Annotated in this window: 35 protein-coding genes, 7 pseudogenes and 1 riboswitch (1 of these 43 running past the window's edge); of the genes and pseudogenes, 16 read left to right on the top strand and 26 right to left on the bottom strand. The window is 60.6% G+C overall.

Annotation, left to right across the window (positions count from 1 at the left end; translation table 11 throughout):
- On the bottom strand, positions 1-415 hold the start of the coding sequence (locus NKJ11_RS19110) for a porin (protein WP_352793991.1). Its footprint begins 743 nt before the window's first position; only the first 415 of its 1,158 coding nucleotides appear in the window; it begins with the start codon at positions 413-415; the stop codon falls past the left edge of the window.
- 1,005 nt (positions 416-1,420) lie between these two features.
- On the opposite strand from NKJ11_RS19110, the gene hemN reads away from it, so the two are divergent.
- The gene (gene hemN, locus NKJ11_RS19105) at positions 1,421-2,782 is read left to right on the top strand and encodes an oxygen-independent coproporphyrinogen III oxidase (protein ID WP_352793989.1); all 1,362 of its coding nucleotides are present in this window, start codon (positions 1,421-1,423) and stop codon (positions 2,780-2,782) included.
- Between the two features lie 176 nt (positions 2,783-2,958).
- On the opposite strand, the gene NKJ11_RS19100 is transcribed toward hemN, so the two are convergent.
- The 4 genes and pseudogenes from NKJ11_RS19100 to NKJ11_RS19085 form a co-directional block, all read right to left on the bottom strand.
- Positions 2,959-3,150, bottom strand: a complete 192-nt coding sequence (locus tag NKJ11_RS19100) for a hypothetical protein (RefSeq protein WP_023727257.1) — start codon at positions 3,148-3,150, stop codon at positions 2,959-2,961.
- Positions 3,151-3,576: 426 nt separating this feature from the next.
- Positions 3,577-4,473 (bottom strand): NAD(P)/FAD-dependent oxidoreductase, encoded by an 897-nt coding sequence (locus tag NKJ11_RS19095; protein ID WP_352793987.1) that lies wholly within the window; start codon positions 4,471-4,473, stop codon positions 3,577-3,579.
- Positions 4,474-4,609: 136 nt separating this feature from the next.
- A complete protein-coding gene (locus NKJ11_RS19090) occupies positions 4,610-6,265 on the bottom strand; it encodes an MFS transporter (RefSeq protein ID WP_352793985.1) in 1,656 nt (551 codons plus the stop codon).
- Positions 6,266-6,632: 367 nt separating this feature from the next.
- Positions 6,633-7,613, bottom strand: a pseudogene (locus NKJ11_RS19085) (IS1595 family transposase).
- An 83-nt stretch (positions 7,614-7,696) separates the two neighbouring features.
- On the opposite strand from NKJ11_RS19085, the gene NKJ11_RS19080 reads away from it, so the two are divergent.
- On the top strand, positions 7,697-7,933 hold the full coding sequence (locus NKJ11_RS19080) for a DUF6471 domain-containing protein (RefSeq protein WP_352793984.1): 237 nt from the start codon (positions 7,697-7,699) through the stop codon (positions 7,931-7,933).
- Here the strand turns inward: NKJ11_RS19080 and NKJ11_RS19075 are convergent.
- On the bottom strand, positions 7,923-8,783 hold the full coding sequence (locus NKJ11_RS19075) for a hypothetical protein (RefSeq protein WP_352793982.1): 861 nt from the start codon (positions 8,781-8,783) through the stop codon (positions 7,923-7,925). The two genes, NKJ11_RS19080 and NKJ11_RS19075, sit on opposite strands and share 11 nt — an antisense overlap.
- Before the next feature lie 78 nt (positions 8,784-8,861).
- Between NKJ11_RS19075 and NKJ11_RS19070 the strand changes: the two genes are divergently transcribed.
- Positions 8,862-9,533: a hypothetical protein gene (locus NKJ11_RS19070; protein ID WP_352793980.1), complete on the top strand. Its 672-nt coding sequence runs from the start codon at positions 8,862-8,864 to the stop codon at positions 9,531-9,533.
- Positions 9,534-9,945: 412 nt separating this feature from the next.
- Here the strand turns inward: NKJ11_RS19070 and NKJ11_RS19065 are convergent.
- The 9 genes and pseudogenes from NKJ11_RS19065 to hemA form a co-directional block, all read right to left on the bottom strand.
- Positions 9,946-11,134: pseudogene (locus tag NKJ11_RS19065) on the bottom strand (IS3 family transposase).
- Between the two features lie 157 nt (positions 11,135-11,291).
- Positions 11,292-12,053 carry a hydroxymethylpyrimidine/phosphomethylpyrimidine kinase gene (locus tag NKJ11_RS19060; RefSeq protein ID WP_352794075.1) on the bottom strand — a complete coding sequence of 254 codons (762 nt, stop codon included), beginning with the start codon at positions 12,051-12,053 and terminating at the stop codon, positions 11,292-11,294.
- The gene (locus tag NKJ11_RS19055; RefSeq protein WP_352793978.1) at positions 12,044-12,649 is read right to left on the bottom strand and encodes a thiamine phosphate synthase; all 606 of its coding nucleotides are present in this window, start codon (positions 12,647-12,649) and stop codon (positions 12,044-12,046) included. The genes NKJ11_RS19060 and NKJ11_RS19055 overlap by 10 nt, the downstream gene beginning before the upstream one ends.
- Positions 12,646-13,419: a thiazole synthase gene (locus tag NKJ11_RS19050; RefSeq protein WP_352793976.1), complete on the bottom strand. Its 774-nt coding sequence runs from the start codon at positions 13,417-13,419 to the stop codon at positions 12,646-12,648. The genes NKJ11_RS19055 and NKJ11_RS19050 overlap by 4 nt, the downstream gene beginning before the upstream one ends.
- 3 nt (positions 13,420-13,422) lie before the next feature.
- Positions 13,423-13,620: a sulfur carrier protein ThiS gene (gene thiS, locus NKJ11_RS19045; RefSeq protein WP_352793974.1), complete on the bottom strand. Its 198-nt coding sequence runs from the start codon at positions 13,618-13,620 to the stop codon at positions 13,423-13,425.
- Positions 13,589-14,590, bottom strand: a complete 1,002-nt coding sequence (gene thiO, locus NKJ11_RS19040; protein WP_352793973.1) for a glycine oxidase ThiO — start codon at positions 14,588-14,590, stop codon at positions 13,589-13,591. Before thiO ends, thiS begins: the two co-directional genes overlap by 32 nt.
- Positions 14,587-16,422: a phosphomethylpyrimidine synthase ThiC gene (gene thiC, locus NKJ11_RS19035; RefSeq protein WP_352793971.1), complete on the bottom strand. Its 1,836-nt coding sequence runs from the start codon at positions 16,420-16,422 to the stop codon at positions 14,587-14,589. Before thiC ends, thiO begins: the two co-directional genes overlap by 4 nt.
- A 103-nt stretch (positions 16,423-16,525) precedes the next feature.
- A riboswitch (TPP riboswitch) is annotated at positions 16,526-16,642 on the bottom strand.
- A gap of 223 nt (positions 16,643-16,865) precedes the next feature.
- Positions 16,866-18,170, bottom strand: a complete 1,305-nt coding sequence (locus NKJ11_RS19030) for an ATP-grasp domain-containing protein (protein ID WP_352793969.1) — start codon at positions 18,168-18,170, stop codon at positions 16,866-16,868.
- Between the two features lie 570 nt (positions 18,171-18,740).
- The gene (hemA, locus tag NKJ11_RS19025; protein WP_352793967.1) at positions 18,741-19,952 is read right to left on the bottom strand and encodes a 5-aminolevulinate synthase; all 1,212 of its coding nucleotides are present in this window, start codon (positions 19,950-19,952) and stop codon (positions 18,741-18,743) included.
- An 850-nt stretch (positions 19,953-20,802) separates the two neighbouring features.
- Between hemA and NKJ11_RS19020 the strand changes: the two genes are divergently transcribed.
- A complete protein-coding gene (locus NKJ11_RS19020) occupies positions 20,803-21,471 on the top strand; it encodes a GntR family transcriptional regulator (protein ID WP_352538810.1) in 669 nt (222 codons plus the stop codon).
- An 11-nt stretch (positions 21,472-21,482) separates the two neighbouring features.
- Here the strand turns inward: NKJ11_RS19020 and NKJ11_RS19015 are convergent, their stop codons facing one another.
- Positions 21,483-22,235, bottom strand: coding sequence for an SDR family NAD(P)-dependent oxidoreductase (locus NKJ11_RS19015; RefSeq protein WP_286461381.1), 753 nt, complete (start codon positions 22,233-22,235; stop codon positions 21,483-21,485).
- Between the two features lie 365 nt (positions 22,236-22,600).
- Between NKJ11_RS19015 and NKJ11_RS19010 the strand changes: the two are divergent.
- The 7 genes and pseudogenes from NKJ11_RS19010 to NKJ11_RS18980 form a co-directional block, all read left to right on the top strand.
- Positions 22,601-23,106: pseudogene (locus NKJ11_RS19010) on the top strand (ISNCY family transposase); the annotation flags it as partial.
- A 476-nt stretch (positions 23,107-23,582) separates the two neighbouring features.
- Positions 23,583-24,653 (top strand): TMAO reductase system periplasmic protein TorT, encoded by a 1,071-nt coding sequence (torT, locus tag NKJ11_RS19005; protein WP_352538809.1) that lies wholly within the window; start codon positions 23,583-23,585, stop codon positions 24,651-24,653.
- A 74-nt stretch (positions 24,654-24,727) separates the two neighbouring features.
- The gene (locus NKJ11_RS19000) at positions 24,728-26,230 is read left to right on the top strand and encodes a sugar ABC transporter ATP-binding protein (RefSeq protein WP_352760697.1); all 1,503 of its coding nucleotides are present in this window, start codon (positions 24,728-24,730) and stop codon (positions 26,228-26,230) included.
- Positions 26,227-27,201 carry an ABC transporter permease gene (locus NKJ11_RS18995; RefSeq protein WP_352443110.1) on the top strand — a complete coding sequence of 325 codons (975 nt, stop codon included), beginning with the start codon at positions 26,227-26,229 and terminating at the stop codon, positions 27,199-27,201. The genes NKJ11_RS19000 and NKJ11_RS18995 overlap by 4 nt, the downstream gene beginning before the upstream one ends.
- Complete coding sequence (locus NKJ11_RS18990; RefSeq protein ID WP_352443109.1) at positions 27,194-28,183, top strand: ABC transporter permease; 990 nt, start codon at positions 27,194-27,196, stop codon at positions 28,181-28,183. Before NKJ11_RS18995 ends, NKJ11_RS18990 begins: the two co-directional genes overlap by 8 nt.
- Positions 28,184-28,199: 16 nt before the next feature.
- Positions 28,200-30,260: a hydantoinase/oxoprolinase family protein gene (locus NKJ11_RS18985; RefSeq protein WP_352793965.1), complete on the top strand. Its 2,061-nt coding sequence runs from the start codon at positions 28,200-28,202 to the stop codon at positions 30,258-30,260.
- 30 nt (positions 30,261-30,290) lie between these two features.
- Positions 30,291-32,084: a hydantoinase B/oxoprolinase family protein gene (locus NKJ11_RS18980; RefSeq protein ID WP_352793963.1), complete on the top strand. Its 1,794-nt coding sequence runs from the start codon at positions 30,291-30,293 to the stop codon at positions 32,082-32,084.
- A gap of 44 nt (positions 32,085-32,128) precedes the next feature.
- Here the strand turns inward: NKJ11_RS18980 and NKJ11_RS18975 are convergent, their stop codons facing one another.
- The 4 genes from NKJ11_RS18975 to NKJ11_RS18960 all read right to left on the bottom strand — a co-directional run bounded on the left by NKJ11_RS18975 (position 32,129) and on the right by NKJ11_RS18960 (position 36,105).
- Complete coding sequence (locus tag NKJ11_RS18975; protein ID WP_352794074.1) at positions 32,129-32,803, bottom strand: GntR family transcriptional regulator; 675 nt, start codon at positions 32,801-32,803, stop codon at positions 32,129-32,131.
- A gap of 97 nt (positions 32,804-32,900) precedes the next feature.
- Positions 32,901-34,214 (bottom strand): aspartate aminotransferase family protein, encoded by a 1,314-nt coding sequence (locus tag NKJ11_RS18970; protein WP_352793961.1) that lies wholly within the window; start codon positions 34,212-34,214, stop codon positions 32,901-32,903.
- Positions 34,215-34,249: 35 nt separating this feature from the next.
- Positions 34,250-35,227 (bottom strand): transketolase family protein, encoded by a 978-nt coding sequence (locus NKJ11_RS18965; RefSeq protein ID WP_352793959.1) that lies wholly within the window; start codon positions 35,225-35,227, stop codon positions 34,250-34,252.
- Entirely contained in the window at positions 35,224-36,105 is an 882-nt protein-coding gene (locus NKJ11_RS18960; RefSeq protein ID WP_023768618.1) for a transketolase, read from the bottom strand. Before NKJ11_RS18960 ends, NKJ11_RS18965 begins: the two co-directional genes overlap by 4 nt.
- A gap of 98 nt (positions 36,106-36,203) precedes the next feature.
- Here NKJ11_RS18960 and NKJ11_RS18955 point away from each other — a divergent pair, with 98 nt between their 5' ends.
- The gene (locus tag NKJ11_RS18955) at positions 36,204-37,583 is read left to right on the top strand and encodes an aminotransferase (protein WP_352793957.1); all 1,380 of its coding nucleotides are present in this window, start codon (positions 36,204-36,206) and stop codon (positions 37,581-37,583) included.
- Positions 37,584-37,705: 122 nt separating this feature from the next.
- Positions 37,706-39,199 (top strand): NAD-dependent succinate-semialdehyde dehydrogenase, encoded by a 1,494-nt coding sequence (locus NKJ11_RS18950; protein ID WP_352793955.1) that lies wholly within the window; start codon positions 37,706-37,708, stop codon positions 39,197-39,199.
- 77 nt (positions 39,200-39,276) lie between these two features.
- Here NKJ11_RS18950 and NKJ11_RS18945 read toward each other — a convergent pair whose 3' ends face one another.
- Both NKJ11_RS18945 and NKJ11_RS18940 read right to left on the bottom strand, forming a co-directional pair.
- Complete coding sequence (locus NKJ11_RS18945) at positions 39,277-39,696, bottom strand: Fic family protein (protein ID WP_023737287.1); 420 nt, start codon at positions 39,694-39,696, stop codon at positions 39,277-39,279.
- A 23-nt stretch (positions 39,697-39,719) separates the two neighbouring features.
- Positions 39,720-40,418 carry a Fic family protein gene (locus NKJ11_RS18940; RefSeq protein ID WP_352793953.1) on the bottom strand — a complete coding sequence of 233 codons (699 nt, stop codon included), beginning with the start codon at positions 40,416-40,418 and terminating at the stop codon, positions 39,720-39,722.
- Between the two features lie 1,045 nt (positions 40,419-41,463).
- Between NKJ11_RS18940 and NKJ11_RS18935 the strand changes: the two are divergent.
- Positions 41,464-42,206: pseudogene (locus tag NKJ11_RS18935) on the top strand (oxygen-independent coproporphyrinogen III oxidase); the annotation flags it as partial.
- An 814-nt stretch (positions 42,207-43,020) separates the two neighbouring features.
- Here the strand turns inward: NKJ11_RS18935 and NKJ11_RS18930 are convergent.
- From NKJ11_RS18930 to NKJ11_RS18920, 3 genes and pseudogenes are all read right to left on the bottom strand, one after another.
- Positions 43,021-45,555 carry a two-component system VirA-like sensor kinase gene (locus NKJ11_RS18930; protein ID WP_352793951.1) on the bottom strand — a complete coding sequence of 845 codons (2,535 nt, stop codon included), beginning with the start codon at positions 45,553-45,555 and terminating at the stop codon, positions 43,021-43,023.
- Positions 45,556-46,196: 641 nt separating this feature from the next.
- Positions 46,197-46,574, bottom strand: a pseudogene (locus NKJ11_RS18925) (type IV secretory system conjugative DNA transfer family protein); the annotation flags it as partial.
- 267 nt (positions 46,575-46,841) lie between these two features.
- Positions 46,842-47,200, bottom strand: a pseudogene (locus NKJ11_RS18920) (DDE-type integrase/transposase/recombinase); the annotation flags it as partial.
- A 507-nt stretch (positions 47,201-47,707) separates the two neighbouring features.
- Between NKJ11_RS18920 and NKJ11_RS33855 the strand changes: the two are divergent.
- Positions 47,708-48,242: pseudogene (locus NKJ11_RS33855) on the top strand (aldehyde dehydrogenase family protein); the annotation flags it as partial.
- A gap of 283 nt (positions 48,243-48,525) precedes the next feature.
- A complete protein-coding gene (locus NKJ11_RS18910; RefSeq protein ID WP_352793949.1) occupies positions 48,526-57,366 on the top strand; it encodes a Ulp1 family isopeptidase in 8,841 nt (2,946 codons plus the stop codon).
- Positions 57,367-57,518: 152 nt separating this feature from the next.
- Here the strand turns inward: NKJ11_RS18910 and NKJ11_RS18905 are convergent.
- Positions 57,519-57,671, bottom strand: a 153-nt coding sequence (locus NKJ11_RS18905) for a winged helix-turn-helix domain-containing protein (RefSeq protein ID WP_352794073.1), incomplete at its 5' end; no start/stop codon positions are given.

The raw sequence follows: 57,671 nt of genomic DNA, 5'->3' as shown, positions 1-57,671 counted from the left end.
CGTTGAAGGCATAGGACCGAGAACTGTCCGAAACCGAAGTGTGGCGGTTACCGAAATTCACGCGGGTTTCGGTGTAGGTCTTCAACGTGCCGAGTTCGGTCTCCTGGCCGGTCCAAGCTTTCAGTGTGAAGCGCGTGTTGTTTTGCCATGTACCCTGATCCTCACCAGTCCTCACATCTGAGGTTCTTGCGTGGTAAAACAATCCGACATCGCCCAAGCCCACGTAGTAGCTAAGATAGCCGCCGATGCGCAGGCAGGTCTCGGTGCCTGAAATGTAGACGTAGCCCGAGCCGTAGACGTCGCAGATCTTGACGTACTCAGTCGGGTCAGGCTCGGCGACGGTGGTCACCGCGCGAGCGTCGGAAACGGCGATCAGTGCCGCAGTTGAGCCGAGGAGGAGGCTCCCAATGGTCATTGTTGATCTCCGTCTAAATAGTAAAAGGAATCGAGACCGATAAATGATTTTTGCTAAGCAAACGATTGATAGCGCATCAAGCTGAATTCTGGGAGTGTTGCTGCACCTGTCGTGCTAATGCTCAGGAGAAGTTAGAATGTGATTGAGACTTGTTGTCACTATATTAAGTAGTTATCAATCCCAGGCGGTCGTACAACAGTTTTGTACAATCACCCTTTTCACCTCCGCGGCGGGCCTCACAAAGGGTACTACTGCAAATGACGTGCCACCCTGACGACCCAGCTGCGGCTTGAAGCTCAACTATGCGGGCGCACCTTGGTTCGCGCTTCCGTTCTTTTGCCTTGCGGATCCACCCAAGCACGAACGGCAAACGTTTCGGCTACGGTTCGTCTGTTCGCTTCGGGACAGTTTGGCTTAATGGCGACGGCATTGTTTGCTTGAGCCCCGCCGTTGAGGCATCATGCGGCGGCCACCGCTCGGTACGACGCCGTCACTTTGGCGAGCTGATGGTCGATAACCACGCGCCGCAGCCTTGCACCACTGAGTCGGTAGGCGCCAGCCTTGGCATTGCGGCGGACCAGACGGTCGCGTCGAGCAGGTTTTAGTGCTGAAAGCGGCGCGCCACAGCTAATGCTTCTTGCCAGCAATTCACACAACGAGCTCATCGAGACGGCAGAGATCATTATGGGCGGCGCTAGCTGGCGTGCAAAGTCTGGACCCAACTCCGTATTGTCTCATCGGATGCGGCATCTGCGCTCAGAAGAATCTCCCACGCGCAGATGAAGGGAAGGGACGGTGGAACAAAACGGTGCGCGTGAGGGTTTCGGCGGGAACACCATCGTCAGTTGCTGACCGAGTGCGCTCAGACCATCGCTGTCCAGCCAAGACTGAACGGCGCCCATTGCTAAAAAATTTCGAGCCCAAAGCGGAACGGACTGACATAGCGCAAAGACGCAGGCGAGCGCAGCGGTAAGGTTGGATGTTATCAGCATGGGACGGTGACCGTTGCAGACCACGAAATTTCGAGAGGCCCGGCTGCCTTGGTACACTATCTATCCGGCTGTGTCGGAGTTCTCCGGGGCGGTCGGCGCCGAGGCTTATGAGGAATGGCTCAGGAACCTGCCGGATGATGATCCGGTGTCACTCTACCTGCACGTTCCGTTCTGCCGATCAGCCTGCTGGTATTGCGGCTTCCCAACCACCATCACCCGCCATGATGCGCCCATCCTCAACTATCTGGCGGCGCTGCGTGACGAGATCCGTCTGGTTTCGGAGCGAGTGCCGAAGACGCTGCCCGTGAGCGACATACATTTCGGCGGCGGAACGCCGTCTCTCATCGGACCAGCCGAGTTCCTCGCTCTGATGGAGTTCCTGCGATGCCGCTTCGCCATCTCGAAAACAGCTACGGTCGCCATCGAGATCGATCCACGCACGCTCACGCCCGAGATGGCGGAAGGCTTGGGAGCGGCCGGCGTGAACCGCGCGAGCCTGGGCGTACAGAGCTTCGATCCCATTGTTCAAAAAGCGATCAACCGAATCCAGAGCGAGGCCCAGACGTCGGCTGCCGTGGAAGTGCTGCGCCGGCATGGAGTAAGCCGCATCAACTTCGACCTCATCTACGGCCTGCCGCATCAAACGGTGGAGTCGTGCGTCGAAACAGTGAGGGCGGCGGTCGCCATGCGCCCCGACCGGCTTGCCTTGTTCGGCTACTCGCACATCCCATCCCAAGTAAAGAATCAGCGCCTCATCGAGGCGGAATTTCTTCCCGACAGCGCTGCCCGCGCTGAACAGTATGCGGCTGTCGCCGTGACGCTGATTGCCGCCGGCTACCGACAGATCGGGCTCGACCATTTCGCCTTGCCGGACGACGAGCTCGCGCTGGCACAGGAAACAGGTCGCCTGCGACGTAACTCGTTGGGCTACTCGGCCGATACCTGCAGAACCCTGATCGGTTTCGGCGCGTCGGCTATCGGCCGCATCGGCCAGGGATATGTTCAAAACGAAGTTACACGGGATTCCTACATCCAGCACATCGCAGCTGGCCGACTGGCTACATCGAAGGGCCATCGCCTCACAGACGACGACCGCGTGCGAGCCGCAATTATCGAGCGATTAATGTGCGATTTCGAGGCTGACGTGCCGGCAATCTGTGTCGCCCACGGATCTGATCCGATCCGTCTTCGCGGTTCAGATGAGCGTTTGGCGATGCTGGCCAAGGACGGAATAGTGGACTTCGAAAACGGTTTTGTCCGCGTACGGCGGGAGCATCGCTTTGGGATTCGCGCTGTCGCTGCCGCATTCGATGTTTTTAGGGATGGCGTTACGTATATCCCGCAGCAGCTTAATGCGATGCAAAGCACGACATAGTCCGGCATCAATGTCTCCGCTTGGAACCGCCGGCCTACTTGCCACGCCGGCCGGGCGCTGGTCTGGCAAGTGGGCTTTCCGTTTGCCAATGCGTTCGTTCCCGGCCCTCACGGGGCGGCGAGTCCCTGCCGTGAGCGCCTCACCCGCGAGGCTACATGGCGGCCGTGGAGATTACCTCAGCAGCGGCGCCCGATCGGAAACCTTAGCACCTCAGCGCTTTGGCGTGGCTGCTTGAACTCTTCGACGGCAACCGCCTCAATTAGCAGGTCCAAGGCTTCGCGGCCCCTTTGACTCATCGGGTCATCCCCACAAAGGTAATCATACGCTCGATCTAAATGCACTCGGGCGGCGGAAAAATCGCTTGTCATATCATAGAACCCTCTCTACCCGCCCGCATTGCCGTCTACGAGGTGAAGGTAGTGCAATCGTCAATATATACAGACAAATTTGAATTAAATCGGAGATGATCATGGAGGCCGAGTTCCCTGACCTGATGCCGCCATCGAGCCCGCCGACGACCACTCGCTGGCGCTCGGTCGGTTCATAAATGCCGAGCACCCCGTCCCGAGACCACCTCTGACCTCCCTCCTTCGATGCTAGACGCAGCGCCGGGAGCTAATCGGCAAAGCCGCGTGTGGCGATTTTGCATAGCGGGCGCAGGCGAATCGCCACGCCCGTCCAGCATGTCCGATGCCGCGTAGGCCGCCAGGATCCCTGAGCGGAGTGCATGCACGATCCCGCGTGATGACAGTGGATCGGCACAGAACAGGCAGTCGCCCGCCGCGACCCAGCGGTCACCGGCGGCGGGATCGATCGTTGCGGTTCCCGCCGCCTTGATCATGCTGGCGGTCTCGATTGCGTTGGGCGGCACGAGCGGCGCGATGGACTGCGTTGCGGCTAAAGCGCCAATGTCCGGCTTTGCGCAGTTCGCTGCCCAGATCCGGATCGGTGAGGCACGCGCAAGTCGGCGCTGTACCACCAGCCTTCGGGACGCGCCTCGACGACCATGCTGCAATCGCCCGGTGCGCGGTCGAAAAAAGCGTGTGTAGGCGGCAAGATGTCCGTGCATGGTGAGCTTGGCGCCGAAACATCGCGCCAGCCTCCAACTGCGACCGGTCGCCCAAACCACGGCGGGCAACGATAGCTTCATCGGCCAGCTTGAGCAGCCAGCCTTGATCGTCGCGCACTGCCGAACCCACGGCCGAGCCAAACCGCGTGTCCACACCTGCCGGCTTGGCCGCCTGCACCATCAGCCGGTCGAATCGCGTCCGGTCGAGCTGCCAGCCGGCACCTTGAGCGGAAAACATGCCGTGCCGCTCGCTTGGAACTTCATTGGCCCACACCGAAACAAGCGCACGATTTTCAACGAAGCCGGCCTCGGCGAACGGCGTCCAGACACCAAGCTGACGCAGCAGCCCATTCGCTACTGCCGGCAGCACCTCTCCCGGCTTTGGCCGATCATGCCTTCCTGCTTCCAGCAACAGCACGCTCCGCGCGGGTGCATCGTTGCCAACGCCAGTCCGGATGTGGTCGCTGCCGAACGTGATCGTCTCAGCGAGTTGGCGGGACAAAATGCCAACCTCAAGATAACGTTGGCCCGGATCGGCGAGGCGGACTGAGGAAGACTTTAATTTCAAAAGGTGACACGCGGCAATAGTCGCGTGCCGCTGTAGCCCCAGGCTCCGCTTCACCGTGCGGACCGATCGGTCGCACTCTCAGCCTGGGGTTCTTCTCTGCCGCCCATCATCGAATTTTGGTGGATTGTCCGTCTCCCGCACCGGTTTGAGCGCGATAGACAAGAATCGCGTTTTCTGTGCCGGCCGGGCTTCAATGACGGGGATGGCGAAAAGCTGAGTGCTCGGGCTTGCGGGCCGAGCTTGTCGGTCGCTCGATGGAAAGTGTCATCTGAGGCGCTTCCTCTCCCGCGTGCAACTGGAAGACACGCTCGTCCAGTTCCTTGTCCACTTCCGTCAGACGATGATTGAGGCGAAGGTAGTCCGTCCAGGTCGGCGTGCGGAACGTTTCCGTCCAATGCATAGGCTTCTGCAGGTTCCGCTGGAGCGTCCAACTCCGAGCACCGACCCGGCTGTGTACATGACGCCGCTGCCGCATGAGGTCGAGGAAAGCCTCGAGATTTATCTCGGCTATCAGATATTCGACCTTGACCACGATCGGGCCGCTTCTCGGCTTCAGATTGAGAGCGACAGCCGGGGCATCGAATTCCTCCAGAGGATCGGGCTCTGAGTCGCGGCGCTCGCGAAGAGGAAACAGAACGCCGGCTGCAGCGACGAACATCAGGGAGGCAGCGGAACCCTCAAGCGCCAGGGCCAGCGAATGGTTTTCGGCCACCGTGCCCCACACCCAGCTGCCGAGCGCGATGCCACCATCTATCAAAGCATAGTAGATCGAGATGGTGCGCCCCACGACCCAGCGCGGGCTTGCCAGCTGCACGCTCACACCGACCCCTGACCAGGCGGTGACCCAACCCGCGCCGCCCAAAGCGAGTGCAATTGCCGCCACCCCGATCGAAGTTGTCAGTGCCAGGGAAAGTGAGCACGCCGCGCAGGCGACGCAGGAGAGCCTCATCAGCCGCTCCTGCGACAAGCTCCGTCTGAACAGGCTGTTGGAGAGGCCAGCGAAGACGGCTCCGGTCCCGAAGCCGGCCATGAGCGCGCCATAGGCGAGCGGGCCTCCTCCCAGCTGATCGCGGACAACCACCGGCAGCAGCGCGAGTATGGCGATGCTCGCCAAGCCAAAGAGGGTTCCGCGCGCGATCGCGGCCTTGATTTCCGATGACATCGCCGTGAAGCGCAGCCCGTCATAGATCGCCGTCCTCATCGACTCGCGTGGAAGAGGGGAAGAACGAACCTTCCACTTGCAGCGCCAAATAGTGGCCAAGGGTACGAAATAGGTGAGCGTGGTCACCGCGAATGCCGCCATAAGGCCAAACGAGGCAACTACAATGCCGCCGAGCGCCGGGCCCACAGTCCGGACGGTATTGAATCCAACAGAAAGCAGGGTGACGGCAGCGGGAACATCTCGTCGATCCACAATATCGCCAACCGACGCTTGCCAGGCCGGATCGTTGAGAGCACCGCCGCTTGCGATCAAGAAGCTGAAGCCGAGGATCATCCACGGACTGACAAAGCCCAGCGCCACCGATGCGGTCAGCATCGCGGAGGCAGTCACCATAAGGCACCGACCGGCGAACATCACCCTGCGCCGGCTGAAATTGTCGGCGAGAGCTCCGGCAAAAACGGACAAGACGAAAGCGGGCAGGTTCGATGAAGCCTGAACCAACGCAACCATCAGATCGGAAGTCGAGATCGTTGCCATCAGCCAGCTGATGGCAACAGTCTGCATCAACCAGCCGAGGCTTGAAACCTGCGTGGCGAGCCAGATCGAGCGAAAGGTGGGCTGCAGAAGTGGCCCAAAGGTCGTTGGTGCAGCCAAATCTTCGTGTGATCCAGCCACCCTACTCATTTTGCGAACCTTTTCTTTCCGTTATTGTCGCTTCCCATGTAATCTAGGCTGAACCGTGGCGGCTTAAGAATAGATGGCCCATTTGCCTACGACGAATGTGGCCACAGTTCCTCCTGACCAGTTGTCAGGCGGCCGGGACGCAGAAATGGGCCGGCTCACTCGCATTCGACGACATGTTGGTGAGCCGGAATTCACATGTCACGCTAGCGACTGAGCGAATCGAGGACCAAGACGCGCAGGGCTATCCGTCTTGCCGTTAGGAGACTTCAATCGCAAGGCCTACGCGAAATATTATTCTTCCAATTCGCCAATATTCGAAATAATCGACTCATACATTTGGTTGCAGGCAAACAATATTTCTCTTCGGTTATTCTGCTCTTTGCCAATATCCAGCCCATACGCGGCTCACGGAATGATTGAGCGCGCCACCAAGCAGGGCATAGGCATTGCCGCCATTCGACCGGCGACGGTGATCTTCAAGCCATGCGGCGTGATTGGCGTACTGGTAGAGGTACCCGTGCGAAACGTGGTGGTGCTGGCCAGCGACCATCCGGCGAAGGCGGCTGAAATAGCTTTCCACCATGTTAGTATGCTTGCCGTGGCCGTCGCTGTAGCTTTCCGAGTGGTTGATGCGCGTCGAAGCGTAATCAGCCTCCAGCGCGTCCCAATGGTTCGCTTCGTCAGCGAACAGCTTGGAACCGGCCAGCATGCGAGCGCGGGCGATTTCGACACCTTCGGCCTCGCGATTACGGACGAACGTCAAGGTGCGGCCAGCGCGCTCGCGCAGGGCGATCACAACGCGGCGACGGTCTGACTGGTTCTCCTTCATGCGGCGGTCCTTGCGGTCCTCTACGCGGTTCTCAGGGCGCACCACGCCGCCGAAGTAAGCGCCGTCAATCTCGACTTCGCCTTTAAGGGTTTCGTTCTTGGTTTCAGCAGACAGGGCTTCGCGCAGCTTGTGAGCCAGCACGAAGGCGGTCTTGTATTGAACGTCCAGATCGCGAGAGAACTGGACCGCCGACATGCCCTTGGCGCCGTTGACGAACAAGCAGATCGCGGCGAGAAGATCGACAAACGACAGCTTGCGCGAGGCGAAGATCGTGCCGCTCGTAACCGAGAACTGCGCACCGCAAGCGGCGCACTTGAACTTGCGACGGGTCGGAATGTCGTAATGATCCAGGCACCCGCATTTCGGGCAAACAGGCTCGCCTTGCGTCGAAGCCCAGCGAAGGCGCTTGAACGTGTCGTAAGCCTTTTCCTCGCCACCCTAGTAAATCTCCTTGAGAGAGAGGGTGCGGCTTTCGGCGGAGAGGAGAAAGTGTTGGGCATTGTCATCATATCCGGGGATGTTGTTCACCGTATATGCGGAATTGTATCGCCAAATACAAGGGCCTATATCATCGAATGTGATTGTATTTTTGAGGCGAGGCTATGGCACGCAAGGACGACCCGCAGACCGTTGAATACGAGACGAAGGCCAAGAACCTTTTGAAGTCAGAATTGAAGCGGAAGGGCGCGACCTATGCGCAGCTAGCAGAGAAGCTTGCGGGTATGGGCATCCATGAGACGGAACGGAATCTAAACAACAAGATCAGCCGTGGTGGGTTTACGGCAGCCTTCCTGCTTCAATGTCTCGATGCCATCGAGACCAAAGAGATCAGGACGTAACTGTATCCGGCACGATGCGGCTATTAAATCTTGAGACCAATCTCATGTGTGTCTCTCGCGCGTTGAACAAATAGGCATAGAGAGTAAGAAATTCATGCCGGATCTGGTCATCCGGGAATTGAGGCTTTCTGTCGCCCAACCAACCGGGCGCGAATTGATAGGCGCTGACGGTGAATATCTCTCCCTCGGCGTTGATGAAATTCCGCATCGTATGACTGTACGACCGCAAATAGCCTTCAATTTTTTGCTTGGCCGAACGCCATTGCTCCCACGTAGTCCATTCGCCATCAGCAATCTTGTTCATAAACGTGCGAGCGAGTTCTAAATCCCCGTTCGCCTTGTCAGCCTTACGCAAAAGTCGAAGGCTGGAGTAGGAATCGCTGATGTTCCCGACTGCGCGGTTGTAGATGTCCATTTTGAACTGAATGGAACTGAGCGCGGATCGCGTGTGTTCCTCGAATATGTCGAACTGTGATCTCAACTCGCCTATTCCTGTGGCCGCCTCGAAAACCTGGCCAATGTTTTGGTCTAGTTGCGCTGGGTTAGGATTGATCGACTTTGATTGCCTATAGGCTTCGTATCGGACCAGCGCAGCGAACACTGTCCCGGCCACGAGAGCAATCACTACAACGCTTGCCAGAGCGAGGAGAAACCACCCAGCCCAACCATACTGGCCTACCCAACCCAGAACCTTATATAGGGCTGCGAACACGGCTACGCCTGCCGCGATAAGGTAAGGCCACAGGCCGAAATAACTGAGCGCCCAGCCCACGCCGCCAACCGCTTGTTGACCAAGCGAGATTCTGGACTCGACTTTCGAAAGATGGTCCTTCGTTTGCATGGGCGGCAACTAAGCATTCCTAGTGCCGGTTGTGGAGTCGCTACTTCTCCCGCAAGATGAATGCTTGTGCATTCTGGGGGGATTGCGATGCGGTTTCTATTCCTTGCGCTGTTCATGGTGCTAGCCACCCACGTAAGCGCGCAGGAAGCCCAAGGGGTGGCCGGTGAAAGCCCAAGCGTAGGAAAACCACAACCCGCCGCCACAGATGACAGCGCCGCAAACGGCAAGAACCAGGGATTCCCGGTCACGATTGTAGAATCCCCGGAACAGGCTACCCACTCCGAGGATCGCGAAAAGGACTCCGCTAGTCACGAGGCCGCCGATTTGGAGGCCCAACGCAGGGCCGCTGATGCCGCTGAGCGAAGCGCTGCAACCGCTGAGCGGCAGGAGATACCGGCATGGACCCAAATCTGGCTCGCCATCGTTGGGACGGTAATTGCGATCGTTGCGCTCTTTATCGGGACTTGGAACTCCATAGTCGGAATACGCACGACGAGAGCGCAGTTGCGCGCCTATCTCTCAGTTTTTAATTTCGACTCCGTGGTAACCGACAAGCCCGAACCGGACATCCGTGTTCAAGTCACCTTCAAAAATGCTGGACAGACACCCGCGCAAAACGTTCGCGTCAACATGGAATGGGAATTGGCTCCTCCGCCCTTCCAAGAGGAGAAGCACTTTGCTGCCATTGTGACTGTCGATGGGCGCGGCTCCGTTGGCCCTGGCATGTCTTTCTTTGCAGCATCCCGACAACAACCCTGACAGACCCGACAGGATGATTACTCGGGAAACGCTCTCCGATTTGGTCGATGGCAAGCTCAAATTTTGGATCTTTGGCGTCATTGAGTACCAAGACGTTTTCCGTCGCGAGCAACGAACCCGGTTTCGCTATGTAATGACCCTCACTCACGACAACGTAGGCTTCAGCCCTTGCGAGTCCGGCAACGAGGAAACCTAGTGCGGCCAGCACCGCCCGCGCGATCACAGCGCCACCCCTTGGTTTTCGGGGTTTGGTGCGTTTGCTACATAAGACCGCACAAGTGCATCGCCATGCCTGACTGGCAGTGCGCTTCGCCGCAGGAAGAGTCCCGTTACTTTCCCGGCCTGGCAGGGCAGCTTGTCTCGGCGCCGCTGAATTCCGATCTGCAAAGCGGCCTGACCTTGCCCCCAGTTTCTATCCAATTTTGAGTTCGTTTCCGGCGTGGGTTGTGCCCTGCTGGGCGGGTGAAGCGACGGTCGTTGGCGCGGAGCAGTTGGCATAGCGGAGCGCGAGCGACCGTCGCGGATTGAAGGTGCTGGCGAATTCGGCCGGGGTCTGCCAGGCGATTTGGGAGTGCGGACGCGCGGTGTTGTAGTCGGCGCGCCACAGGGCGGTTGCTACGCGCGCCTGGGCCAGCGAGGTAAACAGCGTCTCGTTGAGCAGTTCATCGCGCAGTCGGCCGTTGAAGCTCTCGATGAAGCCATTCTGCATCGGCTTGCCGGGCGCAATGTAATGCCATTCGACGCGGTTCTGATCCGCCCAGGAGAGGATGGCGTTCGAGGTGAACTCGCTGCCATTGTCGCTGACGATCATCCTCGGCCGGCCGCGCTCGGCAATGAGCCGGTCCAATTCGCGGGCAACCCGCATGCCCGAGAGAGACGTATCAACGATGAGTGCCAGGCACTCTCTCGTGCAGTCGTCGACGACGGCCATGATGCGGAAGCGGCGCCCGTCGGTGAGTTGGTCCGATACGAAGTCGAGCGACCAGCGCTCGTCGGGCCTCAGCGGCACCAGCATCGGCGCCCTGGTCCCGATCGCCCGTTTGCGGCCGCCACGGCGGCGAACGGCGAGCTTCTCCTCCCGATAGAGCCGGAACAGCTTCTTGTGGTTCACGACCAGGCCCTCCCGCCTCAGCATCACTAGAAGACGCCGGTAGCCGAACCGGCGGCGCTCCTGCGCGATCGCCTTCATCCGCTCGCGAACCTCGCGGTCATCCAGCCTGCTGGTCTCGTAGCGAACCATCATGCGGCACAGCCGATGGCTTTACACGCCCGCCGTTCGCTCATCCCAAAGCCTTCCTTCAGGCGAGCGACAGCTTTCCGCTTGGCCGCGGGCGTCACCATTTCTTTCCCACAAGATCCTTCAACGCGGCATTGTCGAGCATCGCGTCGGCCAGAAGCCGCTTTAACCGCGTGTTCTCGTCCTCCAGCGCCTTAAGTCGCCGAGCCTCGGAGATATCCATCCCGCCGAAGCGGGCCTTCCAGTTGTAGATCGAGGCGTCGCTGACCCCGTGCTTGCGGCACAGATCGGCAACCGACACCCCGGCCTCGTGTTCCTTCAAAATTCCGATGATCTGCTCTTCAGAGAAGCGGTTACGTTTCATGTCCTGGTCCTCTCGATGGGCCAGAACGAACTTCAAACCGGATTAGATCAGAGGGGCAAGGTCAGGCCTCATCCCGTCACGCCTTGTGAAAAAAGGGCAGGAGGGCTACGGCTTCCATTTCAGCGTCAGCCGCTGAACGCTTGAGCCGGCTCTACGGCTATTCGGCAGGGGTTTTCCGAAGCTTTTCTAACACAAAGAGCTTGCCCTGGCGCACGGCGTACTCGATTGATTGCGCCTTCGCCAGATGCGCTGCAATCGCGCTGGCCAGCATGCAGCCCGTCCCGCGCATTGATGCGGCAAGACGCGGCGTGTCAAAGCGGACTGGTTCGTGATCGGGGCGCAACAGAATATCGGTTGATTGCGGTCCCGATGCATGGCCGCCCTTGATCAGCAGAGCCCGCGCGCCGGCTGCCAGCAATTCTTGGCCTTGCCACACTACGCCGTCCTCATCCACTGCCCGCTCCGAGCCAACAAGGAGTGCCAGCTCGAAGAGATTGGGGGTGACCAGACGGCAAAATGGCATCAGATCGCATTTCAGGGCGGCGATGGCGCCGGCTTCCAGGAGCGCCCGGCCTGACGCCGACGCCAGCACCGGATCGAGCACTGCCGGCACCTGCGGATTTTCGCGCAGCACTCCGGCAACCGCAATGACGATCTCCACCGTGGCGAGCATCCCGATCTTGATGGCCGCCACTTTGTTGGCCTGCAACCCCGCACGCATCTGACCGGCCACCAGACCGGGTTGCATAGAGTGGATTTCCATGACCGCATGGTGCGTCTGCACCGTCAGCGCGGTGACAGCAAGGCAGGTGCGCACGCCAATGGAAGAGATCGTCTCGATATCGCGTGCTATTCCGGCTCCGCCGCTGGAGTCCGAACCGCCGACCACGAGCACATGCGGTTCTCGCCCTAGCGCCATCGCTCTGTCTTTTCGATCCATTGCCGCGTGCGCGCTTCGGGATCGGCATTCAACGTGATGTCGGTCACCACCGCCGCGCTGTCCGCACCAGCCTCGAAGACACCGTCGAGCCGATCGGGGTTGAGGCCGCCGATGGCGACCAATGGGATCGGCGCCACCCGATGCTTCCACGCGCTGATCCGCGCGAGCCCTTGCGGCGCCCATTTCATCTGCTTCAGGACCGTGGGATAGATGGGGCCGAGCGCGATATAGTCGGGCTCGGCAGCGATGGCCGTTTCCAGTTCTAGATGATCGTGCGTGGAAAGCCCGAGCTTCAATCCGGCGTACTTGATCGCCAGCAGGTCGGCCGCAGCCAAATCCTCTTGGCCGAGATGGACGAAGTCGCAGCCTTCCTCGATTGCCCTGCGCCAATAGTCGTTGACGATCAGTTGGCAACCATGGACCGCGCAGACGCCGTTCGCGCGGCGGATTTCCGTCCGCAGCGTGGCCTCGTCCCTATCCTTGATGCGCAGCTGCACCAGCTTGACGCCGAGCGGCACCAGCCTTTCGATCCAGGCAGCGCTGTCGACGATCAGGTAGAAGGGATCGAGCTTCATGAAAATACTGCCCTGCCGATGGTCGGTGTCGATGGCATGGCGACGTCGCGCGGTTCGAGCATTCCCGAGCTGAAAGCTTCACCACCGGCCTCGACCGCCTTGCCGAACGCGCCCGCCATGCCGACCGGATCGGCCGCCTTGGCAACCGCGGTGTTCAGGAGAACGGCATCAAAGCCGAGTTCCATGACAGTCGCCGCGTGTGACGGCCGCCCGAGCCCTGCATCCACAATCAGAGGTACCTCAGGGAAATGTGCGCGCATCGAGCGCAGCGCCGGAATGTTGACCGGCCCGAGGGCGGAACCGATCGGTGCACACCAGGGCATCAAGACCTTGCAGCCCGCCTCCAGCAGCCGCTCGGCGACGACAAGGTCATCTGTGGTATAGGGGAATACAGCAAAACCGTCCTCGCACAGGATGCGGGCGGCTTCGACCAGACCGAAAACATCCGGCTGCAGCGTGTCATGGTTGCCGATCACTTCGAGCTTGACCCAGTTCGTACCGAAGACTTCGCGCGCCATCTTCGCGGTCGTGACAGCTTCCTTGACGGAGTGGCAGCCAGCAGTGTTGGGCAGGATTCTGACGCCGAGCGATCGGATCAACGACCAGAATTTTTCGCCGGCCCTGCCGCCCGCCATCTCACGGCGCAACGAGACGGTCACCACCGACGTGCCCGACGCCTTGACAGCCTCGGCAAGGATGGCCGGCGAAGGATATTGCGCGGTGCCGAGAAGCAGGCGCGACGGAAGCTCGGTTCCATAAAGCTCTAACATGATCTAGCCTCCCTGCATGGGCGAGAGGATTTCGACCCGGTCGCCATCGCTTAGCTGGAATTCCGCCCGGTTGGCTTTGTGCACGAGGTCGCTGTTGACGGCCGTTGCCAACCAATCGCCCTCATAGTCGAGCGCGGCAAGCAGCTCCGCCAGCGTGGCGGTGGTAACCTCATGCGATTCGCCGTTGACCATTAGTTTCATGAGCAAGCTCCTTGGTTGCGTCTTGATTGAAAACCAGGTCGGCAGCGTGGCGCGCCATGGCGGGAGCCAGGAGAAAACCGTGACGATAGAGCCCGTTGATCGCGATGATTTCCCCCTTCGTTTCGACGCGCGGCAAATTGTCGGGAAAGGCTGGGCGGACGCCGACACCGGTTTCAACGATCTCGGCCTCGCCAAAGGCCGGGTGGAGGGCATAGGCGGTACCCAGAAGCTCCATCATGGAGCGCGCCGTGATTGGTCCGGCGGACTGGCTTTCAATCATCGTCGCACCAACCATGAAACGGTGATCGGTGCGCGGCACGGCATAAAGCGGAAAGCGCGGATGCAGCAAACGGACCGGCCGCGACAGCGAGACATCAGGCGTGCGAAGAATCAGCATTTCGCCGCGAACACCGCGCAGCCTGTCATCGGCCGCTGCCATTCCCATACAGTCTATCTGACGGGCGAAACCCGAAACAGACCGGGCGTCGCAGCCGAAGTGGAATTTGACACCCATGGTCGCAAGCTTGTCATGAAGTGCCGCCATCGCCGGGCGTGGGTCGAGGTGAGCCTCGTCGGGGAAGAGCAATCCGCGGCGGAAGCGGCCGGCTAAGTCGGGCTCCAGCAAGGCAATTTCATCTTCCTCGACGCGCCGATAGCCCGTCGTGCGGCTGGCGAACCGGTCGAGCTCGCGCGCATCGCGCGGCGCGGCCAAGACCAGCGTTCCCCGTCGTGCTACCAAGCCGGGCGTTGCGGCGTCCCACCAGTCGGCGGCGTCGCGTCCGAGATCCAGCACCGGCTGCTCGGCGCTTTCACGCTCGCACCACGGTGCCAACATGCCACCGGCGAACCACGACGCATTGCCGCTAAGGGCAGTCCTTGTCTCGGCAACGGTAACCACCGCGCCGCGTGCGGCGAACTCGAAGGCGACGGTGAGGCCGGCAACGCCGGCCCCTTTGACCAAGACCTTCATGATGGCTCACGTGGCTGAGCTATGAGCGGCGCGCCGGTCTCGTCCGCCGGCAGGTAGAGATCGCCGCCCTCGCGGTATTTCGCCGCCATCGCCGCCATGCCCTCCTTCTGGGCTTCGGCACGGATATCGTGGGAAATTCGCATCGAGCAGAATTTCGGTCCGCACATCGAGCAGAAATGCGCCACTTTGTGCGCCTCCTTGGGCAAGGTCTGGTCGTGGAAAGACCGCGCCGTTTCGGGATCGAGCGACAGGTTGAACTGGTCCTCCCAGCGGAACTCGAAGCGCGCGCGCGAAAGGGCATCATCCCTGGTTTTCGCCGCCGGATGGCCCTTCGCCAGATCGGCTGCATGGGCGGCGATCTTGTAGGTGATCACGCCAATCTTGACGTCGTTGCGGTCGGGAAGGCCGAGATGCTCTTTCGGCGTGACGTAGCAAAGCATTGCGGTGCCGAACCAGCCTATCATGGCGGCACCGATGCCGGAGGTGATGTGGTCATAGCCCGGCGCGATGTCGGTCGTCAGCGGGCCAAGCGTGTAGAACGGCGCCTCACCGCAGACGGCGAGCTGCTTTTCCATGTTCTGCTTGATCTTGTGCATCGGCACGTGGCCGGGGCCTTCGATCATTACCTGGCAATCCTTCGCCCAGGCGATCTGCGTCAGCTCGCCGAGCGTTTCCAACTCGGCAAATTGCGCCGCGTCGTTGGCATCGGCGATCGAGCCGGGACGAAGGCCGTCGCCGAGCGAGAAGGATACGTCATAGGCTCTGGCGATGTCGCAGATCTCCGCGAAGTGCTCGTAGAGGAAGCTTTCCCGGTGATGGTGCAGGCACCATTTTGCCATGATTGAGCCGCCGCGCGAGACGATACCCGTGACCCGGTCAACGGTCAGCGGGATGTAATGCAGCCGCACGCCGGCGTGGATGGTGAAATAGTCGACGCCTTGCTCGGCCTGTTCGATCAGCGTGTCGCGGTACACCTCCCAGGTCAGATCCTCGGCAATGCCGCCAACCTTCTCGAGCGCCTGGTAGAGCGGCACCGTGCCGAACGGTACCGGCGCGTTGCGCACGATCCAGTCGCGGATGTTGTGGATGTTGCGGCCGGTCGACAGGTCCATCACCGTATCGGCGCCCCAGCGGATCGCCCACACCATCTTTTCGACCTCTTCAGCCATCGACGATGTGACGGCGGAGTTACCGATATTGGCGTTGATCTTCACCAGGAAATTACGGCCGATGATCATCGGCTCGCTTTCGGGATGGTTGATGTTGGCGGGAATGATCGCCCGTCCGCGCGCCACCTCGTCGCGGACGAATTCGGGCGTGACGAAATCGGGCAGCATCGCGCCGAAAGCCTCGCCGTCGCGCTCAAGCTTGCCGTGCAGGATCTCGCGACCAAGGTTCTCGCGGATGGCGACGAACTCCATTTCGGGTGTGATGATGCCGGCGCGTGCATAGGCAAGCTGCGTCACCGCCTTGCCTGCTTTGGCTCTGAGCGGTCGGTGGCGGATGGGAAATTCTGGCGTCAGGCGTTCGCCCGTCGCGAATCCGTTGTCCTCCGGCCGGACGTGGCGGCCGTCACAGTCCTCGACATCGCCGCGCGCCAAGATCCATTCGTGGCGAAGCCGGGCCAGGCCTTTTTGGATGCTGGTTTCGACAGCCGGATCGGTATAGGAGCCCGACGGGTCGTAGACGGTGACGGGCGGTTCGCCGGCTGTCGGATGGACGGAGATTTCGCGCATCGGCACCCGGATCTGCGGGTGGATGGCACCGGGCTTGTGGATCTTACGCGAAGCAGGCAGCGGTCCCGTTGAGACGGCTGGGGTGAGGGCATTCATCTTGAGGCTCCTTTGCTCATGCATTGGAGACCCAGTTCTGTGCCGGAAGGATGAAAAGACGCTTCTGTCGACCTGCCGAAACAGGACCTCGGGCGTGAACTCCCGCAAAGCGCTTGCACCGTCCCTACGCCAGTATGAACTGGATCAGGTTCAACGGGTCACTGCGCCGCGAAAGCCAGCAGTATCTCAGCCCCTTGCCGGGACTCCCCTGGTGAATGCCTCAAGTTGAACGGGCCGGCGTTGTCTTGTCAAGCGCATGTTCGTCCTGCGGCGGCGGTGGGCGGCAATCAAATTGGGCCCAAATTGGGCCGACGGCCTCGCCACGGGTCGCGGAGAAGTTCCGCGGCAGATAGGGCAGGTGTGGCCAAAGCTGCATTTGCCTCGTCAAACTTGATGTGACATTGACGTAGACGGAACTGCTGCGTTTCAAGAATCTTAAGCCGTCAATGCCTGATCGGAACAGAACTGGTGGGCCGCCCGAACGCCCCACAAACATCGTGCTCTCGATCACCTCTTATTGTCGCCGGAAAAGGGGTGATCGACCAATCGATCAAGTCGACCGCTCGCTGAAGGGCGCCCTCGGTTTCAGCACGGCTGGGCGAAGTGGCAATGACATGTCCAATCCAGTCTCGGAAATCCCCCTTCCTGACGATCGGTGTCTTGGGTTCAACATTCAATTTGACCTCGGCCACACCTGATAAAGCAGCTGCCTGAGTGTCGCCACCAATCCAGTCCAGGGTGCCATCTTGATCAGGAAGCAGGAATCGCGCGGCCGCAGTATGCGAATGCTTTTTGCGCAGATCCCATTCCTCGCCAATGACAAGCTTGATGTGCTCGGCGACGAGGTCGACACCGTAAGCTAGCTGGACCAGTTGAGGGTCGGGCGCGCCACTAAGACGCGGATTGACTTCAATGACAACTGGACCGCGTTTCGTGCACCGGAGTTCAACGTTAGTTGGCCCCCAGCCAAGGCCGAGAGCCCGCAAACAGCTCAGCGAAACATCGGCGATGCGCTCACGCTCCTGATCGGTTAGCAGGGCCGGATACGTCACCTCACGTATGACGAAATGGGGGAGGGGACCAAAGTCATTGGCGCAAATCGCAACGACCTCATTCCCCATAACATTAATGCTATAGAACGGGCCCTGTGCGAATTCTTCGACGAGTATTTTCGGTGTAGACCGCCATATGTGCTTTCCGCCCAATAGATAAGTCGTATGTTCGGCTACGTCTTCGAGGCTGCGGCACAATCGGACACCGATGCTGCCGCTGCCTACTGCCGGCTTAAGAATCACGGGCAGGCCGATCTCTGCAGCCGAGCTTTCTACCTCCGCCGCATTCGTCGCCAACCGATAGGCCGGTATTGGAACGCCGGCCTGCGCGAGGAGTTGGCGTTGCTTGAATTTGTCGCAGCTTCGTTCAATCGATTCAGGGTTCGGTCCCGGTAGATCGAAATGCCGGCAAAGCTTGCCAACTGTCGCATAGATCGATTCATGGTCCCCGGCAAAGCCAGTAATGCCAGCAATGTCGTGGGTAGCACGCAGCCGCGAACATTCGCGGACCAACGCTTCGAGATTGCCAGTGTCGACACGGATTGCCTCAACGTTTTCCGCCGAAAGATAGTCGTACCGAGGTGGATCAGCCGTCAGAGTAATTGGATGAAGACCAAGACACTGAGCCGCTTGGACGTATAGCTGACCAGTACCCCTATGGCCTTCGACCAATATGAGCGCTCTTCTTCTTACCATTGCTGTTAATCCCGATGCTGCGTGCTGGCGGCGGTCCGAGGGTACCGGCGTCACTTTTATGGCCGTGCCGGACCTCAGACTCGCGGTGCCGTACCATTGTCAACGACTGACGCTTGTAAAAATCTTGTAAATTGATTTGAAGGATCTGTTGCAGCGTTGTTGATTAGGGCGGCGTCGGAGGCTTGCTCCGTTCAAACCAGGTTAGCTGGGGTTTGTGTGTGATCCCGTGGGCCTGGGCGTGACCTACCCCTCGGGTAGGGCACGCCAAGCCACATCAAACTCGCAGCACAAGAACATGCGCTCTGGTCATACTGGCTCATGGTGAGCCCTGAATCTGGAACCGGCCCGATGTGTAAGCAGCGAGTCGTCAAACGGCCCCATTCAATCATGGAGTCACATCATTTAAGATCGCGAAAGCTGTCATTGCGGGTTACGGAACTGCTTTCCGATGACATTCGAAGATGCGATCGGGCGTCAGAACCGGATCGCGGACCGCCGCTTCCACCTCGGCGAGCCCGGCTGATATAATCAGGTCTGAGGCTGTGCGCCCTGTCGTTCCCAGCATTTACATTAGGCAGCCTTGCCAAGATTGTCCCGCAGCAGAACCTGCCTGAGCGCATCGACGAACGTCCGAATATCTGTCGTACTATGGGCAGGCGTAACCGTCACCCTGAACCGCTCGGTTCCCACCGGAACACTCGGCGCCAGAATTGGCTGAACGTACATTCCATGCTGATCCAGAAGCTGGCGGGACGCTTCCTTGCAACGGAATGGATCACCAATAAGCACAGGAATGATGTGGCTTCGGGTCGGCATGACGGGGATGCCCGCCTCTTTCAGCAATCCGATTAAAAGTTTCGTTTTCCGGTGCAGATCAATTCGTTCTGAATCTGAATCGCGAAGATGGCGCAGCGCTGCCAGCGCACCAGCCGCCAGCGCTGGCGCAAGCGCCGTGGTGAAAATGAAACCGATCGAGAAGCTTCGTATGCTGTCAACAATGGAGGCAGGTCCGGTCACATAACCCCCCATCGAGCCGAACGCCTTACCTAGCGTCCCTTCGATGATGGTTGGACGATCCATGATGCCAAGTTCCGCGGCAATGCCGGCGCCTTTCGGACCGTACATTCCCGATGCATGAACTTCATCCAGAAACGTCATTGCGCCAAATTCGTCCGCCATGTCACAGATATCTTTGATCGGTGAAATGTCACCGTCCATTGAATATACCGATTCAAAAACAATGATCTTGGGTCTTGCAGGATTTACGCTGCGCAGAAGCTCCCGCAAATGCGCAACGTCGTTATGCCGGAAGACGCGCTTTTCGGCCCGGCTGTTGCGGCATCCACTAATAATTGAAGCGTGGTTGTGCTCGTCAGAAAAAATAATTGTGTCCGGCATCAAAGATGCCAATGTACTCAATGATGAATCGTTTGAGCTGAAGCCGGAAACAAAAATCAATCCTGCTTCCTTATTGTGGAAACCTGCAAGCTCCCGCTCGAGCAACACGTGATAATGGTTGGTGCCACCAATGTTGCGGGATCCTCCCGATCCTGCGCCGTTGGCATCGATGGCGCGCTTCATTGCCGATAGCACTTTGGGGTGCTGCCCCATACCGAGATAATCATTAGTGCACCAAATGGTTATCTCTTTTCGCCCGTCGGGCCTATTGAGCCAGGCCTTTGGGAAGTTGCCAGACTGACGCTCCAGATCGGCAAATTCACGATACCCGCCACGGCCTTTGAGTTGCTCGATTCTTCCGGCGAAATACTGCACATAATCCAAATCAATCTCCTGTTGGGAAGCCGTTTTTCGGCGCGCTCAGTGCTGCTTCACAGCGCACCTGCGCCGGCCCATCGCGTCGCATCCCTCGACAAGCACCAGCAAGATTGGATTTCGACTACGCGCTTGATCTTGCGGGGGTTTCGGCCGCTCCAGCTAATTCGGGTAACGCGCCCCAAAGTGCAAGTGAAGAGAATGTTAAATCTGTTTGTTACTGAAATGTCTGAAATTGCATAGTGTCGCAAGGGATTTCATAATTCTGGCCAGTCGTCGTTCGATTCCTGGCGCGGCCTTGTCAGAGCTGCGCTCGGCGGGCTTTCGGGCCCGAGAGCCGCAATGCGCGAGCGCCGCGTCTTGTCGCGCAACAGTCCTTGAAGCCCTTCGGCGGCGAAACGCTCTGCAAACGCCATACGCAGCGTTTGGACTTGCTGGCCTGCCGGATCATCTTGACGGTGCCGACGTCATCGTCGGTCCAGCCGGTTCGGAGTCGCCTCAGAATCGGAAATTTCTGCCCATCAGACTGGAAATTGACATGTAAGCTTCCCGGCTCCTTCAGATGTCATCATCTCTCGCACACCAACTCATGCCACGCAGATGAGATCGCGCCTTTTTCTGTCGTCACATTCCATTGTCAGAATCGGAAAAGAAGGGTCTCCTTGTTTTTATATGAAACAAAATTTCACAAATAATTATGAAAACGGACATGTTTGCTGCAGACAATTAACGTGCACGTACTTGTCTGCCGCTGCATAACGAAATATAGGCAGCGATTATAACTTATAAACGTAGTGAAACGCGTAAATCGACATTTCCATAGAGCTGCAGCAGAGGCGAGGGGAGTCCCATGGGCCCTATGAAGATGCAGCCCGAGGAGATGGGCAGCCTGTCCGCGCGGATTTACAGCAAGGTGCGGGATGGCTTGATCATCGGCAATTTCGCGCCGGGCGATCGTCTCCTTATGCAGGATCTTGCCGGGCAGCTCGGAACCAGCATTACGCCGGTGCGCGAAGCCTGTCTGCGGCTCGTCAGCGAGCAGGCGCTCGAGTTGCGCTCCGGCAGGTTCGCCGCGGTGCCAGACCTCAGCCGCGCCCGCTACATTCAGATCAAGCTGATCCGCGTGGCACTTGAAGGGCTTGCGGCAGAACACGCTGCCGACCATTTTGCCCCCGCCGATCTCGAACAGCTTGAGACCTTCCGCGCCTCATTTGTAGAGAGCCATAAGGCCGGTAATATCAAGGAAGCGCGATCCTCCAATCGCGCTTTCCACTTCGGCGTCTACCGCCTGTCGCGTATGCCGATGCTGATCGGACAGATCGAAAGCATGTGGGCCTCGATGGGTCCAATCCTTAACGTTTACGATCGGGAAATTCCGCGCGGGTACACCGGCGCGGAAGAACATGACCATCTCATCGAGGCCTTGAGGACTGGCGACAGGAAGAGGGCCCGCGAGGCGATCGAGAACGACATCCAGCGAGGCTCACATGGTTTTCTGCGCTATTTCGACGAGCGCGGCTCCGGCTGAGCTGAATTGCCCTAAGCACCATCGATCTGCGCGACGCGCGGTGTGCGCAGGCCGGCTGTTTCCCCGCCGTCTACAGTCACCACCGTGCCGTTGACATAGCTCGATTGATTCGAAAGTAACCAAGCGACCACATCAGCGATCTCTTCAGGGGCACCGAAGCGGTTGGCAGGGATCCGCAGTTCGAGCTGCTTCTTGCGCAGTGCATCGCTTATGATGTTGCCCATCATGCGTGTTTCGATCTGGCCGGGGCAGACAGCGTTGAAGCGGATCTCCTCGCCGAACTCCAGCGCGAGGGCCTGCGTCAGCCCGATGACCGCGGCCTTTGAGGCGCAGTAGGCAGCGAGCCCTTCTTCGCCCGTCTTTCCGGCGATGCTGGCCATGTTGACGACTGAACCCCTCCCGAGCCGCAAGCCGTCCAGCGCATGACGGATGAAGAAAAAGACGCTGCGTGCATTAACCGCAAGGACCTCATCCCAATCGTCCTGGGTGGCGGTGGCGAAGGCAATGCGCTTCGACATGCCGGCATTGTTCACGAGCCCCGCGAGCCGGCCGTTGCCAAGTTCAAGCGCACGGTCGACGACACGGCGGCAATCGTCTTCACGGATAATGTCACCGGCAACGAACGTGACACCGTGATTGGCGCGTTCGAGCGCCGCGCCCGCTTCTGCATCTCGGCCGGTCGCCACCACTCTGGAACCGGCAGACGCAAGTTTCTCCACGCAGGCCCGCCCAATCCCGTGCGTGGCGCCTGTTACGATGATCATTCCAATTCACTCCATTACGTATTTGGCAACCGCACAGTTTGGGGGGCTCGCTTTTGGGCCAATCCCCGCCCCATCAAATCATGACGAACAACGTTGTCGTCACCTAGGATCAGTGGATCAATTGTGACGCAGGTTAAAGCCGGTGGACTGACCCAAGCGCCGGGCCGTCGGCCCAACGGCTGGATTGGCGATACTGCGCATGTGGCCATGTCTTTCCTCGCGTGATGGGGTGTTCCCTAGAAGCGGAGCGATATGCGGGTGTGACGACCGATAAGGCGGACCGGCTATTCCGATAGGGACATGCATACTGTCGCATGACCGACTCGTCATCCCCGCAAGGCCAGTAATGCCAGAAGTGCTGCACAATACGCCAAGAACGCACACCGACCAATCAGTGTTTCGACTGTTCGCCGCACACGGGATCGGCCTCTCAGCTGGCAAAACCATGTCGCAATGGCTGGACGTGCATCGCGATTTGCGAGCCTGGTGACGCGGGACTTGCGCCGGCACGCCATCAAGGGAACCGGCCGCGACGGCTTGCCGGCGGAGGCTGTGCTGCCCTGCCCCTGCTCAAGCAGCACCACCCACTAAGCATCGGGAACCCGCGTTCCATTTAGAAGCCTCCACGTTGCGGGCCTTTGCCCGGCTGCCGGGAGAATGAAGTCGCAAGACAACACCCGCAATCCGGGCGCCGACCTCTAGGAAGAACTCAGGCTGGCAAGCGCCAGACGAGAGAAGTTGGAAAGCGGCACGGTCGTGCGCGGGGAACCGTCATTTCAACAATCATCCGACCGCAGCGTGTTATGGCACGCTGCGGTGCGGTTCAGCGCGGCTGTTGCAGCACGCGAATGCACTGGGCACATCTCCTCCCTAAAGACACTATGACGATTTGGTCGATAGCGAAGTGCGGCTGCTGACCAATGGCTCTGTATTCGAAGGCCACGCTGATCGCTTTGACTTATTCGCCGGCGCTTGATGTCAGGCAACTCGATCGACAAGCCGCATACCGGTCGGTCGCGAGGAAGCCCACATCGCCGCGGCCAGTTGCATGGCTGCTGTCTCCGACCTCGTCTTTCGTCAAATGGATTGTGATCCCGGTCGAGGCAGCGAAACCGCGATTGAAGACACTTTCCCGGCTGAGCACCGGCTAATGAAAACCCTATTGACTTATAACTTATAAGTAGTACGGTAGCGCTGTGAAAATGAACAACGGCGCGGATGGCCCTGAAGGCGAACTCGCCTAGACGGTACTACGATCCGCCAGCAAGCCTCTGCTCCCAAGGCAGACCGCGGAGCCGGCGAAATCGCCGGCTCCGGACCCGGGAACACACGAAAATGGGGAATCACATGACCAAGAATCACGCTTTCCGATCCATCCTCGCGGCGGCTTTCGTCACCGGCGTGGCCGTCCTGCCCAACGCCGCCCAGGCCAAGGATTGGTGGCCCTTCAAGATCAACGCGGCCAAAGGCGGCGATCTGAAAAAAGTCGAGGCACTCGACTATGTGCCGCTGGAAAAGGCCGAGAAGCCTTGGAACCTGTGCGTCTTGTTTCCGCACCTCAAGGACAGCTACTGGGTCTCGGTCGACTATGGTATCGTTGAGGAAGCAAAGCGCCTGGGTGTCAAAGTGACGGTCCTGCAGGCTGGCGGCTATGACGCGCTGCCCAAGCAGCTGTCGCAATACGACGATTGCGTCGCATCCGGTGCCCAGAGTATCCTCGTCGCCGCCATCTCGGAAGCCGGTCTGGCGGCCAAGCTGAAGGAGGGCGACGCCAAGGGCCTTGTCCAGATCGCCGTCGCCAATCCCATTCTGGAAACTCCGATCACCGCGCGCATCACTCCCGATACCTACCAGAAGGGTTTTCAGGAGGGTGAGTACCTCAAGAAGTATCTCGGCGACAAAAAGACGACCGCGATCGGCCTGCCGGGTCCGCAGGGATCGGGTTGGGCGGAGAGCTATATGGCGGGCTTTCGCGACAGCATCAAAACCGGCAACATCAAGCTCGCGGCCGAGCTCTATGGTGAGCCCGGCGTTCCGCAAAGCCTGCGCCTCATCGAGGACGCCCTGCAGACCTATCCCGATCTCAATGTCATCTGGGGCGGGGCTGCTGCGGCGGAAGCGGCCGTCAGCGCCGTCGCCGACGCTGGCCGCGACGATGTCGTGATCATGTCGTCTTACGAGAACCAGACGATGCTGAAGCTGGTCAAGGAAGGCAAGGTGCTTGGCTTTGCCGCCGAGTATCCGGTGATGATGGGCCGCATCAGCGTCGACCTCGCGGTGCGCGCCTTGGAAAAGAAGGACTATGAGAAGGTTCTGCTGGTCGCGCCGGGTATCGTGACCAAGGACAACGTCGACAAAATCGACCCGACGCAGATTTTCGCGCCCGATGGGTGGAAGCCTGAATTTTCGGTACAATAGCCACATCTTCGATGGGCGGTAGACCTCGGCCTTGGCCTGCCGCCCGTTTTGCTTCGAGTTCGGTGGTGTCAGCGATGCTTGAACTTACGCGTATGACGAAGCGTTTCGGGGGTGTGGTGGCGCTTGACGGCGTCGACTTCTCGCTGTTGAGCGGTGAGGTCCATGCCCTTCTCGGTGAAAACGGCGCCGGCAAGTCGACGCTCATCAACCTGATAGCGGGAACGTATGGCTGGACCGAAGGCTCGTGCCGTATCGACGGCCAAACCGTTTCCGCGCTGACCCCACAGAAATCCCGCGATGCCGGCGTCGCGGCAGTGTTCCAGGAATTTAGTCTCGTCCCCGACCTCACGGTCGAGGAGAACCTGTTTCTTGGACGCGAGTTGAAAGGGCGGCTTTTCCTGAACCGGCGCGCGATGCGCGCCCGCGCCGAGGAACGCTTCCGCGAAATTGGCTTTCACGTCGAGCTGGACAGCAAGATCGAAACGCTGACCCGGGCGCAAAAGCAGATGGTCGAGATTGCCAAAGGCATGCTTTCGGATGCCAAGATACTCATCCTGGACGAACCGACCGCGTCGCTCACCGACGGTGAAGCGGAAAAACTTTTCGCCGCCATCGCGGGTCTCAAGGCCCGGGGCGTCGGCATTATCTATGTGTCGCACCGCATGGCCGAGATCCGTCGGCTCGCGGATCGTGTCACGGTGCTGCGAGGAGGGCGTAAGATCGATACCGTGGCCATCGCCGCGGCATCCGATGCTGCGCTCATTGAGATGATGGTCGGCCAGCCGGTCGAGCGAATCTACCCGTCAATCAGCCAGCGCCCCGCCGAGGTCGTGCTGGCGACCAGAGGGCTGCGTGTCTCCGGTAGCGTGTCAGATGCCTCCATCACGGTCAGGGCTGGAGAAATCGTCGGCCTGGCGGGCCTGGTTGGCTGCGGTCGTAGCGAACTTTGCCGGGCCGTGTTCGGCCTGGAGCGGGTGACGTCCGGTGAGATCGAACTCCATGGCGCGGTGGTAAGAGCGCCAGTCCCGCACGGCATGTTGCGTGCTGGACTTTGTTACTATCCAGCTGATCGCGGCGCCGAGGGACTGGCGCTTGGCCGTCCGGGCCGCGAGAACGTGACCATGGCCGCGCTTGACGACCCGAGACTGTCCCACGCCGGACTGCTCAAGTCATGGCGCGAGCGCCGGGCGATAGCCGGGCCGCTGAAGACACTGGGTTTGCGACCTATGGCGCCGGAACGCGCGGCGTCGTCGTTTTCGGGAGGAAACCAGCAGAAACTCGTGCTGGCGCGCGGTCTGATGCGCCCAGTCTCGGTCCATATTTTCGATGAACCGACGGTTGGCATCGACGTCGGCGCCAAAAGCGAGGTCTACCGGCTTATGAAAAGCCTGGTGGAGAATGGCGCGGCCATTCTGCTGTCATCGTCCGAACTGCCGGAGCTCGTTCACCTGGCCAACCGCGTCTACGTCATGCGTGAAGGGCGCATAGTCGCCGAACTCAAAGCCGACGGCATCACCGAAGCCTCCGTGCTGCGTCACTATTTCGACGCCCAAACCGGCGCCACGGAGGCAGCATGAGCCCTGACATGCTGCGGCGCCGTTTTCTGGAAACAGGCGGGATCGTCATCCTGCTTCTGGTCGCGGTCGCGGCGGCGGCCGCGATCATCGAACCGCGTTTTCTGAACCGCCTGAACATCCTCAACGTCCTGCGCAATTTCTCCTTCCTGGCGGTTCCGGCGATCGGCCAGATGATCGTCATGACCACCGGTGGTTTTGATCTGTCGGTCGGCGCCACGATGGCGTTGGCGTCCGTGGTCACGGCCGCGGCGATGGCCGCGATGCCCGACGCGGATGGGCTCCAGCTGCTGGTACCGGTGGCGCTGGCCTTGGCCAGCGGCGCCTGTGTTGGCCTGGTAAACGGAACGCTGGTGGCGCGGCTTTCCCTATCACCTTTCATGGTGACGTTGGCATCGTTGTCGATCGTCGCGGGAATTACGCTCTATTACACGCAGGGTATCCCGATCTATGGCGTTTCCGACGCCTTCGTCGATGCCATCGGGCGAGGGCAGGTGCTTGGCCTGCCGCCGGTCTTGCTGCTGGCGATCGTGGTGATCGCCATCGCCATCATTCTGCAGCGTCGGACCGCGCTCGGGCGCCACTTCTACGCCGTCGGCGGCAATGTCGGCGCCGCCCGGCTGTCGGGAGTGCGCACACACCGTGTGCTGATAACCGCCTATGTGCTCTCCGGTTTTCTGGCCGCGCTCACCGGTGTGCTGATCACCGCTCGCATCGGTTCTGGCCAGTCGACGATCGGCGGGACGCTGGGACTGGAGACGATCGCAGCGGCGGTGATCGGCGGCGTTTCATTGCGCGGTGGCTCAGGCCGCGCCGAGAACGTCGCCATGGCGGCGCTGTGCCTCTCAATCATCGCCAATGCGATGAACCTCACGCAGATCGACAGCAAATTCCAGACGCTGGTTCTCGGTTCCGTGCTCATCGGCGCACTGGCTTTCGACCGAATTGTTCAGGGGAGGCGGGCCAATGTCTGATCGTCCAGACATGGCGGCTCCGGTTGTTCTTGACCGCGCTCGCCCGGACATCCGCCAGTTCGCGGCGCAGGCCAAGCTGCCGGGGCTCGTATTCCTGGCCCTGCTAGTTCTCGGTCTGCTCGACCCGCGCATCGTTTCAAGCGGCAATCTCTGGAACATCGCGATCCAGACCAGCTATCTCGCACTCTTCGCCATGGCGCAGACCATGGTGCTGCTGACGCGCGGCTTCGACCTGTCGCTTGGTTTTACTGTCTCGCTCGTCAGCGTCATATCGGCGATGGTGATGACCGGAACCGGCGATATGCCCATCCTGTGGGGAATCGCCGCCGGCCTCGGCGTCGGGCTGCTGATCGGCGGGCTGAACGGCTTCCTCATCGCCGGTATCGGCATCAATCCACTCGTGACGACGCTCGGCATGGCCAACATTGTCATGGCGCTGGCGGCAACCGTCAGCGGCGGCTTTCCCGTGCCGGGCATTCCCGAAGCCTTCACGGAGGCCTTGGCGGAGGGACGGGTGATCGGCATTCCGGTGCCCATCGTGTTCGCCGCGCTGTGTTTCGCACTGCTGTTCCTGGTCCTGCGCTTCACCGTGTTCGGCCGCGGCCTGTATCTCATCGGTGCCAACCCGCGCGCGGCGAAGGCGGCGGGCGTTCGCACCGGACGTGTCGTTGCGATCGACTACGTGGTCTGCTCGCTGCTGGCCGCGATTGGCGCCATGCTGCTCACCGCGCGCACCGGGTCGGGCGAGCCCAACCTTGGCGGCAACCTGACCCTGGAATCGATAGCGGCGGCGGTGGTCGGTGGCGTGCGGCTGACCGGCGGCGAGGGAGGCGTCACGGCGGCTCTGCTCGGTGCCCTGTTCATCACGGTCATTTCCAACGCCATGAATCTCATGCAGGTCGACGGCTATCTGCAGCAGGTTCTTTTGGGCCTCATCATTCTGGCCAGCCTGATACTGGGCCGCGATCACAAGAAACGCTAACAGCTTCGGACCTTAAATGGCTTATCAAGTCTGCATCGATATCGGCGGAACCTTCACCGATTGCCTGGTTTCCGAGCCCGGTGGGAAAATCTCGATCTTCAAATCGCCCACCACGCCCGGCGAATTCGAGAAGGGATTCATCAACGTGCTGCACGTGGCGGCGGCCGGATACGGGCTCGATCCCGCGACGTTCATGACCAAGATCGACTTGATCGTACACGGCTCGACCGTCTCGACCAACGCGCTGGTCGAGCGCAAGACGGTCAAGGTCGGATTGATCCTCAACGAAGGACATCAGGACATCCTCGTCCTGCGCGAGGGGCCGCGCAAGGGCGCCTTCCAGTGGCGGCTCGACTATCCCGAGCCCTATGTCCCGCGCCACCTGACGAAGACGGCGCGGGGCCGCGTCGATGCGCGCGGGCGGGAGCTCACGCCTCTGTCGAGATCCGATGTCGAGGCGGCGATAGCCGACTTCCGGCGCTATGGGGTCGAAGCGATAGCGGTCGGTCTGCTTTGGTCGGTCGTCAATCCCATCCATGAAACAACGGTGCGCGATATCATCGCGCAGGCATGGCCGGAGATCCCGGTCACGCTTAGCCATGAAGTCAATCCGATGTCGCGCGAGTACAAGCGCATCATCGCGGCCGCTATCGACGCGTCGATCAATCCGATCGTGCGCACCTACATCGAGGACTTGCGGCAAGCACTTTCGCAGGCGGGTTTCCAGGGCGAGCTGCTGCTCGCCAACTGCGTCGGTGGAATGATGCCTCCCGCCGAGATGCTGCGGCGGCCAATCTACAGCGTCATGTCGGGGCCGACGCTGGCGCCGATGGCCGCGCTGGCGCTGAGCGACGAAGCCAACGTCATCGTCGGTGACATGGGCGGCACCACCTTCGACGTCTCGGCTTTGCGTGACCACCAGATCATCGTCACCCCGGACAGCATGATCCACGACGACTCGCTGGGGATCGCGAAAGTCGATGTGAGATCGGTTGGCGCCGGCGGCGGGTCGATTGCCTGGGTCGACGATGGCGGCCTGCTTCGTGTCGGGCCGCAAAGCGCTGGCGCGCGGCCGGGGCCGGCATGCTACGGAGCGGGCGGCACCGCGCCGACGGTCACCGACGCCAATGTCGTGCTCGGCATCATTGACCCGGATTATTTTCTCGGCGGCCGGATCAAGATCAGCCGCGATCTGGCCGAGAAAGCGGTCGCGAGCATCGCGACGCGGCTCGGCATCCCGCTGCTCGACGCGGCTTACGCCATCCAGACCACCAGCAACCACAACATGGTCGGGGCCATCGAGGAAATCACCATTCGCGAGGGCATAAACCCACGCGACAGTTTCTTTGTCTGCGGCGGCGGCGCGACCGCCATCCACATCGCCGAGATGGCCGACATATTGGGCTTGAAACGCTACATGATCCCGCGCTTCATGGCCGGGCTGAGCGCGTTCGGCGGGTTGATCTCTGATATCACGCGCGAGGAAAGCGCGGTTTTCCTGACCTCGACCCGGCGCTTCGACGCCGCCGGCGTCTCCGACATCCTGGCGCGGTTGAAGGTGTCGGGCGAAGCATTCCTCGAACAGGCCGGCGTTGAGCCCGAGCTGCGGCGTTTCGAGTTCTCCTTTCTTGGTCGCTACGAGTACCAGTCCTGGGAGATCGAGGTCCATTTCGAGGCCAATGAGGCGCGCCTCGAAGCGGAAAAACTCCCAAGTCTCGTCGAAGCGTTTCATCAGATGCACGAACGCATCTATTCGATCAGATCCGACCGCGACATTGTCGAATTCACCAACTGGAAGCTGCGCGCGGTGGGCAAGCGGGCTAATCAGGACGCCTGGAGGGACTTCAGGCTAGCCGACCAGGCGACGGCGCCGGTCGCCAAGACCCATCGGCCAGCTTATTTGCACGAAACCCGGCGGACGAGCTCTCTGCCCGTCTACGACATGGACCAGCTGGGCGCGGGGGCGGCGCTTGATGGGCCATGCCTGGTGGAGGCGACGACGTTCACCGCCTTCCTCAAGGACGGACATCGCGGGCGCGTCGACCCGCAAGGCAACATTGTCGTGACAGTCGATTGAGATCAACCTTCCCGAACAAGGCATCGTAAAATGAATTCACCTGTCATTCGCCTGGAGACGCCAACGCGCCGCGTCGATCCGTTCCTGATGTCGGTTCTCAAAAGCCGGTTCGAGGCGGTCGTGCGGGAAATGACGCTGGTCGTGATGCGGGCCAGCCGCTCGGCGGTGATCAAGAACGCCCGCGACCTGAGCTGCGCGATCCTGACCTATGATCACCGCCTCGTTTCCACCGAGGACGCGCTGCCGATCCACGTCATGTCGATGGATCTGGCGACGCGCCCGATAACGGAGTTGTTCGACGATATCGCCGACGGCGACATCTTCCTCAACAACTGCCCATACACGGGTGGCACCCATCATGCCGACCTGATCATGGCGATGCCGATCTTTTTCGACGGCAAGCCGCTGTTTTGGGCCGTGGCGCTTTCCCACCACGCCGACACTGGCGCGCCGACACCTTCGACCTATCTGCCATTCGCCAAGAACGTTTATGAGGAGGGTATCCACTTTCCCTGCGTGCGCGTGGTCGAACAGCACAAGGAGAAACAGGACATCCTGCGCATCGGCATGATGCGCAACCGTGTTCCAGACATCTGGCTGGGCGACGTGCGCGCCCAGATCGGCGCCTGCAGGACCGGTCGACGCCGTCTGTTGGAACTGCTTGAAAAATACGGCCGCGACACGCTGCTGGATTTCGTCGAGGACTGGTTCGACTACGGTGCGCGCCGCACCATGGCCGAAATCGCCAAATTGCCGAAGGGCAAGTTCTCCTACGAAGTCCGCCATGACCCGGTCCCCGGCGTGGCGGAGGAGGGCATCCCGGTCAGGATCACCATCGATGTCGACCCTGAAGCCGGCGAGATCACGGTCGACGTGCGTGACAACATGGATAACGTCCCTGGTGGTCTCAACCTTTCGGAAAACACCTGCACGGGTTCGTGCCGGATCGGCGTCTTCAACAATCTCGACGACGGCATCCCGCACAACGAGGGTGCCAAGAGCCGGATCAAGGTGTTGATGCGGGAGGGAAGCGTGGTCGGCAAACCCCGCTACCCCGTAGGCACCTCGGTGGCGACGACCAATGTCAACGACCGCTTGATCATCGCCGGCAATTGCGTGTTCTCGACCATGGGAGAACCCTATGGCCAGGCCGAGAGCGGCTCGCACCTGCCAGCGGGGATCGGGGTGATTTCAGGCAAGGATCCGTTCAAGGATGGGCAGCCCTACGTCAATCAGGTCTTCATTGGCTACGCCGGCGGCGGCGCGCGTCACGGCTATGATGGCTGGCTGACATATTGCGGGCCGGCGAATGGCGGCCTGATCGCGCTGGATTCCGTCGAGGTGGACGAATCCATGTACCCCATCATCATTGAATCGCGCGGCGTGGTGGCGGATACGCAAGGCATTGGCGAGTTCGAGGGCGCTCCCGCGGTGGGCGGTGTCTTCTATCCCGTCGACCATGAGATGACACTGGTCTACTCGGCCGACGGCACAACCTTCCCGCCGCGTGGCGTGCTCGGCGGCGGTGATGCCAAAGCCAGTCGCAGTGCCAAGCGCGGCACCGACGGCAAGCTGGTGGAATTGCCGGCGTTCCATGAGGAGGCGTGTCGCGCCGGCGAGCGCATCGAGTTCGTTGCCTGTGGCGGCGGTGGCTATGGCGACCCGACCAAGCGCGATGTCCGCCGTGTCGCGGCCAGCGTTGACCGCGGCTGGCTGACGAGCGAAGCGGCTCGCCAATCCTACAAGGTGGCCCTGGTGCTGGACGCCGAGCAGGGCGTCTGGGTCGTCGACCAGGATGCCACCGCGCGCCTTCGGGCGGCCTGAGCCAGCGCGAAGAGAGGTCGCCAGCAAATGACCGGCGGCTTCGATCACGCCCGCTTGGCGGCCGCGTCCTGCTCGTCGAAATACCGCAACAGGTTCATGCCACCGCGCACGATGTCGCGTTCGATCGCCTTACGCGCCACCTTCTTGTTGCGGGTCCGGAACGCTTCGATCAGCGTCTCGTGCTCCTCCGCACCGATGTAATCGTTCTCGGCCTGCAGATAATACACGTTAAGGATAGGGCCCATCGAGACCCACAGGCTTTCGATCTGGGCGATCAGCATATCCATCTTGGACAGGCGGTAGACGCCGAAGTGGAATTCACGATTGGCGCGACGGGCGCGGTCAGCATCGCCGGACGTTTCGCCGGCCACGAAATCGCGATGGATCTCCACAAGTTTGTCAATGTCCGCCTCCGAAACATGCTCGACGGCGAGTTCGGCCGCTAGTCCCTCGAGCGCGATGCGAATGAGCCGGACCTGCCAATAACGCGACCGGGTCAGCTCTGGAACGGTGATGAACCGCCCCGACCGCAGTTCCAGCGCCTGCTCGCTGACGAGCCTGAAACAGGCCTCTCGCACAGGCGTGACGCTGGTGCCCAGCCGTTGTGCCAGATCCTGCATCAACAGCCTTTCACCGGGCCGGAAATTGCCCGCAATGAGGGCTTCGCGCAGCGAGATATAGGTTCTCGCCGACAGACTACCTTGCTCGATTGGCTGCATCGTGTTCATGAATCACCGCTGCATGTTGGCCGCACCGAATCGGCAACGGATAGGTACGAGCAGCTCTTATATCCTATAAGTCCGGTTGCGAAAAAGGCTAAGAACTGGCGGGTCTCCCAGCAGAGAGCTTGCGCAGGATTGTCTCGATAACATCCAGTGACTTCTCAATCGTGGCCCGGTCATGGCTCCCTGACAGGTAGAGACGCTTGAGCGGAAGCGGCTGGCCAATCAGCCGGTTCGCCACCATCTCCTTGCGGAATGCGAGATCGAAGACATCGTCGTTGCGCAGCAAGTCCTGGTAGTCGCGGTAAGGACCGCTGAGGAAATAGATCAGCCAGACCGAGCCAAACCCGGCGCTCTGCGCGGGCAGGCCGAGGCGATCGATAATGCCGTCCAGCTGCGTGCGCATGAAAGCGCCGAGGGCAAACAGGCGGTCATAGAAGCCTGGTTTCGACAGCTCCTCGATCGTCGCCTGCATGGCGGCGAGCGTCGACGGCGTGCCGTTGAAAGTACCGCCCATGAACACGGATCCTTCCCCGGTCCGGCCGACGAGCTCCATGAGATCGCGCCGACCGGCCACCAGGCCGACGGGATAGCCTGACGAGGCCGCCTTGCCGAAGGTCGCCAGATCAGGCGTGACGTCGGCGATCGACTGATAGCCGCCGAGCGCGTGGCGAAAGCCGGTGATGACCTCGTCGAAGATCAGCACGACACCATGATCGCTGGTCAGGCGACGCAGGTCGCGCAGAAAAACATCCGTCGCCATCACCGACCCCATATTGTGAGCGATTGGCTCGATGATGATCGCCGCGACCTCGCCCGGATTGGCCTTGAGATAATCCTCGACGGCGCCGGCATCGTTGTAAGGCAGCACGATCGTGTGTCGGGCGGCATCCTCAAGGATGCCGGCGCTGATTGGATCGTACTTGCCGATCGCCTGCGCGTGCGACTGTACGTTCATGGCGACGTAGTCGTGCCAGCCATGATAGCCGCCTTGGAACTTGATGATGCGCTTGCGACCGGTGGCGGCGCGGGCAAGGCGCAGGGCGTGATAGGTCGCCTCCGATCCCGAATTGCAGAAGGCGACGAGATCCGCGCAAGGGATGCAGTCGACCAGCGCCTCCGCCACCTCGATCTCCAGCCGCATCGTTCCCGCACCGACAAGATCGATATCCTGCGTGACCGCAGCGATGCGTTCGCGCACCGCCGGATGACAGTGGCCAAGCACGTTGGCGCCGAAGCCGCAATGGAAGTCGGTGTACTGGTGTCCGTCGACGTCGTAGAGAAACGCACCCTGCGCCTGGGCAAAGACATGCGGCGCGCCGAGCCTGCGGCTCGGGCTGAGCAATCCGCCGGGCATCACCGCGCTCGCGCGCTCGATGAGTCGGGCGGTGTTATTCTGATCGGTCATCGTAATGTCCGTGCATGGCTATGGTTGTCCGCCGCTCAGCCGAGGGCTTCGAGGACGGTGGCCTCAATTCCCGCCGCGTCCAGACGGTAGTGCTTGTAGAGATGCGTTGGCGGCGCAATCAGGCTGTATTCGTCGCGGATGCCATGGCGTATCAACCGTGCCGGGCTGCCCGCCTCCGCCATGATTTCCGCCACCGCGCCGCCCAGACCGCCGAGGATATTGTGTTCCTCGATGGTTAGGATGAAGCGGGAGTGGGCCGCGGCCGAGAGCACGGCCTTCGTATCCAGCGGCTTGATCGTATGCATGTCGATCAGCCCGACGGACTTGCCCGCCGCGCGCAGCGCGCGGTAAGCCTCCCTCGAGGGATGGACCATCGAGCCACAGGCGATGATGGTCAGTTCCGATCCTTCGCCGTGGACGATCGCCTTGCCGAACTGGAACTCGACGCCGTCGTCATAGACCACCGGTTCCTGGCCGCGGCCAATGCGGAAGTAGATTGGCTGGGCATGATTGACAGACGCCCTGACGGCGGCCGCCAGTTGCGGGCCGTCAGCCGGCGCGACGACCGTGAGGTCGGCGATGCTTCGCATGATGGCAAGATCTTCCGTCGCATGGTGGGAGGTGCCGTAGAAGCCGAGTGAAATACCGGCATGATGACCGATCAGCCGCACCGGCAGAGCCGAATAGGCGACGTCGGTTCTGATCTGTTCGCAGCACAGCAGCGCCAGGAAAGAAGCGAATGTAGCGACGAACGGCATGGCGCCTGTGCTGGCCATGCCGGCAGCAGCCGAAACCATGTTCTGCTCGGAAATGCCAAATTGCGTGAAGCGTTCGGGAAAGCGTTGCGCGAACCGCACCAGCCCGTTGGAATATTGAAGGTCGGCCGTACCGGCCACGACCGGATAACCGTCTTCGACCAGATCAATGAGCGCGTTGGCCAGATAACTCAGGCCAGGCGCACGCGCGTTGATCTGGCGGTACTGCCAGGAGTTGGTATCGATCGGGCCGTTCATTGTGTTTTGCCTCCACGCTTGATCTCTTCGGCGGCCAAGGCCTCGTCCGATGGCGCGAGATAGCCCAGATGCCAGCCGGGTTCGGTTTCCATGTAACCAACGCCCTTGCCTTTGGAGGTCTTGGCAATGATGCAGACGGGCCGGGTGCGGTCTGCCTCGGCCTTCAACTGTCGCAGCAGCGTCGCGAGAGCGACGACGTCGTGCCCATCGACCTCGTGCACCTGCCAGCCGAACGCCGCCCATTTGTCGGCCAACGGTTCGATGCCGATGATGTCGTCGACCTGCCCGTCGAGCTGGTATCCGTTGCGGTCGACGATGGCGATCAGATTGCCGGCCTTATGGTGGGCGGCGGAGAGCGCCGCTTCCCAGACCTGGCCCTCCTGCATCTCGCCGTCACCGAGCAGGACATAGACATCGAAGCGCCGGTTGGCCGCACGGCCGCCAAGCACCATGCCGAGGCCGCCGGACAGGGCATGGCCGATCGAGCCGGAGCTGAAATCGACGCCGGGCACCTTGCGCATGTCGGGATGATCGCCAAGCGGATTGCCGAGCCGGGTGTAGCCATCGAGGACGTCCTTGGAGAAGAAGCCCCAGTCGACCAGCAGCGGGTAAAGGCCGACCGCGGCATGTCCCTTGCCCATCAGGAAGCGGTCGCGATCCGGCCATTGCGGCTCGCCGCGCCTCAGCCGCATCGCATCGTAGTAGAGCGTGGCGAATATTTCCGCGCAGGAGAACACCGACGAATAGTGGCCCACCTTGGCGATCTGGATGAGGCGCAGCGTCTCGAGCCGGACGAACTCTGCCCTGTCGCGCAACAGGGCGATCCGCTCCGCGTCGGGTGGCAGGGTGTTGTTTGAAGGAGTGGGTGCGTTGGCCATTGGACGTCACTCTCAGGATCATTTTTTCTCGACAACTTATAAGTTATAAGATATTCCTCGCCGAAGCAACCGCCTATCTGGTCGCAAGGAGAATTTTGATGAACAACGAATCGCGCGTGCTGGACATGGCCAGGCACTTTCATTCCCAAACGGATCCACGCCTGCATGAGGATCATGGTCCGTTGACGATCGTGGCCGGCGAAGGCGCGACCGTCACGGATGACGCGGGCAACCGCTATATCGAGGGCATGGGCGGACTCTGGTGTGCCTCGCTCGGCTTCAGCGACAGCCGGCTGGCCGCCGCTGCTGACCGCCAGATGCGCAAGCTCGCCGTCTATCACACCTTCAATCACCGCTCGAATGAGCCCACCGTCGAACTCGTTGAACAGCTTACCGCGTTGGCGCCGTTCGACCACGCGCGCGTCTTTCTGGTCGGCTCCGGTTCGGAAGCCAATGACACGATGGTCAAGCTCGCCTGGTATTACCAGGCCGCGCGGGGACGTCCGGAGAAACGCAAGATCATCAGCAGGTTTGGCGCCTTCCACGGCAGTACGATCATGGGCGCGGCGCTGAGTGGGCTGCCGCACATGCACAAGTCCTTCAACCTGCCGCCGCTTCCCGTCATATTCGCCGCGCGGCCGTTCCACTATCTCGACGGTCTGCCGGGCGAGGCGGAGCATGACTACGCCACGCGCCTGGCCCAGGAACTCGAGGCCCTGATCCTGGCGGAGGGGCCAGAGACGATTGCCGCGATGATCGCAGAGCCAGTCATGGGCGCCGGCGGCGTGCTGGTACCGCCGGAGAATTATTTTCCAAAGGTTCAGGCGGTGCTGCGCAAATACGACATTCTGATGCTGGCCGACGAGGTGGTCTGCGGTTTCGGACGCACCGGAAATTGGTTCGGCAGCCAGACTTTTGGCATGGAACCGGACATGCTGTCGGTCGCCAAGGGGCTTTCATCCGGTCATCTGCCCATTGGCGGCGTCATTATCTCCGACAAGGTCTACCAGTGCGTCGCCGACGAGGCCCACAAGGTCGGCGTGTTCGGCCACGGTTTCACCTATTCCGGCCATCCGGTGACAGCCGCCGTCGCCGCCGAGGCGATCAGGATCTACCGCGAGATCGATCTCGTGAGCCAGGCGCGCCGTCTCGGCGATTATCTGCATGCAGCGCTCGCGGACGCGCTCAACGACCATACACTGGTCGGCGAGGTCCGCGGCCGCGGTTTTATAGCGGGGATCCAGATCGTCGAGGATCGCGCCACCCGTCGCGCCTTTGCGCCGGAGCTGCGAATTGGCACCGATGTCGAGCGGCGGTGCCGCGAGCACGGAGTCATGATCCGCAACATGGGCGACGTGCTGGCAATCTGCCCGCCCTACGTCATCGCCCCTAAAGAGATCGATTACATGGTTGATGGCATTCGCGCGGCTCTTGATGAGACCGCGGCGGCCCATGCGCGGACTGACCAGTCGGCATGAACCCGCCCGGCGTGCGGCGAGACGTCGCTGGAGGGGCCGGCCGCGCGAAAGGCGCTTGGGCAAGCGCGAGCCGCAGCCAGCATACAGGATCCTGATTGTCTTATCCGAACGGAGGCCAGACCATGCTTCAGAAAACCAGCCATTTCATGCGCCAGGCCAATCTCATCAACGGCGAATGGGTGCAGGCCGACAGCGGCCAGACGGTCGACGTCAACAACCCGGCCACCGGTCTCAAGATCGGCACCGTGCCGAAGTCGGGCAAAGCCGAGACCCGCCGCGCCATCGAAGCCGCCGCGGAAGCTTTCAAGACCTGGCGCAAGACGACCGCGCTCGAGCGCTCGAAGCTGCTGCGCAAGCTGCACGACGCGATGATGGACAATCAGGACGTGCTGGCCAAACTGCTGACCATCGAGCAGGGCAAGTCGCTGTTCGAATCGAAGGGCGAGATTGGCTCTGCCGCGGCCTACATATTGTGGTTCGCCGAGGAAGGCCGCCGCACCTATGGCGACGTGGTGCCGTCGCCGTGGGCGGATCGCCGTATCCTGGTGACCAAGGAACCGGTCGGCGTCATCGCCGCCATCACGCCGTGGAATTTCCCGTCCTCGATGCTGGCCCGCAAGCTCGGCCCGGCGCTCGCCGCCGGCTGCACCGCAGTGGTCAAGCCGGCCTCGCAGACGCCATATTCGGGCCTCGCCTGGGGTGCGCTCGCAGAGGAGGTCGGCTTCCCCAAGGGCGTCGTCAACATCCTGACCGGTTCGGCAAGCGAGATCGGCGACGAGATCTGCGCCAATCCGCTGGTGTCGAAGATCACCTTCACCGGATCGACGGAAGTCGGCAAGCTTCTCATCCAGAAGTCGTCGGTCACCGTCAAGAAAGTGTCGATGGAACTCGGTGGCAACGCGCCGTTCATTGTCTTCGATGACACCGACCTCGAGCGTGCGGTCGCCGGTGCGATCACCGCCAAGTATCGCAATTCCGGCCAGACCTGCGTCTGCACCAACCGCTTCCTTGTCCAGGCTGGTGTCTATGACAAGTTCGTCGAGAAGCTCGCTGCCGCCAGCAATGGGCTGAAGGTCGGCTCCGGCCTCGAGGACGGCGTGCAGCAGGGGCCGCTGATCGACGAGAAGGCGGTCGAGAAGGTCGAAGAACTGATCGCCGACGCCACATCCAGGGGCGGCAAGATCGTTGCCGGCGGCAAGCGCCATGCGCTCGGCGGCTCGTTCTTCCAGCCGACCGTCATCGCCAACGCGACACCCAATATGCGCTTCATGAAGGAAGAGATCTTTGGGCCGGTCGCCCCGGTGTTCAAGTTCGAGACCGAAGAGGAAGCGATAGCGCTCGCCAACGACACCGAATTCGGCCTCGCCTGCTATTTCTACACCGGCGATCTCGGCCGCGCCTTCCGCGTCATGGAAGGGCTGAAATACGGCATGGTCGGCGTCAATGAAGGCCTCATCACCACGCCGGAGGCACCCTTCGGCGGCGTCAAGGAATCCGGCCTCGGCAAGGAAGGCGGACATCAGGGCATCGAGGATTACCTCGACACCAAATATGTCTGCATCGGCGGCCTCGGCTCTAGTGGGCCGGCTTTTCCCGCGTCTCAGAACGCGGAATGACGAACCCGCGGGTGATCCGGTGAAAATCTTTCCGGTTCCGAGGAGAAGTGACCTAAGATCGTGAGCGCCCTATGCTCTTACGTTTCCGGAAAAAGCTTCGGAAACAGCGCGTCCAGAGCGTCCGCCGGAAAGCGTAGGGACACTGGGCCCTTTGGCGTTTCCGACGCCAATAGTCCGAGCGCGATTACGTCATTGAACACTCGACGCGCCGTACGTTCGGGTAGTCCGCTAATACGGGATGCCTCGCCGCGGTCAAACTCACCGCGCGTGAGCGCTTCCTCCACGAGGCGGCCGGCTTCGGGCTTCAGACCACTGCGCTCCACATGCCGATACAGCCGCTTGGCCAACGTGTCGAGATCGAACAGTCCGGTCATGAAGCTCACCTGATCGATACACGCCTGCAGGAACCATAAGGTAAAATCGCCGAGTGCGCGTTCGGAGAGGTTGCCACGTCCGTCGAGATCACCCTGGCGGGGCATATCGGCATGATCCATCATGCTCTTGTAATCCGTTCGGCTTTTCACGCCACGTGCCAAGCCTCGTGAGATCGACCACAGCCCGTGCGCGGCGACCCCGGCCTGAGGGCCATGGCGTGGCTCATCAATCGGCTGACGCGTCCGTTGCCGTCCGGAAACGGGTGAATGTAGTTGAAGCGGTGATGCGCGGCAGGAATGGTCAGGATGCGTCCGGCCTTGCCCAGCTTATCGAAGCGATAACGCATGGCAAAGTATTGCATGAAATCGTTGACGCGATCGCTCGAAGGCGGTTCATGCCGGCCGATGGCGACGTCATGCTCTGGCTTCGATCGCCACTCACCTGGCGCCATGACGAACTCACGGCCGGAACCCTTGATGGTCAGCATGGGCGATTCCGCATCGCGGTAGAATTCCGCATGCAGCCATCGAAGAAAACCTACCGATGCCGGTTCCGGCAACTGCCCATCGGCAGCCAGGCGGTCGATCTCGGCTTGCACGCGAACGTGCGCGGCCGCCTCGAGCTGCAGATTGCGGCGGTTCTCGTCTCGATCGAAATTCCGACCAGCGCCCGTTCGATGTCGCGCGGGCGCGTATCGTGGCCTTCGATCAGGTTGCTGTAGTAGGTGTTCATGTTGCGCACGAGATGGGGCGAGGTTGGCTGCGGTACGCGAGTGCAGGCTTTTGCCCAAAACAGCCGACGTCGCCAGGCTTGGACACAAATCGATGCTGCCGATGATGATCATGGCCGATGTTCGGCAGGCCTATCGTACTGACAACTACGCACAAACCGTAATTGGGGGAGCCATCTGGCCGATGCTTTGGCCGATCTATGACGATCGGCCGGACTCAGACAGGTTCGAGGTGGAAAACAGGCAGCTTTAAACATGGTTCTGCCTCGGCCAGCGCAAGATTCGCCTGGAGCTTCGCTTATGCTGTGTGAGCTTGTTCTCTCGCGCCCGAATTCCCCATGGATGGCCCAAAAGCAGGCGATCCATTTGTCATTTTTAAGTGCGTCGGACTGCCAGTTGATCGCGTTCTGACCCGACTGGGAGTTCAAGTTTGACCTGAAACTGACCGGGTGCTGGATGGCAGGCTTCATCCCCACCGGTCTGATATGAAACAACGTCCGGCCCCGAGGCTAGGCTGCAATCTCGGATGGCTTGTATGCGCCGTTTTTTTAGAGCGTGTTGCGGGCTTGGTCTGCTCAACCTCGGAGCTCTACGCTTCACGGCGAGGATGAGCGTTCGAGGCGCAGGATTACTGCCGACACTGCTCTTCTTGTTCGCATTGGGCAGTTCCCGTTGGAAGCTTCCATCTTGCCGACTGCTGAGTTTGGAGTCGCCGTAGCTGTGAAATCGAAAAGAAGCCCATAGGCAACGTTTGCCGCGACGCTACTGAGAGCTGGTCACCGGGAGAGCCGAAGGTAGAACGAAGTTGTCTCGTTGAGCTTGTATGTGGCGCCAGCATAGAAGGCCCAGTTCCCACCCCAAGGCTTATACAAACCGCCACCGTTAGCGCCGATCGCGTTCATGGCCTCGTCCTTTTGGCAGAGATCACCACGGTCGCTAGCTGGCGAGCAAAGTCCGTCCCAGCGCTGCATTATCTCGTCGGATCCGGCAAGCTGGCAGAATTTCCCAGGCGGAGCTGACGGGGAGGGATGGTGGGAATAAAACGGTGCGCGTGAGGTCTCGGCGGGAACAGCCAAGACATCTAAGCGGAACGGACTGGCATAACGCAAAGACACAGGCGAGCTCAGCGGCAAGGTGGTTTGTTATCACCATGGGACGCCTGCCGCGTCAAACGGTGGTGTCGTGGGTCGAGACGGCGAGGGCAGCGGTCGCCATGCGCCCCGACCGGCTTGCCTTGTTCGGCTACTCGCATATCCCATCCCAAATAAAGAACCAGCGCCTCCCATCGAGGCGGAATTTCTTCCCGACAGCGCTGCCCGCGCTGAACAGTATGCGGCTGTCGCCGTGAGGCTGATTGCCGCCGGCTACCGACAGATCGGGCTCGACCATTTCGCCTTGCCGGACGACGAGCTCGCGCTGGCACAGGAAACAGGTCGCCTGCGACGTAACTCGTTGGGCTACTCGGCTGACACCTGCAGAACCCTGATCGGTTTCGGCGCGTCGGCTATCGGCCGCACCGGCCAGGGATACGTTCAAAACGAAGTTACACGGGATTCCTACATCCAGCACATCGCAGCTGGCCGACTGGCTACATCGAAGGGCCATCGCCTCACAGACGACGACCGCGTGCGAGCCGCAATTATCGAGCGATTAATGTGCGATTTCGAGGCTGACGTGCCGGCAATCTGTGTCGCCCACGGATCTGATCCGATCCGTCTTCGCGGTTCAGATGAGCGTTTGGCGATGCTGGCCAAGGACGGAATAGTGGACTTCGAAAACGGTTTTGTCCGCGTACGGCGGGAGCATCGCTTTGGGATTCGCGCTGTCGCTGCCGCATTCGATGCTTTTAGGGATGGCGTTACGTATCCCGCAGGTGAGGGCAAGCAGACACACGGAAGCTAACACAGGGGGTATCTTTTGCCGGAGAGAACGAGCTGCCATCGTGCGGTGCCCGGTTAGTAGTGAAGCGCCGTAAAATGTCGACATAGGCGTTGGTGAACTGGACCGAACGACGAGAACAGCCTATCCAGTGTGTTGTCGGCAGTTAGTTCGAAAGTCCTGCTACACCCGATCCGATGCCTCTCAACGCCGAGGCCGCACCTCCGTGCCGAAGCCGGCCTTCCCAATGGTGGGTCGAGCCGTCGCTTACCCCGTGCTTGCCTCACAGATCCGCGACCGAGAACCCAGCCTCATGCTCCCGCCCTGCCGGGGCCTAGGTCAATCTAGCATGAAAGGAACACGTCGGAACCTGGGATATCGCTTGCCCGGCCGGGCGGCGATAGCCTTGTCGGGGCAGCGAGGAGCCGTAGCCGATGATGAACGCACAGGAGAAGTCTGGCGTGAATGGGGCGATGATTGTCAAGCTTTGCTCTCGAGTCATTTCGTCAACCATCTTGCGTGACCGATTGGCGACCATCTCCTCGTCCCGACCTTATATTACCCGTTGCCTGTCGCCGCCAGCGCGCAGTGACTTGTCAAGGATGGAGGCCCGCAGACCCCATCGCGCGGCGACTTGTCCTTGACGGTCACGAGCACGGCGGCAGGTTTGCCGTGGTCGGGGAGCCCTTCCTTGGGCGGAGCCGACGACGGTGTTCGAGGGGAACTCGCCATGAGCCGGGTGCGCAGAGATCGTCCGACGCTCTTGTATTTGCTGGATCCCAGCCGGCTCCGCCTCCGACTGCCTCGGTAGCTCGGTATCCTGAGCGCGTCGGCGGCATCATGCCATTATCATCCTACGAATTGCATGCTCCATCGTCCTGGACGAGACCGGTTTGGCTAGCCAAAGGACGAAGGTCTGATTACCAGATGTGATCGGCATGGGGTCGCTTCCACCAACGACGATGATGGGCACCGTCATCAGGGTGGTACGTAGAGCTTCGGGCTGTCCTGGCCCGAGGAAAGTCGCTTTATCGAAAATTAGGAGGTCGGCTGCCTTCCCGCTCTCGATCCAGTCGCAAAGACTCTCGAAGGTCGCGAAGCCGACCGGCTTATAACCCAGCGCGGCGATCTTATCCTTGTAGATCTCCAACGCTGCTGGATCGGGGTCAACGACTGCAATGATTTCTCCGTTGCCAAGTGATCCATCGCATGGGCCGAAAGCGCTATCAGCTCTGACCTGCTCCTCAGCGCAGGCCGGTAAGTAGAGATCGAAGCGTGTACCTCGGCCAACAGCCGAGGTGACGTCAAGGCATCCTGCGAGCGCGCTCACATGGCGGTCCACTGCAGCAAGACCCAGTCCGGTCCCGCCGACGCGAGAGCGCGTGGTAAAAAAGGGCTCAAAGATATGCGGAAGCACCGAACTTGCGATTCCTTGGCCATCGTCGCTGATGGAGAGGAGAACGTAATCTCCCGGTTTCAAGGTGCCCTTAGCCACGGGCTTCGTTTGACAGACGTGAGCGCGAGAAACGCTAATCTCGACACGGCCCTCATTCAAGAGAGCCTCCGACGCGTTCTTGCATAGATTCATAAGGATCTGCTGTATCTCGGTCGGGCTGCCCTCGATCACCGTTTGCCACTCGTTGATCTTGAAGTTCAACTGAACATCCGCACGAAGTGTAACCCGCAGCAATGGCGCGAGATCCATTACACTCTCCGAGACGTCGAAAGGCATCGTCACGCGCTTCCGATTTCGGCTTAGTGACAAAATTTGATCAATAATCAGTTTGGCTCGGTTGCTGGCCAAGATAATTTGGCCGATGTGGCCCCGAATTCTCGAGGGGCGACGCACAAGACCTTTAGCCATCTCTGCGTAGCCGACTATTGCTCCTAGAACATTATTGAATTCATGTGTAACGCCGCTTGCGATTGTGCCGACAGCCGTCAGCCTTTCCGCATGCTCCCATCGACTCTCAAAAAGGTTACGTTCCGTGTGTACACGTTGCATTTCAAGATGGTTGCCTAAACGCACAGTAGCGCTCGCCAGAACCAGGAGGTCGTCTGTGGAGGGTGGTGAGCGATCTCCTTCAAAAACAAGGATACAAACCGCAGCCTGCTGATCGGAGGCCCGGCAACCAACAATTTGACAAACACCGGTAGTGCCTACGGCAGTCCGAACCACTTCCGACGCCGGAACGACGCGAAACACTGGCTGTTCCGGGTGTACAAGTGAGACGACTTCATGGATTAGCGTGGCGTTGCAGACGCGCATGCGCTTGTTCGCGACAAAGTACTCGGTATTCCTGCTGATACTCGGATCCACCAGAGCAAGCGCGCATTGATCCGCATCGAAAACGCATTGAATGAGTCTAAGCGCCGCTTCGGTGGAGAAGCGCCGCGAAGCCTTCGTTGCTTGACTGTCGATGAAACAAGCTTCGATCTCACTCATCGCCGCTTCAAGCTCTAACCGCCTTTCCAACCGGTTCGTCCGCACATGCAGCGTGGAGGCTCGAATGGTCGCAAACAAGCAGAGGCATATGGACACCAAGCCAAAGAAAAGCCGTGTACGCTGCGCTTGCGCGCTGGCGAAGCTGTAGGCTTTCAGATGTTCTCGCTCCAATTCGGCAGCCTTGGCGAACGTGTCGAAGGATGGGATCCGATTGACAGCGCGGTCCAACCTCAACATTGAGGACAGGATAGCGCGGCCCTCGCGGGCAACATCCTCCGTGACTTGGTCCTGGCTAGGAGGAAGTCGGCGGAGAGACTGATCGATTTGTAATGCGAGGCTGAATCCCGGTCTGGCCGAAAATTGAAGGATCAGATTGGAAAATTCAGGCCTGTTCGACACTCCCCCCCAAAGGCGATTAGCCGAGCGAGCAAAGCGTACGAGAGAGCTTTGCAGAAGCTCATTTTGCGCGGCCGAGTTCGAGATGGCAGCTTCTGTGTTTTCGAGGGACTTTTTGAGCTGTGCAACCAACCTGGAGTGCACCCCGGAGCTCTCATTGGGCGAAATCTCAACAAGGCGTTGGTAGTTTTGAAGGTTCCTTTTTAATGCTTGCCCGGTAGAAGCAACGGAACGGAAGTCCAATACCATGTCGGCGCGGGCGACGTCTCGCTGGAGCAATGCGTAGTTGATCTGAATCGTCCGCAGTTCGCTTAGGACCGCCTCGTTGATCTGGGGGTCTTGCCACTGTATCGCGACCAAGAGCGCAACCGAGGCCACTAGGGCCATTACAGAAGCTTTGTCGGTACTGAGCCATTTTTCCCAAACGAACGGCGTTTGAGCCGCGGTGCGTGCCTTGCGAAGGTCCGAGTTGAATTCTAGCTCCCCATCGCGTCGGTGTGCGGCCGGATGCTGCTGGAACAGGAAAGCCAAGTGTACCTCTCCCCTCAAACAGGCGGTGTAGACACCGTTGCACTCTGCCCCCATGGCCCGCTGACCTTCCATTGATTCGCGGGCGTTTCGACCTCGACGGCGAGGCGGCAGCACAAGGCGGGCAACTGATCGCAGTTTTCGGAACTGGTCTTCCGAGAGATCATCGAAGGGGCATACAAGCGCACGCCTGCAGCAGCCGAGGATGATACCGGCCGGTCAAACGCAACTGGCGAGGGCCGGATCTGCTGTTGGCTGGCAGCTAACACTGGCGGGGCGGCGGCCTCAACTACGGCGTGCCTAGAGCCGGCTGCTGCGAAAGCGTCCGACACGCTTCCCTTGGGGTCATCCCGTCCAGCGGGCATTCTTGGATCGCTGAAAAAAGACGAGGCGGCTTGATGATCCTGCCCTCGCTGAAGCACCTCGCGAAACCCCTTTTCCAGTCGCAGAAGCTCCTCTGGACCGGTAGGCGGCTCGTCAGCTCGACCATCGAACAGCGGCCGGAGCGCCTCGGACACGTGCTGCTCAAAGCCCACTCGCCGGGCCTGGACCGCTTGCCCGTCTTCCAAGCCGGCGTCCTGCACCTGCGACAAAGCTGTTACACGGGATGGATTACTATTTCGCGGGTTCATACTAGCCTCACATCAAACTGTATCGTCAAAGTCCTGCGCCAATTCACACAGCGGGTCATCGAGTTGAGATTCTGCGGAGAGCGCCTCCTCTGCTCCCGTCAAGGGCGCCGGCTCCGGGAGGGCGCCTGTCTGGCTTTCAAAGATGCGTTTCAGAATGCGATCCGAAAAATATCGCACCTTCCTCAATTTTAATGGTGGCAGACCTTTGATGAGAACAATCTCGTAGTCGTCATCGAGCAGCCGAACCTGTTCGGGACGCAATAGCGGTGCACCTTGATGTGAATTCTGAATGTTCCAATCGAACGTTCGCGCCTGGCTGTAGGAAATCGATTGGGCTTGAAATGTGAATCCACCGATAGCTTTGGAAATGTAGTTCGGAGTCTCGTCATCTACCTCGATGTTCCTAGAAGCGCGCCGGCAGCCCGGGCGGGGGGCTTGGGGTTAGACTGCCAGCGCACGCCACTCATAAAGAGCGGCCTCTTTTCGCGGTTCGGACACCCATAGTCAACCCGGCAACGTCTGGATGCCCGCTGTGCTTTTTGCAGAGCGGCGATGCCGGGCATATCGGCCGATCCTGTCTAGGATGGTGTGGCCACTCTCGTCGGCCGAGTTGATGCTCCAGCCAGTATCGCCTTGCCGACCAGCATGAGTTCGCCGTTAGCAATCCATTGTTGCGGGCGTTCCAGTCACGGCCTTCCATTCGGCGATGGCTTGCAAGCGATGAACATGTATGGCGAGAGCAGAACGTTTGGGGCGGGGGACGAAGAGGTTGCGGAGGGCTGACAAGGTCGAGACGAAGCGTTGCAGGCCTCCCGGCGATCGGACCCCTGCATCATCCGCTCCCGTTTTCGCGGCGGCACATGGGAATTCTCCGCTCTGTTGTTCAACCCCTTGTGCGACCGGTGCTCGACGTCCGGCATCATCTGTCGCTTTGCCGCTCCATACGAGCGAAGCTAGTCGGTGATCATGCGCTTCGGCGCGAGCCCCTGCTTCTTCCACAGCCGCGTCAGCAAGCGCAACCTCTCGCAGGGTGCGCTCTCAGAGTTCGTTCCTGCGCAGCGGCCTTGTTATCTCGATACTGGATAAGCGTCTACGAACCTACGCGCCGCATAACGAGCTTTGTTGCGCTGGTCGGTTGCGAAGGGTGGCTCTATGCATCGCAGTGGCGGACGCGAAATCCTCACCATCCTTCTGCATCGCGCTATTTGGCTTGCCGAACACCCAATTTCGCCGGCACGCTGCCGCTGAATACGATGATCATCTCGCATTCTTGCTATGGAGACTGTCGTCCTTCCTGGGCACGCGGCTGACGGCGACGAAAGCGGGTTTATTCATGCAACACCCCTTTTTGGCAGGCAAGCTGGTGGACTTCGGGATGTCGGGGGCGAATATAGCGAAGACTCCCGCCGCTCGCTGATGCATTCTGGACGCAACCGCATCGAGCCGATGTGTTCGAGACGCTTCGCGGCTGCAGTCGCCGAACGATGGCGTGGTTATGCGACCTGTTCGGCATGGCTACCCCCGTCCAGTCAGGCGTTCACGAAGGTGTTTGTCGAGAGTTCGTGGAGAAAGTCCGCCACTTATCGTTGGCGAGGGCTTTGCTCCGGAGTGGCGATCGGTGCGCTGATCGACAGGCAGGCTCTGGCCAAAATCGAATCCCATGCCGTCGCGAAAGGCCGCAGAATCGATGCGGGGGCAAACGCATCGCGCGAATGGCACGTCGAACTATCGGTCCGGTCTCCAGCGAGATGACCATCGCGCAAGAAAGAGACATTCGGGCGGCTGGCGCCTGTGATTGCTTCGACGATGCGGATAGGTCGTGCATGAGGCCAACGACACGATCTACGGCCTTCCCCCACATTTGTGCCTCAAACGGAAGCGTGTTTGGCGTGTCGCCGAGGCCTTGGAATATGGCATAGTGGTATGAACACGGGACGCATGTCGTCGGAAGCCGCGCCTTTCGGCCGAGTGAAGCAGTCCGGCATCGGGCGGGAGGGTTCCCGCCATTGCCTCGAGGACTACCTCGAAATGAAATACCTCTGCACTGGCGGCATCTGAAGCATGGGCTTGCAGGGCTCGCAGACCGGTAAACCAGCGAGCCATCTCCAAATATGTGAATTGTGGATTGCTCCTCGACGGGAGCTGAGGGGCGGCTCCGCAAGCCTTACGACGCTCTTTGCGAGCCGTAGCTGCCGAGCTGGCAAAAGGCCGGGCTACGTCGCGCCAGCGCAATCGGCGCGCAGAAAATTAGGCCTACCCGCTCCGGGACCGCGGACCTCGTCAGCTTCTCGTAAGTATGCCCGAGTAGGTTGCTCAGCTGATCTGTGGACGTGAGGCTAACGTGAACCGGCACAAATTTGACCTATCCAATGTAACAGGTTGGCGGCAGGTGCAGCCCCCGGCATCTCAAGAGCAAGCGGCACAGGCCGGGCAAGAGGGCTTTGAGCAGCGCTCGGGCGAGGCGCGCCAAGCCGCTGCCCAAATTCCCGCCCCCGGCGTTCCGGCTCTGCCAGACCCGTTCCATCCTCATCCGTCTCACGGAGACCTGAGCCTCATCGAAGGCGCGGCCCCATGGGAAGCGCAGCCCATGATGCAAGGGAGCGGACAAGAACACGCCGCGGCGCCGTACGCCGGAGGCAGTGGGTCGATGCTAGGTGCCTCGGTGCTGCAGCCGGGTCACTCAACGGCGCGCCATCATCATGCGCCGGATTCGTCAGTGGGTGATCTGAATCCTTCCGCACCGTTCGAGTTGCGTGACCATGCTCGTTCCCCCGTGCCGGCGGCGGTGCAGCCAGATCCTCCAGTAGTGGTCTCCGACGGTCGCGGCTGCAAGCGTCCTCTTTATTCCAACGATGCGACCGTTGTCGAAGGGCTGAGGTCACTCTACGCGGGTAAGGCCAAGGAGGAAACGGTCAAGCGCCATGTAAATTCTCTTTACGGCTTTGGTCGTTGGCTCTTTAAAAATAACAAGCCGGGATTTGCTGCTCGGCTTCACGAGGAGTCGCTGGATGAAGATCTCAAGGAGTACGAGAGCAGTGGTGGCTCCTCGACTGTGGCTGTGGCACTGCGTCGTCTCAGAGAGTCGGCGGGCGGAGTGCCAATGGTGGGCCGCGCTGTCCTGAATCCCGACCCTGCCGACGCCGTGCTCATCAAAGAGTACAAAGCGGCTCTCATCAAAGAGTACAAGGGAGCGCCTGCGACCGGGCCGAATCGCCAAACCATTCACGACTATGGAGCTACTCTTAGACGTTTCAGTGAATACCTGGTTGAAAACAACAAGCCGGGGATTGCGGCTCGGCTTCACGAGGAGTCGCTGGATGAAGATGCCAAGCGCTATAAGGCCTCCAGTGGTGACCGGAGGATCATTGCACTAGCTCAACTCCGGAAGTTCCTGCCGTCCGCCGCACTCGGGCGCGAAATTGCCCTTGCTGCTCGTCCGGAAGACGCACTCGGCATGGAGGCTCGTGCCATTGGGGACGCCGCTGCGCAGCACAGCGGGCCGCAGAAGGCATTGGGTCGGCCAGAGAAGCTCCCTGGGGAAGCTAATGAAGACGCCGCTGTTCTGCCATCGTCTTTCGTACCAACTGGGCACCATCACCAAGCCTCGGATCCCGCAGAGTCCTTTCGTCCCCTGATCTGGCGCGACGGCGACCAGCGCGCGCCGGACGAGCGGATCGCTGCACAGGACAGGAGCAACCTGCTACCAAGCGAGGAGGTGCCACTGAGGCCACCGGAATTCGCTCCTCCCAGCTTGCGGGCGGGGAATTCCGCCTCGCCAGAGCTCTTTCCTGAGGGGATGTCCCCCGCGGTCGAAGGGTTTTTTGGTGTTTTCGGCGACCCCAGCGGGCGGGTGCTCGGCGCATTGCAATTGCTAGGCGACGAACATATCCACAGGGATTACCAGCTCCTGGAGCAGGAGTTGCAGGGGAACAATCCAGAACTCGCCGCCCGGACGCGGTTCGTGGATCCCCTCGTAGCCAATTATCATCTGCGCTTGGGCTCCGAGAGCGACAAGCTAAGCGCATTCCAGCGCATCGTCCATAATCAGAACGGTAACGACACAGCCGACTTCCTGTTCGTGCCAGTGAGCGATGGCGGTAAGACTCTTGCGGAGCGCGGCAAACATTGGTCGCTGCTGTTCGTTGATCGCAGCGACCGGGAACGGCCGGTTGCCTATCATTATGACTCCGTCAGCGGATGGCATGACAAGCTTGCAAAACACCTCGCAGAAAGGCTGGGCGCCAGCCTGGAGACCCGCGTGGACTTACCCCGCATCGCCCAGCAGAGCAACGAGTGGGATTGCGGAGTCTACGTGGTGGACGGCACGCGGGCGCTGGTTGGGCGATTGCAAAGATGGCAGCCAGACCTGCCAGACCTGAACCTCAACAACCTCGTCGTCAATCGGCAGGCACTACAAACCCGACTCATGGGTGACGATACATCTGGAACGGCAAATTATCTCACGAACTTTGAACTCATGGACCGACAGGCGCGAGACGCGGTTAAGGAAAGCCCCGTTGGGACGTTTCACCAGCGGATCAAGCGGCTCGGCCAGTCAGCGCGAGCGTTGCACGACAGAGCCCTGGCTCCAGTCGCGCCGGACCAAGGCAACCCAGACTCGGTGTTCGTACGGGACGTTGTTCCCGGGGAAACACGCCATCATCATGCGCCGGATTCGTCAGTGGTTGATCTGAATCCCCCCGCACCGTTCGAGTTGCGTGACCATGCTCGTTCTATGCCGGCGGCGGTGCAGCCAGATCCTCCAGTAGTGGTCTCCGGTCGCGACAAGCGTCCTCTTTATTCCAACGATGCGACCGTTGTCGAAGGGCTGCGGTCAGCACTCTATGCCGGTAAGGTCGGGGAGCGCACGGTCACGGACCATGTAAATTCTCTTCTCGGCTTTGGTCGTTGGCTCTTTGATAATAACAAGCCGGGATTTGCTGCTCGGCTTGACGATCCGTTGCTGGATCAGGATCTCAAGGAGTACCAGCGCGAGAGTGGCTCCTCGAACGTGGCTAGAGCACTGGGTCGTCTCAAAGAGTCGGCGGGCGGAGCGCCAATGGTGGGCCGCGCTGCCCTGAATCCCGACCCTGCCGACGCCGTGCTCATCAAAGAGTACAAAGCGGCTCTCATCAAAGAGTACAAGGGAGCGCCTGCGACCGGGCCGAATCCCAAAACCACTCAGGACTATGCGGCTACTCTTAGACGTTTCAGTCAATACCTGCATGAAAACAACAGGCCCGGGATTGCGGCTCGGCTTTACGAGGGGTCGCTGGATGAAGATGCCAGGCGTTATTTGGACTCCAGTGGTAACCGGTGGATCAGTGCACTAGCTCATCTCCGGAAGTTCCCGCCGTACGCCGCACTCGGGCGCGAAATTGCCCTTGCTGCTCGTCCGGAAGACGCAGTCGGCATGGAGGCTCGTGCCATTGGGGACGCCGCTGCGCAGCACAGCGGGCCGCAGAAGGCATTGGGTCGGCCAGAGAAGCCCCCTGGGAAAGCTAAGCAGCTGAGCGAGATCGGCAATTCAGGCGCTCGCGTGCTGATGCAGGCCCCCACCCATCAAGTGGGTGCATTGGCATGGGAGGCGCAGCCCATGATGCTGGGGGACGAGCACCTGGCACCGCATACCGGAGGCAGTGGGTCGATGCTGGGTGCCTCGGTGCTGCAGCCGGGTCACTCAACGGCGCGCGATTCGTCAGTGGTTGATCTGAATCCCCCCGCACCGTTCGAGTTGCGTGACCATGCTCGTTCTGTGCCGGCGGCGCCTGCCGGGCCAGCGTTCGCCAGGGCTGAGGAGACGCCCTCCGCGGTTGGCGAGGCCGCGGAGGCCGCAAGGTGGGCTCGGTTGCAAAAGCAAATGGACGAACCAGTGCATGATCCCGGCCCTCAAGTGGATACATCGCCATGGGAGGCGCAACTCATGGTGCAAGGGAGCGGACAAGAACACGCCGCGGCGCCCTACGCCGGAGGCAGTGGGTCGATGCTGGGGGCCTCGGTGCTGCAGCCGGATCACTCAACGGCGCGCCATCATCATGCGCCGGATTCGTCAGTGGTTGATCTGAATCCCCCCTCACCGTCCGAGTTGCGTGACCCTGCTCGTTCTGTGCCGCCGGCGCCTGCCGGGCCAGCGTTCGCCAGGGCTGAGGAGACGTCCTCCGCGGTTGGCGAGGCCGCGGTGGCCGAAAGGTGGGCTCGGTTGCAAAAGCAGAAGGTCGACGCTGATTTGTCGGGATATTTCGACTCGATTCCGCACGCGGACCTTCTACGATCGCCATGGGAGGCGCAACTCATGACGCAAGGGAGCGGACAAGAACACGCCGCGGCGCCCTACGCCGGAGGCAGTGGGTCGATGCTGGGTGCCTCGGTGCTGCAGCCGGGTCACTCAACGGCGCGCGATTCGTCAGTGGTTGATCTGAATCCCCCCGCACCGTTCGAGTTGCGTGACCATGCTCGTTCTGTGCCGGCGGCGCCTGCCGGGCCAGCGTTCGCCAGGGCTGAGGAGACGCCCTCCGCGGTTGGCGAGGCCGCGGTGGCCGAAAGGTGGGCTCGGTTGCAAAAGCAAATGGACGAACCAGTGCATGATCCCGGCCCTCAAGTGGATACATCGCCATGGGAGGCGCAACTCATGGTGCAAGGGAGCGGACAAGAACACGCCGCGGCGCCCTACGCCGGAGACAGTGGGTCGATGCTGGGTGCCTCGGTGCTGCAGCCGGGTCACTCAACGGCGCGCCATCATGATGCGCCGGATTCGTCAGTGGTTGATCTGAATCCCCCCGCACCGTCCGAGTTGCGTGACCCTGCTCGTTCTGTGCCGCCGGCGGTGCAGCCAGATCCTCCAATAGGGGTCTCCGGTCGCGACAAGGGTCCTCTCTATTCCAACGATGCGACCATTGTCGAAGGGCTGAGGTCAGCATTGGAGAGCACGGTCAAGCGCCATGTAAATTCTCTTCTCGGCTTTGGTCGTTGGCTCTTTGATAATAACAGGCCGGGATTTGCTGCTCGGCTTCACGAGGAGTCGCTGGATCCGGATCTCAAGGAGTACGAGAGCAAGAGTGGCTCCTCGGACGTGGCTAGAGCAGTGGGTCATCTCAAGACGTGGGCGGGCGGAGCGCCAGTGCTGGACCGCGCCGCTGTCCTGAATAATCCCGACCCTGCCGACGCCGCGCTCATCAGAGATTACACAGCGGCTCCCATCAAAGAGTACAAGGCAGCGCCGACCGGGCCGAATCCCGCTACCATTCAGACCTATGGATCTGCTCCTAGACGTTTCAGTGAATACCTGGTTGAAAACAAAAAGCCGGGGATTGCGGCTCGGCTTCACGAGGGGTCGCTGGATGAAGATGCCAAGCGCTATAACAACTCCGGTGGGATCAGTGCACTAGCTCATCTCCGGAAGTCCGAACTCGGGCGCGAGCTCCCTGGGAAAGCTAATGAAGACGACGCTGTTCTGCCATTGCCTTTCGTGCCAACTGGGCCCCATCACCAAGCCTCGGATCCCGCAGGGTCCTTTCGTCCCCTGATCTGGCGCGACGGCGACCAGCGCGCGCCGGACGAGCGGATCGCTGCACAGGACAGGAGCAACCAGCTACCAAGCGAGGAGGTCCTCATCAACCGTGAGCATGATACAGCGGAGTTGAGACCAGCGAAGAGGCAAAGGACCCCGAACAGTCGTCTGCAGGACGTTGCCACTGAGCCGCAGCTGAGCGAGATCGGCAATTCAGGCGCTCGCGTGCTGATGCAGGCCCCCACCCATCAAGTGGGTGCATTGCCATGGGAAGCGCAGCCCATGATGCAAGGGAGCGGACAAGAACACGCCGCGGCGCCGTACGCCGGAGGCAGTGGGTCGATGCTGGGTGCCTCGGTGCTGCAGCCGGGTCACTCAACGGCGCGCCATCATCATGCGCCGGATTCGTCAGTGGTTGATCTGAATCCCCCCGCACCGTCCGAGTTGCGTGACCATGCTCGTTCTGTGCCGGCGGCGGTGCAGCCAGATCCTCCAATAGGGGTCTCCGGTCGCGACAAGGGTCCCCTCTATTCCAACGATGCGACCGTTGTCGAAGGGCTGAGGTCAGCTTACGCGGGTAAGGTCAAGGAGAGCACGGTCAAGCGCCATGTAAATTCTCTTCTCGGCTTTGGTCGTTGGCTCTTTGACAATAACAGGCCGGGATTTGCTGCTCGGCTTGACGAATCGTCGCTGGATCAGGATCGCAAGGAGTACGAGAGCAGGGGTGGCCCCTCGGAGTACGAGAGCAGGGGTGGCCCCTCGATCGTGGCTAGAGCACTGGGTCGTCTCAAGACGTTGGCGGGCGGAGCGCCAGTGGTCGACCGCCCTGTCCGGAATCCCTACCCTGCCGACGCCGCGCTCATCAGAGATTACACAGCGGCTCTCATCAAAGAGTACAAAGAAGCGCCTGCGACCGGGCCGAATCGCGGTACCATTCAGGTCTATGGATCTACTCTTATACGTTTCAGTGAATACCTGCATGAAAACAAAAAGCCGGGGATTGCGGATCGGCTTCACGAGGGGTCGCTGGATGAAGATGCCAAGCGCTATGTGAACTCCGGTGGTAACCGGAGGATCAGTGCACTAGCTCATCTCCGGAAGTTCGCACCCGGGCGCGAAATTGCCCTTGCTGCTCGTCCGGAAGACGCAGTCGGCATGGAGGCTCGTGCCATTGGGGACGCCGCTGCGCAGCGCAGCGGGCCGCAGGAGGCATTGGGTCGGCCAGAGAGGCCCCCTGGGAAAGCTAAAGACGGGCGGGTGCTCGGCGCATTGGAATGGCTAGGCGACGAACATATCCAGAGGGATTACCAACTCCTGGAGCAGGAGTTGCAGGGGAACAATCCAGATCTCGCCGCCCGGACGCGGTTCGTGGATCCCCTCGTAGCCAATTATCATCTGCGCTTGGGCTCCGAGAGCGTCATGCTAAGCGCATTCCAGCGCATCGTCCATCAGAACGGTAACGACACAGCCGACTTCCTGTTCGTGCCAGTGAGCGATGGCGGTAAGACTCTTGCGGAGCGCGGCACCCATTGGTCGCTGCTGTTCGTTGATCGCAGCGACCGGGAACGGCCGGTTGCCTATCATTATGACTCCTACAACGGATGCAATGACACGCTTGCAAAAGAGCTCGCAGAAAATCTGGGCGCCAGCCTGGAGACCCGCGTGGGCGTATCCCGCATCGCCCAGCAGAGCAACGTGGTGGATTGCGGAGTCTACGTGGTGGACGGCACGCGGGCGCTGGTTGGGCGATTGCAATCGCAGCCAGATAACCTGAACCTCAACAACCTCGTCGTCAATCGGCAGGCACTACAAACCCGCCTCAGGGGTGACAATACATTCGGAACGGCAAATAATCTTACGAACTTTGAACTCATGGACCGACAGGCCCGAGACGCGGTTAAGGAAAGCCCCGTTGGGACGTTTCACCAGCAGATCAAGCGGCTCGGCCAGTCAGCGCCAGACGTTGCTCCCGGGGACCCATTTAAATTTCAAAGTCTTGAGAGCAAGGGGGACGCCGCTGCGCAGCGCAGCGGGCCGCAGGAGGAATACAGTTGGCCAGAGTATCTCCCCCCTGGGAAAGCTAATGAAGACGACGCTGTTCTGGCATCGTCTTTCGTGCCAACTGGGCCCCATCACCAAGCCTCGGATCCCGCAGGGTCCTTTCGTCCCCTGAGCTGGCGCGACGGCGACCAGCGCGCGCCGGACGAGCGGATCGCTGCACAGGACAGGAGCAACCAGCTACCAAGCGAGGAGGTCCTCATCAACCGTGAGCATGATACAGCGGAGTTGAGACCAGCGAAGAGGCAAAGGACCCCGAACAGTCGTCTGCAGGACGTTGCCACTGAGCCGCAGCTGAGCGAGATCGGCAATTCAGGCGCTCGCGTGCTGATGCAGGCCCCCACCCATCAAGTGGGTGCATTGCCATGGGAAGCGCAGCCCATGATGCAAGGGAGCGGACAAGAACACGCCGCGGCGCCGTACGCCGGAGGCAGTGGGTCGATGCTGGGTGCCTCGGTGCTGCAGCCGGGTCACTCAACGGCGCGCCATCATCATGCGCCGGATTCGTCAGTGGTTGATCTGAATCCCCCCGCACCGTCCGAGTTGCGTGACCATGCTCGTTCTGTGCCGGCGGCGGTGCAGCCAGATCGCCCAAAAGTGGTCTCCGGTCCCGACAAGGGTCCTCTTTATTCCAACGATGCGACCCTTGTCGAAGGGCTGAGGTCAGCACTCTATGCCGGTAAGGTCGGGGAGATCACGGTCAAGCGCCATGTAGATATTCTTTTCGGCTTTGGTCATTGGCTCGTTGAAAATAACAAGCCGGGGATTGCGGATCGGCTTCACGAGGAGTCGCTGGATCGGGATCGCAAGGAGTACGAGATCTGGGGTGGCGGCCCCTCGGCCGTGGCTGGGTCACTGGGTCGTCTCAAGACGTGGGCGGGCGGAGCGCCAGTGGTGGGCCGCCCGGCCCTGAATCCCCACCCTGCCGACGCCGTGCTCATCAGAGAGTACACAGCGGCTCTCATCAAAGCGTACGAGGCAGCGCCGACCGGGCCGAAACCCCGTACCGTTGAGGTCTATGGGTCTGCTCTTAGACGTTTCAGTCAATGCCTGGTTGAAAACAAAAAGCCGGGGATTGCGGATCGGCTTCACGAGCGGTCGCTGGATGAAGATGCCAAGCGCTATATGAAAACCGCTGACATCAGTGCACTAACTCATGTCCGGAAGTTCGCACTCGGGCGCGAAATTGCCCTTGCTGCTCGTCCGGAAGACGCAGTCGGCATGGAGGCTCGTGCCATTGGGGACGCCGCTGCGCAGACCGCGGCACAAGCTCATGGCCACGCAGGAGAGCAGGGACCCATCTCTCGAGCTCAACAAGTCGCGCCAGCGCCGTTTGAACGGCACTTGGGCAAGAAGCGTGAGGCCCAGGACGGACTGACGAGTACACTTGACAGGAGCAACCTCGTGAACAGCGGGGGCGTCATCATAAACAATGAACATTACACAGCGCTGTTGAGACCGGCGAAGAGGCAGAGGACTGATAATCCGCAAAACCGCGCCATGGGGCGGCAACTGAGCGAAGCAACCACGACGTCCATCAGCCAAGCCTCCGATCAAGCCCGAGCGGACCTAATGGCTTCCTTCAGAAGCAGGGAGCGCTCCGACGCGGGGCGTTGAGCTCCATGGCTGGCGTCAAGCAGAACAGCTCTCTTGACGACAGAGGCGCTGATGCGATCTCCGGACCGGTAGCTCTCGCCGTAATTGATCAGGCTGGTACTGTTGGAAGGCTTGATCAGCCTCGTCACCCCAATCTCCAGCATAGCTCACTGTCACGCGGCCAACGTGCCTCCGTAGCTAACATCTACGTCAGCGTTGAAGAAGTACCCTGCGCCACGGGATGTTTTGACCAGGCGAGGGTTGGCCGCATCAGCCTCCAGCTTTCGGCGCAAGCGCATGATTAGGACATCGATACTTCGATCGTA

Source organism: Mesorhizobium sp. M0243 (genome assembly GCF_040321775.1).
GTDB lineage: Bacteria > Pseudomonadota > Alphaproteobacteria > Rhizobiales > Rhizobiaceae > Mesorhizobium.
This window is presented reverse-complemented; position numbering and strand designations above follow the sequence as displayed.

What these genes read in the sequence shown, in the direction of transcription:
- NKJ11_RS18970 (WP_352793961.1), bottom strand. Translation starts at nt 34,214, where the DNA reads ATGACCGATCAGAATAACACCGCCCGACTCATCGAGCGCGCGAGCGCG.
- NKJ11_RS19090 (WP_352793985.1), bottom strand. Translation starts at nt 6,265, where the DNA reads ATGAGTAGGGTGGCTGGATCACACGAAGATTTGGCTGCACCAACGACC.
- NKJ11_RS19020 (WP_352538810.1), top strand. Translation starts at nt 20,803, where the DNA reads ATGAAGATGCAGCCCGAGGAGATGGGCAGCCTGTCCGCGCGGATTTAC.
- NKJ11_RS19100 (WP_023727257.1), bottom strand. Translation starts at nt 3,150, where the DNA reads ATGACAAGCGATTTTTCCGCCGCCCGAGTGCATTTAGATCGAGCGTAT.
- NKJ11_RS19080 (WP_352793984.1), top strand. Translation starts at nt 7,697, where the DNA reads ATGGCACGCAAGGACGACCCGCAGACCGTTGAATACGAGACGAAGGCC.
- NKJ11_RS18965 (WP_352793959.1), bottom strand. Translation starts at nt 35,227, where the DNA reads ATGAACGGCCCGATCGATACCAACTCCTGGCAGTACCGCCAGATCAAC.
- NKJ11_RS18990 (WP_352443109.1), top strand. Translation starts at nt 27,194, where the DNA reads ATGTCTGATCGTCCAGACATGGCGGCTCCGGTTGTTCTTGACCGCGCT.
- torT (WP_352538809.1), top strand. Translation starts at nt 23,583, where the DNA reads ATGACCAAGAATCACGCTTTCCGATCCATCCTCGCGGCGGCTTTCGTC.
- NKJ11_RS19050 (WP_352793976.1), bottom strand. Translation starts at nt 13,419, where the DNA reads ATGTTAGAGCTTTATGGAACCGAGCTTCCGTCGCGCCTGCTTCTCGGC.
- thiO (WP_352793973.1), bottom strand. Translation starts at nt 14,590, where the DNA reads ATGAAGGTCTTGGTCAAAGGGGCCGGCGTTGCCGGCCTCACCGTCGCC.
- NKJ11_RS19055 (WP_352793978.1), bottom strand. Translation starts at nt 12,649, where the DNA reads ATGAAGCTCGATCCCTTCTACCTGATCGTCGACAGCGCTGCCTGGATC.
- NKJ11_RS18955 (WP_352793957.1), top strand. Translation starts at nt 36,204, where the DNA reads ATGAACAACGAATCGCGCGTGCTGGACATGGCCAGGCACTTTCATTCC.
- NKJ11_RS19070 (WP_352793980.1), top strand. Translation starts at nt 8,862, where the DNA reads ATGCGGTTTCTATTCCTTGCGCTGTTCATGGTGCTAGCCACCCACGTA.
- NKJ11_RS18975 (WP_352794074.1), bottom strand. Translation starts at nt 32,803, where the DNA reads ATGCAGCCAATCGAGCAAGGTAGTCTGTCGGCGAGAACCTATATCTCG.
- thiS (WP_352793974.1), bottom strand. Translation starts at nt 13,620, where the DNA reads ATGAAACTAATGGTCAACGGCGAATCGCATGAGGTTACCACCGCCACG.
- NKJ11_RS18980 (WP_352793963.1), top strand. Translation starts at nt 30,291, where the DNA reads ATGAATTCACCTGTCATTCGCCTGGAGACGCCAACGCGCCGCGTCGAT.
- NKJ11_RS18960 (WP_023768618.1), bottom strand. Translation starts at nt 36,105, where the DNA reads ATGGCCAACGCACCCACTCCTTCAAACAACACCCTGCCACCCGACGCG.
- NKJ11_RS18950 (WP_352793955.1), top strand. Translation starts at nt 37,706, where the DNA reads ATGCTTCAGAAAACCAGCCATTTCATGCGCCAGGCCAATCTCATCAAC.
- NKJ11_RS18995 (WP_352443110.1), top strand. Translation starts at nt 26,227, where the DNA reads ATGAGCCCTGACATGCTGCGGCGCCGTTTTCTGGAAACAGGCGGGATC.
- NKJ11_RS18940 (WP_352793953.1), bottom strand. Translation starts at nt 40,418, where the DNA reads ATGATCATCATCGGCAGCATCGATTTGTGTCCAAGCCTGGCGACGTCG.
- NKJ11_RS19000 (WP_352760697.1), top strand. Translation starts at nt 24,728, where the DNA reads ATGCTTGAACTTACGCGTATGACGAAGCGTTTCGGGGGTGTGGTGGCG.
- NKJ11_RS19030 (WP_352793969.1), bottom strand. Translation starts at nt 18,170, where the DNA reads ATGGTAAGAAGAAGAGCGCTCATATTGGTCGAAGGCCATAGGGGTACT.
- NKJ11_RS18985 (WP_352793965.1), top strand. Translation starts at nt 28,200, where the DNA reads ATGGCTTATCAAGTCTGCATCGATATCGGCGGAACCTTCACCGATTGC.
- NKJ11_RS19015 (WP_286461381.1), bottom strand. Translation starts at nt 22,235, where the DNA reads ATGATCATCGTAACAGGCGCCACGCACGGGATTGGGCGGGCCTGCGTG.
- NKJ11_RS18945 (WP_023737287.1), bottom strand. Translation starts at nt 39,696, where the DNA reads ATGATGGATCATGCCGATATGCCCCGCCAGGGTGATCTCGACGGACGT.
- NKJ11_RS19060 (WP_352794075.1), bottom strand. Translation starts at nt 12,053, where the DNA reads ATGGCGCTAGGGCGAGAACCGCATGTGCTCGTGGTCGGCGGTTCGGAC.
- thiC (WP_352793971.1), bottom strand. Translation starts at nt 16,422, where the DNA reads ATGAATGCCCTCACCCCAGCCGTCTCAACGGGACCGCTGCCTGCTTCG.